Origin of the sequence: Colwellia sp. BRX8-5 (genome assembly GCF_014077325.1) — a bacterium.
Lineage (GTDB): Bacteria > Pseudomonadota > Gammaproteobacteria > Enterobacterales > Alteromonadaceae > Colwellia_A.
The window spans coordinates 1-50,816 of record NZ_JACGVR010000029.1 but is presented as its reverse complement, the minus strand read 5'-3'; the positions used below and the strand labels follow the sequence as shown (position 1 = coordinate 50,816).

Sequence of the window (50,816 nt, the reverse complement as noted above, 5' to 3'; positions counted from 1 at the left end):
AATAAATGAATAAATGAATAAATGAATAAATGAATAACTGAATGATAAATTTGGTACGTTTATGTAACATAGGAATTTAGACGAGTTTATCTCAATTGAATTTTCAACCATTTGTTTTTTATCGGTTTACACTGTTTGGAGTATGTGCATAACGTGCCATTTTTGGGATCGAATAACACATAGCCTGTTACTTTTATTCATAAAAGACACTCAAAACAGATAAGCTTGCTGGCCACTTACTAAATCTATTATATAAAATGTTGTGTGTGAATTAATCAGCTCGATATGTCGACAGTTTAAATCGAAATGCATACTAATAAGGTGTTAGGTTACTAAGGAATATTTATTAAATGCCCTCACCAGTATTTTTGGTCTATGGGGCTCATTACTTATAATCTTTACTAAGCAAGAATAAGGCGTTTAAGTAGGGCAAAAAAGTTGGCTAGAGCCTGTAACAAAATCTGTTACAGGTTCGTATAAATAGTTAAAATATAGTGCTTCGTTACTTAATACTAATATTGGTGTTAATTATTGACTTTAAAGCGACCGACTAAATTTGTTAAATCTTTAGATAAAACAAGTAAGTCATTCGATCCATCGGCCAATGTATCAGCAGTATTAACAATACCTTTTGCCGATTGATTAATGCCACTAATATCGTCATTGATCAAGTCCGATGAACTGCACTGTTGATCTGCGGCTTGAGTAATACGCGAGATATTTACCTTCATTTGTCCAACCAAAGTACTGATTTCGTTAAATGATTGGTTCGCTTGTTCAATTTTATTGATAGCCTGTTTCGATTGTTCGACATTCACGCCCATTTGTTGAGAAACAACACGTGTTTTATCCAGCAAGTTCATTAATACAGCATCAATTTCTTCGGTAGCGCCTCGCGAGCGTTGCGCTAATGTTCTCACTTCATCTGCGACCACAGCAAAGCCTCGCCCTTGCTCACCAGCTCTTGCCGCTTCAATAGCCGCATTAAGTGCTAAAAGATTGGTTTGTTCGGCAATGCTTCTGATAACATCTAATATTTTAGTAATATTCTCACTTTCCAGTTCAAGTGACTTCATCGATTGAGATGATTCACTTAACGATTGATTTAACGAACTCACTTCACTTACCGTGACAGAAATTAACGAAATACCCTTTTTGGAGTACTCTTCAGTTTTCATAATAGTCGTTGAACTTTCTTGGCAGTCGTTTGATGTTTGATGTGCGATATCTGTCATCGTTGCGATAAGGTTATTCACATTATTTATTGATTGTTCTTGTTTATGGCTGACTGATTTTACATCAGCGATTTGTATACCCGATTGATTAGCTACCACATTTAATGTTGATGCACAGGTTTTAATATCAACGACAAGCTGATGAATCGAGTCTAAGAATTGATTAAACCATTGAGCCAATTCACTGACTTCATCTTGACCAATAACCTCTAGTCGCTTAGTTAAATTTCCATCACCTTGTGCAATATCACGCAAACCTTCAGCCACACGGTTAATAGGTTGAACAATTCGATTGGCTAACCAAAATCCTATGGCAATAAATAATGTAACCATGATAAAGGCAATCACGGTAATGGTCTGACTCATATTATATGCAGGCGCTAAAATTTCATCGCTATGGATGACGCCAACAAAACGCCACTTTAGTTCTTTTGAATAATAACTGGCAACGTCAACATCTTCACCTAAATGCTCGGTAGAAAAATGATCTTGATTTGGACTTTTTTGTAATATGGAAAATAATGATGATGATGAAAGATCTTTAATATTTTTGAAGTTATTCTCGGGTGTTTTGGCATCAGCTAATACGGTTCCTGACTCATCAATAAGAATGAGATAGCCGCTTTCACCTAGTTTTGTATTACTTAATATATCCGTTAATGTTGAAAGGGTAACATCTAGACCTTGTACACCTATGATGTCGCCTTGCTTATTTTTGACCACTAATGCAGAAGTTACTACAGGTTTTCCTATGACATCTTGATATGCTTCAGTAATAATTGGAGCGTTTGGAGAGGCTAGCGCCTGTTTGTACCAAGGACGTTGTCTTGGATCATAACCTCCAAGCACTTCTAATGGATATTGAACAAAGCCACCTTCTTTGGTGCCTGTGTATACGTATAGTAAATCAGGGTGTGATGAACCAAAATCTTCATATAGCTTATATAAATTTAATTCTTCGACAGAATCATTTTTTGGCTCCATCATATGATCAGAGTCAATATAAGTATGAGTATTATCAGGAAGTTGGGTTGTCAATTTATTTTGAGCTAAAAATTTTACGTTAGCTTTGATTTGTTGGAAGAACAGCTGAAAGCCGTTGTCTACTTGCCTTAATTCATCCTGAGTGCGTTCCACAAAGCTTGTTGAAGATATAGAAATCGTCATTGATATACTGACAATTGCAATGGCAATAATTGGTAAAATAACCGTAGCAGCAAAGCTCAACGTTAGTTTAGAGCGAATATTCATAAAAATTCATTAAATAATCGTAAATGTAGCCATAATATAACTGAGAATCATACTGAGACCAAGCCCAAATGAGTCAGAGCGAAAGTACTGGCTAAACGACAAAACTGTGACCGATCTTACTTGCCCATTTCAGTATTTTAAAAATCCAAAAATTTTTAAAAAAGCCTCAACAAACTTCACGGAAAATTCTCTCGCCATCTATGACTATTCGTTGTGTTTTATTAGTAAAAGTTTATCAGTGAAGAATAGCCACTTTGCTTTGTCTATAGGTGTTTTAGATTATATTGCCCATTATTTTAAGGATTTATTTATTATATTTACCAATTATTTACATAAATAGCAGGAAATATTCTATATATTTATTACACTTAGGGTTAACTATAACAATAATACGAATTAATAATGTCAAACTTTCTCTTTAAAGAAGAATCTGCAGGCGAGTCCTTAACGTCAAAACCAAAGAAGCACAAGGTCTGGCGGATACTTGTCATTGATGATGATGAATCTGTGCATCAAGTCACTCGACTGGTTTTAGCGGATGCTACTATTGAACACAGAAGCTTGGAAATTGTTTCGGCTTATTCTTCTATTGAAGCTCGTGAGATATTATTAAAAGATGATACCTTTTGCATGGCCTTTGTTGATGTTGTTATGGAAACTGATCATGCAGGTTTGGAGCTTGTTGAATGGATCCGTAATACCTTAAAAAACCAAGCAATACGTCTTATTCTAAGAACGGGTCAGGCAGGATCAGCTCCTGAAGCTAAAGTGATTAAAGAATTTGATATTAATGACTATAAAGAAAAAACTGATTTTACTGCCGGTAAAATGACTACAACTGTCTACGCAAGTATTCGCGCTTATCGTGACATAATGACGATACAGCGTAGTTTAGATGCTTTTAAACAGTTAATAAAAGCCACTCATGATCTTTTGAAAATTAATCAATTCAAGCCTTTTGGCTCTGCTGCTTTAGAACACTTATTGACTTTAATGGATGTTGACAGCTCTGCGCTTTATATTGCCCGAAGCCAATTAGAATATGATGAAACTAGCTCAAATCTGATTATTGCCTGTACCGGTAAGTATGTGAGTGAGTCAGATAGTCTTGAAGCGTCAGATATTTCTAGTGATGTTAAACATTTAATCCAGAAAGCGTTCGAAAATAAAAAGCATTATTTCACCGATGAAATATTTGTTGGATATTATGAAACATCAGGCAATTCAGTCTCAGTACTTTATATTGAATTCGAAGATGACGCAGAGCATTTTAAAGCCAGTTTAGCCGAGTTGTTTGCCACTAATGTTGCCCTTATCCTTGATAGTTTATCCAAACAACATGAGCTAGAGAAAACTCAGAAAGAACTGCTCTATATCGTTGGAGAAGCCATTGAAACGCGTAGTAAAGATACTGGGGCTCACGTTCATCGAGTTGCACTTATTTGTGAACTGTTAGCGAAAAAATTACAACTAAGTGATGCCTTTGTTAATGCTATTCGCTTAGCTGCACCACTACACGATATTGGCAAGGTGGTTATTCCCGTTAATTTACTCCATAAACCGGGCAAGCTTGATAACAACGAATGGGAAATTATGAAAACTCATGCCGACGCAGGGTTTCAATTGTTGTCAAAATCTAAAACGAGTGTTTCAAAGCTAGGTGCAAGGTTAGCACATTACCATCATGAAAATTGGGATGGCAGTGGTTACCCCGATGGCTTAAGTGGTGAAGAAATTCCGCTTGAAGCACGTATTATGGCTATTGCAGACGTTTTTGATACCTTGGGCTCTGAGAGTTGTTATAAAGAGAAATGGTCTGATACCGAGATAAAAGCTTTCTTAATTGAACAAAGCGGCAAAAAGTTTGAAGAAAAAATGATTGATGTGTTTATAGAAAACTATGATGAGTTTTGCCAAATTAGAGTGTTAAATCCAGGTGAATTTCCATTATAAAACTGTATAAGCAACCGAGGTTATTCTTGTCAATTAGGTAAAGAGTAGAACATTTTTATTAATGTTCTACTTTCAGGTTAACATGAACTTAATTTTGGCTTATCTTATCGACCGTGGCTGAACAAGCTTCAAGGAATATATCCATAAAATATTCAACTTCAGGCATTTCTTTTTTTAACCCGTCTAGTTTTATTTCTAATCGCTCTTTAACGTGTAAAAACTCAGGGTTGTGGTGATTGAGCTCATCGAGTGCCTTGATATAAGCGACTAAAATGTCCGCCGCTTTTACTATCGCTTTATAATGGACTTCAACGTTATCTTGAACAATAATATCCGAAAAAAGTTCCTGAAACTCTTCAGGTAAAGACGCTAAACATTCTTTTTCTGCTAGGTACTCTATCTTCTTGAATTCTCTTGCAATTTCTTTATTAGCATATTTAGTTGGGCTAACAATATCGCCATAGCGAGTTTCACTTGCCTCATGATATAAAGCGATAGTGGCGACACGGTCAGCATTGATGTTACCGCCAAATTTCTTATTTTTAATGACCGCTAGCAAGTGAGCGACAATCGCAACTTGATGTGAGTGCTCGGCAACGTTTTCTGGCTTCACACAAAACATTAGCGCCCAACGTTTGATTAACGGCATTCTGAACATCCAAGCTAAAAAAGTACTCTGCATGGTTATTTCCTTAATATAAGTAGTTATTGGCTATAGGTACTGAAAAAATTCTTAAGTTTGGCCATTGCCGGCACTAATTCGTCAACATGGGGTAGAAAAACTAAACGAAAATAATTTTTCTCCTGAATGTTAAACGCACCGCCATGAACCAAAAGAATTTTTTCTTGTCTGAGTAAATCTAAAATCATTTTCTCATCATCAAGAATGTTAAATTTTTCTTGGTCAACTTTAACAAACAAATACAAGGCCCCCATCGCAGGGTTACAAGATAAACCATCAATTTCGTTGATCATTTTATGCGCTAGATTTCGCTGCTTGATTAAACGGCCATCATCCTTTATCAATTCATTAATACTTTGATAGCCACCTAATGCTGTTTGAATAGCATGTTGACAAGGCACGTTGGCACATAAGCGCATTGAAGCAAGAATATTCAAGCCTTCTAAGTAATCTTCCGCATGAAATTTAGGACCACTAATTACCATCCACCCAGCGCGAAAGCCAGCGATACGGTAATTTTTTGATAAACCGCCCATAGTAATAATTAAAACATCTTGTGCCAAACTCGCGGTAGGTATATGTGTAGCTTCGTCATACAAAATTTTGTCATAAATTTCGTCACTGAAAATAATTAAGTCGTGCTTACGTGCTAGTTCAATAATGCCCTTTAACAGCGCTTCACTGTAAACAGCGCCCGTTGGGTTATTGGGGTTAATTAGCACAATAGCTTTGGTTTTATCGGTGATCTTGTTCGCCATATCTACTAGGTCAGGAAACCATTGGTTTTCTTCGTCACAGCGATAATGAATAGCTTTGCCACCCGATAGCGCTACAGATGCTGTCCACAAGGGGTAATCGGGTGCGGGTATCAAGACTTCATCGTCATTATTTAATAACGCTTGCATCGCCATCACAATTAATTCACTGACACCATTACCGATAAAAATATCTTCAACGCTAACATCTAATATACCTTGTTGCTGAAAATACTGCATCACGGCAACACGTGCTGAATAAATACCTTTAGATTCGCAATACCCTTGAGCTGTCGGTAGGTTGCGAATAACATCTTTTAAAATATCATCGGGGGCAGCAAAACCAAACGGGGCAGGGTTACCGATATTAAGCTTTAATATTTTATGACCTTCATCTTCTAACTTTCGGGCTTCGGCGGCGATCTGTCCTCTAATTTCATAACAAACATTATTCAATTTTGATGATTTTTTGATGTTTTTCATTAGCGGCGTCTCATAGAATATTTTTCATATTGTGGTTGATTATGTATCCCTCATTGTTACTAATAATCAACCGCTTTGAAACAGTTACTTGCAAGTTTCTTATAGCATTAATGAAATAAAAGCGTCATCTTGTTATTAATTGAGTGAAATTTAAGCACGGAGGTCAATAATGCCATTACCTTTATTATGGTTAGGGGCTGCTGCAATATCTGCATTCGCGGTAAAAGAGTTAGCCGATGACCGCAAGAAACAGCAAAGAAAACGCTTTTATTATCGTGATGTACAATGTCTCGGTCGGTTTAATGAACATGAATCTCCGGTTGTCCAGTATCCAACCGATTTGTTTACTACCACGGAAAAAGTGAAACCAGAAATTGGCGCAATTGTTTGTTGTGGCGTTGGCGGTATACTTGATCACACCGGTATTTGGGTTGGTGACAATACAATTGTTGAACTCGATGGTAATGGTTTAATTAAAGCTATTTCGGTGCAACGCTTTACTAAAGAGCGCTCAGGAAAACATATTTTTATTGCTTGTGATTCAACAGCAAAACCTTTTGCTAGTGAACTTGCCGCGCAACGTGCTCAGCAACAAATTTTTCAATACCGAGATTATCATATGATAGAAAATAACTGTCACCAATTTATTTGGCAATGTTTTAAACCCCATGATAAGAATTTAACAACGTTTAAGGCGCTTAATATTCGCTTAGCGAAATTATACGATCGGAAAATTTATTGGGATATTTGTGATTGCTGATCAGTTAACTAGATAAATTAGTAGTATTTATCACTATACTTTTATCGGTAAGGCAATCAGAATATAGCTCAATAATATTGTGTACAATGAAGGTTTACTTTTGAAACTTTGGTTAAAAAGAATTTTACTCTTGTTCGTTTCACTGTTTTGCTTTGCTATCATTGTCATTTTTATGGCTTTACAGTCAACGCCGCAGTTGCAAAGAATACATCAAATTGATGCTAATTCGGCGACAGAAAATAAACGTATTGCTCAGCGTTTAATTCAGTCTTTAAAGAGTGATCAGCAACCGATTAAATTGCAAGCTACTCAGGCTGAACTTCATGGACTCAGTGCTTTTGGTCACCGTGCCATTCCACAACTAAGCTCTGATGTGGTTTTATTTAAAGACAGTGCTTTAATTAACTTTTCTATAGCCTTGCCTTTACCCAAGTTTATAAAATACCTTAATGTGGAGATGATGCTTGTTTCTTCAAAGGAAGGTCTTGATTTGGGCACTGTTTATATTGGTAATGTTGCGCTCCCGGGTAATGGATTGCTTAAATTGGCTGAATGGTTTACTAACCTATATGTAAAAGAAGAATTTGGTAGCACGCTATTAAGCATGATCAAAAGCGTTGATATTAGTGCAGAGAAAATTTCTGTAGATATTGTGCTTTCAGATGATTTAAAAAATGAGCCATTAAGCAATAAAAATAGTCTTTTTGCTTTACGTGACCAACTTGCGTTATATGGTGATGTTGAGGTGATACGGTTTTATTATCAAAGCCTTGTTGACACGATTGAGCAGTCAAAAACGCTTAAGCTTTCGTTTGCTCAATATGTTGGTTTTACTTTTGGTTTAGTAAAACAACGTAATTTAGCCGCAATAACTGATTCACCGGCAAAAGAGAATCGAGCGGCTTTAATGGCCTTAGTGCTTTATTTTGGTACCGATAAGTTTGAGCTCTTAGTCGGGGATATTTCTAAGCTGTCAGCGGAGCAAATACAACAGCGAACAATACGCCGAGCAAGGGTTACGTTACGCGAAAGAGTGGATATTCAAAAGCATTTTATTTACTCCGTTGCTTTGCAGCTATTTGGCACCAGTACCGCAAGTAATGCCATTGGCGAGCTAAAAGAATTTTTAGACTCAAACAGTGGTGGTAGTGGTTTTAGTTTTGCCGACTTGATGGCCGATCGGGCTGGAACTCGCCTGGCAATGCTGGCGACAACCTCGGATGAAAGCGCCTTAAAAGTGCAAGAACACTTGGCTGATATCATTAATGAAAGCTTGATTTTACCTGAATTGACGGGTTTACCCGAAGGTATATCCCAACAAAAATTCGAACAATATTATCGTGATATTGATTCGTTAGTTTATCGTAGCATGCTGCAAAGCATTGATGAGCGTTTACGTAAAATTCCTGTTTATCAAGACTAACTAAAGCGCTAGCCAGCAATAAAAAACGCGACCTTAAGGTCGCGTTTTTATGTTCAATATGAGGGGTTATATTCACAACTGCCTGGATGCCAGAGCCGAAGATGGTTTTTCTCAAATACCATCAACTATCAAGTCATTATTACTGAATCCTTGCATCTCACCGTTAATCAATGTGATGTTTAGCTAAATAAAGACATGACATCACTGATTGCCATTAACGATTTTTCACCACTAATACGGTTTTTCACTTCAACGTTCTGTTCATCAAGATTACGTTCACCAACAATTAATAATATTGGCGTACCAATTAATTCATGGTCGGCAAACATCACACCCGGACGTTCTTTACGGTCATCGAAGATAACTTCAATGCCAGCTTGCTGTAATTGTGTGTATAAAGCTTCTGCGGTTTCTTTAACACGAGCAGACTTTGCCATATTCATTGGAACAATCGCTACTTGAAATGGTGCAATAGCTGCTGGCCATTTTATGCCATTTTCATCATGATTTTGTTCAATAGCCGCAGCAACAATACGTGAAACGCCTATGCCATAACAGCCCATAGTTAACGTTTGATTTTTACCATTTTCTGTTAATACGCCACAATTCATTGCTTGTGCGTATTTTTCGCCTAACTGGAAAATATGGCCCACTTCAATACCGCGCTTAATGACAATATTACCAAGACCACAAGGGCTAGGATCGCCTTCGACGATGTTACGGATATCTTGAATGTTGATTTCATCACAATCACGTTTCCAGTTAACCCCAGTATAAGATTGACCGTTTACGTTGGCACCACAGACAAAGTCGCTTAGATGAGCAGCACTGCGGTCTACAATAACGTCAACAGGTAAGCCTCTAGGGCCTAATGAGGTGATATGGCAGTTAGCAATTGCAGATATTTGTTCATCAGTTGCAAATGTTAAAGGTGAAGCGATAACAGATAAATTTTCAACTTTAACTTCATTTAGTTGATGATCGCCACGAAGCACTAGAGCAATGAATTTTTCTGGCTCACCTTTAGCACTAGAGCCAAGCACTAATAGTGTTTTAACCGTAGTTTTTAAATCTATGTTTGAGGTTTTGATTAAACGTTCAAGCTTTAATTCTACCTTAGTCAATTCCTGAGTTGGCTCTGCTCGTTCGCCTAGCGGCGCAATAGCTTCAGCTTTCTCAACGTTTGCTGCAAAATCGCTACCGTCACTAAAGGCAATATCGTCTTCGCCAGAATCAGCTAAAACATGAAATTCATGTGAAGCTTCACCACCAATAGAACCTGTGTCAGCAATGACTGGGCGGTAATCCAAACCTAAACGGTCGAAAATACGGCAATAGGCGTCAAACATAATTTGGTAAGTTTTCTTTAAACATTCTTCGCCTAAATGGAAAGAGTAGGCGTCTTTCATTAAAAATTCACGACCACGCATCACACCAAATCGAGGGCGTATTTCATCGCGAAATTTTGTTTGAATTTGAAATATATTCAGCGGTAATTGTTTATAACTATTTATTTCATTAGCGACTAATTTTGTAATGACTTCTTCGTGCGTTGGACCTAAAACGAAGGCGCGGTCATGACGGTCATTTATGCGCAGTAGCTCAGGGCCATAATCATTTAAACGTCCAGACTCTTCCCATAAATCAGCAGGTTGAACCATAGGCATTAATACTTCAATAGCGCCTGCTCGTTCCATTTCTTCACGAACAATATTTTCAACTTTTCTTAATACTTTGAGACCTGTGGGTAACCAAGTATATAAACCAGAAGCAACATTTCGAACAAGTCCGGCACGTAACATTAATTGGTGACTGATCACTTCGGCGCTGGCTGGCGTTTCTTTCAAGGTAGAAAGTAGGTATTGAGTAGTACGCATTGACTAAAGGTTCCGTAAAATATCAAGTATATAATTGTCGGTTATTCTAGCAGGGCGGGGCGATGGGCAAAAGGAAAATATAAACTCAGATGAATAAAGTTTAACGCATTAAAGAGTCAATTTTAGCTATCTGCACGGGTTATTTAATTAAATAAAATAAAGTCTAACCATTAAGTGCCAGTGTACATTTTAATTACTTGAGCTCATCTTCGTATCAAGGCTAGGTAAAATGATCGCCCTTTGGTATTAATTGCGGGTGTTTATCTTAAGTAATTGTTGATATTATTTTGGCAGTTCTGTTACTTTATCTGCAGGTATATTTAATGACAACAACTCTTTTAAATGGCGTGGTGATCACTTTATGCAAGTTTTAGTTACGGCAATTTTAGCTCAGGTCGGCTCGGTTGTTTTAGGTAAGCCTAACGAAATACGTCTAGCTCTGGCGTGTCTATTAGCAAAAGGTCATCTTTTGATAGAAGATTTACCAGGCATGGGTAAAACCACGTTAGCGCAGGTGTTAGCACAAACGCTTGGACTTAGTTATCAACGAACGCAGTTTACCAGTGACTTGTTACCGGCGGATGTTATTGGTATCTCAATATTTAATCCTGACACTAAAAAGTTTGAGCTCCATCGAGGACCAATTTTTAATCAGGTGGTGTTAAGTGACGAAATCAACAGAGCAAGTCCTAAAACACAAAGCGCTTTACTTGAAGCAATGGAAGAGCATCAGGTTAGTATTGATGGGACAACCTACCCACTGCCACAACCCTTTTTTGTTATCGCCACACAAAATCCTTTAATACATGCGGGCACATACCCTTTACCTGAGTCACAACTCGATCGATTTATGATGCGTATATCTCTGGGATTTCCTGATATAGCGGCAGAAAAACAAATTTTACAGAGTGAAAGTAGCCACGCGAGCTATAAAAAGCTATTACCTTGTGTTGATACCGACAAACTTATCGCCATGCAAGCTGCTGTATCACAAGTGACGGTATCAGATAATATTATTGACTATGTAATCGCCTTAAATCATGTCAGTCGTCAACAAGGGTTTGCTGGTAGACCTTTATCACCAAGAGCTGGACAAGCACTGGTGGCTGCAGCGAAAGCATGGGCCTTTATCGATGAGAGGACCTATGTCATCCCCGAAGATATTCAAACCGTCTTTAGTTCGGTATGTCAACATAGACTTGAGTTGACCACGCTTGGCTTTGGTGAGCAACAAGATAAAATTTCAGCGCAGGTTATAGCACAAGTTAATGTTTTAAACCCACTGAATCCATAATGTATATCAATGACGTTAACTATAAATAGCGTTAGCTCAATAATAGAGACAACAGTGAAAAAACAGGCAATACCGATAAAAAATTATCTTAGTCGCTTTGCTAATAAGCAATTTAATCGTTGGCTAAAGCGTCGGATACCGCCTGCAAGAAAGCATAAATTATCAAATCATAATATTTTTATTATGCCAAGCCGGTTTGGTGTTGTTTATCTCTTTTTTGTGGTGTTGTTATTCCTTTTAGCAACCAACTATCAAAATAATGTCATCATGTTATTAAGTTACTTAATGGCGAGTGTGTTCATTACCACTATGATGCACAGTTTTTTTAACTTATCGGGTTTGGCAATATCTGCAGATAAAACTGCCCTAGGGTATGCAAATCAAAATATACACTTTCCTATTAAGATATCTTCAGCTAATAAACGTCTTACGATTAACTTTTGCTTTGATGACCAAGCTGTTCTTCATCTCCCTCAAAGTGAACCAGGCGAACAAACTGTTTATGTTTGCTGCTCCTACCCAAACCGAGGAGTATATACTCCGGGTCGGTTGAAAGTGTCGAGTGAATATTCGTTAGGTTTATTTATCACCTGGACAAGAATCGATTTTGACCAGCAATGTATTGTTTATCCTCAGGCCATGTCTTTAAGTTATCGACAAAGTGATTTTGGCGATGCAGAGCAAGAAAATGTATTTTCACAAAGCAGTAAACCGGGTGTCGATGATTTTTTTGAACTTAAAGCCTATCTTCCGGGAGAGCCACTTTCTCGTCTTGCATGGAAACAATTCGCGCGCGGTCAAGGTCGGTTAACTAAGCATTATCACCAACAACAAGGAACAAGGTGTTGGCTAAAGCTTAACGATATGCCCAATCACGGACTGGAGAAGCAACTCGCATACCTGTGTTTTCTAGTCAGTGAATACCACCGTAGCGAGCAAGTATTTGGTTTGGATTTAGTAGCAGAAAAAATACAGCCTAGCCAAGGTGAATTTCATTTTAAAGAATGTTTAATGGCGCTAGCCATTTATCCTAAGTCGCTACGATGATAAATAATACAGTAACAGGTGAAAAATTTAGCTTATTACCTCAACATGCCTGGGTGTTGCTTGTTTGTCAGTGCCTTAATTTAGCTTTACTTGTTAGTGAATTAACCCTCTGGATGTTGTTCATTATTGCTGTTTGTCTATGCTGGCGTGGCTTAACGCTTATTAAGCCAGCAATAAAACCACAGCGACTCATTATCTTATTGCTGGCTTGCTCTGGTTCTATTGCTATAGCACTAAGTGGTCGAGAATTAGGGGTCTTATTAAGCATGTTACATTTGCTTTGCTTTGCTTATGCTTTAAAAAGTTTAGAGTTAACTAGCCGCAAAGATTTTTATCAAATTGTTCTACTGGGTATTTTTATACTGGCATCGGTGCTTATTTTTTCTCAATCCTTATTTTTGTCGCTTTTCGTCTTTTGCTTACTAGTGTTAAATTTAAGCCTGCTGTTAGCCTATTTTTCAGCGTCACTGAACATTAAAAATAATCTTTATCAAAGTGCAATAACAGTGTTGAAGAGTATTCCGCTTGCTGTGGTTTTATTTATCGTTTTTCCTCGAGTTGCGCCTTTTTGGCAAGTACCATCAGCAAAGTCTGCCCAAACAGGTTTAGCAGAAAGTGTTACACCGGGAGATATAGCCAATTTAGCCAGATCTTCAGCATTGGCCTTTCGAGTGAAGTTTTTTACCGATATCCCGCAATACAACCAATTGTATTGGCGAGCAATGGTTATGGATGTTTTTGATGGGCGGACATGGCAACAGAGCAAAAATAGTTGGGCAAATATTGAGGAGCAGGCAAGTTCACTTAGCCTTAGCCGTGCGACATTAAGCGGAGCACAAACCCGTTATCAAGTCATGGTTGAGCCGAGTTATCAACGTTGGCTTTTTTCTTTAGCCGTGGTTGACCCTAAAAGTTTGACTAATAATCAAGTGACCATCAGGCCATTACCCAATTACACCATTATAAATAGTAAGCCTGTTAGTCAAACAACCAGTTATCAAATCAGTAGTTATACTCAATCGTTGCTTGATGCGCCGTTAAGTGACTACCAATGGCTAACAAGTTTACAACTACCCACCGACAGTAACCCCAAGCTGAAAGCGCAAGGCCAACAACTTAAGTTAAACTACCCAGATGAAATTGAACGTGCACAAGCTATTTTGGATATGATTAGAGAACAAGACTTTTATTACACGTTAACGCCGCCTTTATTAAATGGCGCTAAATTAGGGCATGAATTAGACCAGTTTTTCTATCAAACTAAAAAAGGCTTTTGTGTTCATTATGCCAGTGTCTTTACTTTTATGATGAGAGCGTCTGGTATTCCTGCTCGCTTGGTCACTGGCTATTTAGGTGGCGAGTATAATAAACAAAGTGGTCATCTTAGCATCTACCAATATGATGCCCATGCATGGGCTGAAATTTGGGTTAATGGCCAAGGTTGGGTAAGGGTAGATCCCACGGCGGCGGTTAACCCAGAACGAGTAGAAAGTGGGCTTTCACAAATGTTACAGCAAGATGCCCTGTTCAATAACGACTTGCTAAATTTACATCGATACAAACACCTCGCTTGGATCAATAGTCTGCGCTTACAGCTAGATGCGCTAGATTATCAATGGACAAGATTGGTTTTAGGTTATTCATCAAAAAAACAATATGATTTACTTAAACAGTGGTTTGGTGATCTTCGGGCTTGGAAAATAGCGGCAGTTATTGGTGGATCATTAATGTTAATGATGGCTGTGTTGTGGTTAGTTAATTTAAAGAGGGGTAAAGATAAACCGCCGGTAAAATGGTTAGCTCAGTATCAGCAAATAATAACGCGATTAAAAGCTAAAGGCTTAATAAAGCCTGACACTATGCCCGCGAGTCAATTTTCAAGGTTAGTTATTGAACGATTTCCTATGTTATCGAAAAACTTCATTGGCTATACCCAATGCTTTGAGGCACTCATGTATCAAGCATTATCCCCCCAGGAAAAAGAGCAGTGCTTAATCGAAATGAATCGCTACCAAAGACAATTAAAAAAACAATTAAAGCAGCTTAAAAAAACGTCAACGGGCAGCCATTAATTTACTTGATAAGTTGAACTTGCCATTTTACATTGTTTTAGTAGTTGGCTGAACTCATTAATGCCGCGGTCAAAACTGTCAGCAGGTAAGAATAAATGGTAACCAAAAGCAGAAGATAATCGTTCACTTTGATGGAGAAATGCCGCAATGGGTCCTTTTACAGGCTCTCCGTTTGATAGAATAAAGGGCTCAAAATTAATTTGAGCTTGTTCCATTGTCATTAGCTGATGCAATACCCCATAAATAATTAATCCTTGTTGTTGATGGATTAACCTATTCGCTAATCTAACGGAAATGTTTTTAGCAATATTATCGATATGAACCAATCGTATACCGATATAAGGTAATGTTTCACGTTCTATACCAACAACTTCAGCAACAATATTAATATTTTGTATATCTTGCCATGCTAATTGCCAGTGACCATAACGGTGATTAAAGGTTATTTTATCAGGCGTCAAATAGAGGCTAATGGCAGGTTCAAAAAGTTTAACTGCACCTACCAAAGTAATAACCAGACAGAGAAGGATCATAAAAATGTAGGCGAATCTATATGATTGCCAATAATGTTGAGCGAATAAAAGCGTAGTAAGTAAAAGTAACACGCCAAAAATAACAAGAGAGATCCCGTTATGTTTAGCGATGGGTTTAATTATTATGCTTGGATGTTGCACAGCTTTACCAGTCATTTAACCATCATTATTTTTTATTGATAATGCAAATATGCCTAATTATTTGTGCGTTTAACAGCGTATTTTTAAATCTACTGTCTTCAATGTTCATTAATATATGTTTATGTCTGCTTGAGTGCATCATATTATCACCACAAATAACTATATTTATCTGTGGTGTCCTATTCATACTTAAAGGAGATTAGTTTTTTTGTGAGCGCTTATGGTTAAACCATACCGCAGCTTTATAGACAACTAGGACAAATATAGTCCAAAAAATAGCATGATAAAATGCATGAAAAGAGCCTTCACCCAAACCGTGATCATCATGGGCGAATGCTTGCGCCGAAAAGAGGTAAATAAAACTGACAAGTAGCGTTATAAATTTCATGGTTAATCCTTTTTTTAATGTTTAATGTTTAATGTTTACTAGCTATAGATAATGAAGTCGTTATCGCAAAAATTACATCTGCAACATGCCTTCTTTTTCGATAAAGGCTATGATCTCGGCCAAACCTTGTTGTGTTTTCATATTTGAGAAAACAAAGGGTTTATCACCGCGCATTTTTTTAGTATCTCTATCCATCACCTCAAGTGATGCTCCGACTAAATCAGCAACATCTATTTTATTAATAATTAATAAATCAGACTTAGTGATACCCGGACCTCCTTTACGTGGGATTTTATCTCCGGCTGAAACATCAATAACATAAAGGGTTAAATCGGAAAGTTCAGGGCTAAACGTTGCGCTTAAGTTGTCACCGCCACTTTCAATTAATACAAAGTCTAGAGTAGGGTGAAGTTCTTGTAGTTCGTCAATGGCTGCTAGGTTCATTGAGGCATCTTCACGAATCGCCGTATGAGGACAGCCACCTGTTTCAACGCCGATAATTCTGTCTGCTGCGAGAGCGTCATTTTTAGTTAAAAATTCAGCATCTTCACGAGTATAAATGTCGTTGGTGACCACTGCCATATCATATTTATTACGTAGTGCTAAACATAGCTGTCGTAATAATGCGGTTTTTCCTGAGCCTACCGGGCCGCCAACACCAATGCGTAAAACTTGTTTTATCATTTTTTATTTCTCTTTTTATTTTTATAAAGCATGTTATTAATCAACTTAATATATTAAGAACGAAAAAGTCGTGAATATTGTGTTTCATGCCAAGCACTTGCCATGGCTAAGTGCGGCAGACTGGCACCAATATCGTTATCTGAAATACCGTTTGATTTTTCAATAATTAATGGCGTCTGTTCAGATAATTCAAATAGGAGGTTTTGTGCCTGAGTTTGCCCAAGAGGCACTAGTTTTGTCGCTGCTGCGACTTGGTTGTCGATGTATGTCCAGCAGTAACCACTTTGTGCTGAAATTAAATCTAACTTAAAGACATAAGCGCAAAGCGCAAAAGCACTAACAAAGCTGATTTCTTTAAGCGTTATTATTGCTTGATAAGCGGCTAAATTAAGGTTGTTTAGCTGTTTTATTAATCTTATTAAGGCTTTGCCCATTGCTAAATCAGCCAATAATAATTCATGACTTTCTCGACAAGCAATTAAATGGTTATTCCAGTCGTTAAAATCGTCAAAATCATTTATTGATAAGGCGTTAAATAATCGTTTTAAAATGGCCAAATCGGTTTGTGCTATAGACTCCTCTAAATTAATCTTTATCCAACTTGCGGTCGTTTCTGATGATGTTAACCAACCCATTTCAACGCCATATTCTAATGCTTGTGAAAACGCAAAACCGCCCACGGGTAGGTTTGCGCTGCATAACTGTAATAACCGATTAAGCTTAATCGGCTCGGCGAGTGTTATTTCTGCTGGTACTAGTGACACAGGTTTCACCGCAGGTTTAGTGTGCATGGGCGTGGCCGTGGCTACTAACGCCATAAACGCCATTTTCAGGTTCAAATATTGTTGGGGTATTATCAATCGTTAAACCATATTTTTGTGCAAGTTCTTCTAATACGTGGTCGGGTTTAAAACGTACCCATAACTCGCCTATTTGCAGTGAGGTGTGGCGATTACCTAAGTGATAACAAACTTTACAAAAGGTTAACCAGTCAGTTGCAATGGCGGTTGATACAGGCTCCGCTTGACCTTTTATTTCAATGAATAATCCACAGTCAGTTTTTAGTACTTCACCGACTAATAATGGTTGTCCACGCGCCATAAAAATACCTATGTCTAAACCACCATCCGTTTTACCTTTAATACGTGCTTTTTTACGGGTGTCTTGATCTAAAGTTATTGAGTCAGCTATATTATGGTGAGTATGGTCAAAACGCTGATGTGCTTGTAGCATGTAATTTCCTAATCTTTTAGTTTTATTGAATCACTTATTTCTTATTTAAAATAGGCAGTAAAGTTGTGCAAGTGGCAAGGTTACCGCAGGCTCACAGGTTAATAATTCGCCATTGGCACGTACTTCATACGTTTGAGCATCAACGTCTATTTTGGGCTGCCAACTATTATGAATCATGTCGTTTTTACCAATGTTTCGAGTGTTTTTACAGACACCAATCATCCGTGTCATACCTATTTTTTCAGGTACATTAGCGTCAATAGATGCTTGTGACATAAAGGTCATTGAGGTTTTGGCTGAGGCACTGCCATAGGCTGCAAACATTGGGCGGAAGTAGACTGGTTGTGGTGTTGGAATAGACGCGTTTGCATCGCCCATTGGCGCTGCTGCTATCATGCCGGATTTTAAAATTAGCGCAGGTTTTATACCAAAAAATGCCGGTTTCCATAGCACTAAATCAGCTAGTTTCCCGACCTCAATAGAGCCAACCTCATGGCTAATGCCGTGGCTAATTGCAGGGTTTATAGTATATTTAGCGATATAGCGTTTTATACGAAAGTTATCATTTCGTTCAGTATCGGGAGCTAATGGTCCTCGTTGTTGTTTCATTTTATGTGCGGTTTGCCAAGTACGAGTGATCATTTCACCGACTCGCCCCATGGCTTGTGAATCAGAAGCGATCATACTAATAGCGCCTAAATCATGCATAATATCTTCGGCGGCAATACTTTCCTTGCGAATACGTGAATCAGCAAAAGCAATATCTTCAGGGATAGACGGGTCTAAGTGATGGCAAACCATTAACATATCCAAATGTTCATCAATAGTATTAATGGTATAAGGGCGTGTTGGGTTAGTGGAAGATGGTAAAACATTAGCCTCACCACATGCTTTAATAATATCAGGTGAATGCCCACCACCAGCCCCTTCAGTGTGATAGGTATGAATAGTACGACCTTTAAATGCCCCTAAGGTGTCCTCAACAAAACCAGACTCATTTAAAGTATCGGTATGAATCGCTATTTGAACATCGTAACGCTCGGCAACCGATAAACAATTATCAATTGCCGCGGGTGTTGTTCCCCAATCTTCATGAAGCTTTAAACCACAAACACCTGCTTCAATTTGCTCTTCTAGGGCAAGTGGTAAACTTGCATTACCTTTGCCTAAGAAACCAAAATTCATTGGGAAATCGTTTGTTGCTTGCAGCATTTTATGAATATACCAAGGACCTGGTGTGCAAGTTGTCGCCTTAGTACCCGTTGCTGGGCCTGTACCTCCACCAATCATAGTCGTAACACCGGACATGAGTGCTTCATCTATTTGTTGCGGACAAATAAAATGTATATGGGCGTCGATACCGCCTGCGGTCAGTATTTGTCCTTCACCGGCTATAACCTCCGTACCGGGACCCACTTCAATATCGATATTGTCTTGAATATCAGGGTTGCCTGCTTTGCCTATAATAGCGATACGACCCTCTTTAATACCAACATCAGCTTTAATAATCCCCCAGTGATCAAGAATAACGGCGTTGGTAATCACTAAGTCAACGGTGTCAAAGCATGACGCTTGGCTTTGTCCCATGCCATCTCTAATAACCTTTCCCCCGCCAAATTTTACTTCTTCACCATATTGTGTGAAGTCTTTTTCAACCTCTAACCATAAATCTGTGTCGGCTAAACGAACTCGGTCACCGACTGTTGGTCCAAACATATGTGCGTAGGCGTTTTTATCAATACTGGCCATAATTATAAGTTTCCTTGTATTTCACCGCGAAAACCAAAGATCCTGCGTTTGCCTTGAAAGGCAACCAGGGTTACTTGGCGTTCTTGCCCAGGTTCAAAACGAACGGCGGTACCTGAGGTGATATCTAAACGATAACCTTTGGCGTGTTCTCGATTAAAATGCAAGGCAGGGTTTACTTCAAAAAAATGATAATGAGAGCCAACTTGAATGGGTCTATCGCCAGAATTAGCCACCGTAATTTTCAATCGTTCACGGCCGACGTTGAGTTCGCGTTCGCCTTGGTCTGTTTTTATTTCACCTGGGATCATCTTTGCTTCTCTTGTGTTTAATGTCTAACTAGATCTTATGTAACCTTCTATAGAGGTTTAGTTAAATAATAGGATTATGAACGGTGACAAGTTTGGTACCATCAGGAAATGTAGCTTCTACTTGTACATCAGGAATTAATTCTGCAACTCCTTCCATGACTTGATCTCGGGTTAATAACGTGCGGCCATAATCCATCATTTGAGCGACAGTGTTACCATCTCTGGCCCCTTCAATAATCTCCATTGAAATATAAGCCATAGCTTCAGGATAATTTAATTTCACACCACGCTTTAAGCGTCGTTCTGCTAACAATGCGGCAGTAAAGAGCAATAATTTATCTTTCTCTCTTGGTAATAAGTCCATGCTGTTGCACCTTTATTTATTTGTTTGTTTATTTAATAGTAAGGGAGTCATTAAGTGTCTGATCAGGTATGCCAAATACGCGGAATGTTCGCTGGTTTTTCTAGGTATACCGGTCTGATTTTTTGCCATAATTTAATAAAAAGTGCTTTGCATTCTTCACTATGCTCACCTAAATAACGTATCACTAATAACTGGCGTATTTGGCTGATACTCACTTTTTCTTCGGCGTTTTCTTCAACCATACAGTCGCGTAATTGCGCTACGAGTGCTTTATTGTCAGCATCGCTAAGTAGACCTGCTGGGGCATAAGCTAAAAAAGTGGCAAAAACACTGTGGCTATTTAAACCTGCGATGTGTTGATGTACTCCACTGCTAGGTTTTATCGAAATTCTATCGTGATAAATTAAAGTGTTTTCACAATAAACACGGTTTAATTGGCTATAACTGCCATATTTAAAGGGTTGATTTGAAAGGGGTAAGCCCAAACAGGTAATATCCCAACCTAAATAAGCGCTATCACTTTTAAAGTGAACATCAACAGTATTAAATCCATCAGCCCCCTCATAAACGATCGTTTCTAAGGGGAAATTTTCACACTTCGCCTGATGGTTAATAATAATGTCAAGGTGTTGAACTTGTTTGGGATCACCAATTGTTAGGTTTGTTCTAGCGCGATAAAAGCGGTTAGCACCAGGCGTAGTTATTAAACTGTGGGCTTGTCTGTTGAGTTTAATGTTAATGTTTAATTCATCACCCGACACTATGCCCGCTGGTGGGTGTAACAGATAAATATGTGCACAGTCGCCTCCTTCTGGGTAGAAAGCTTTTTGCACGCTTAATGGTCCATTGCGTTGAGTACGGGTAAGTTGAGTGCCAGTCGATGTAAAACTAAACTCTAAAGATAAGCTGGCAAACCATGCATTTTTAGGCGCAGGGTTAATGGGGAAATTATTGATGGCTGGCTTAGCTGTCATGGTTATATGGGCTACTTTTTATTCTAACTTTCGCTGAAAGTAGAAGAGGGTGCATGGCTAAAGCTGTTTTGCACAAACTACGCCAAATAATAAAAGTTAATTATTTCAGTGTTATAACGAGATTGATTGGCTAAAAAAATAATGTCATCTAAGAAAGACTGTTTATTTGTTAAGTTATTGTTTTTACTTTTTTTATTACGCTGGTGTCAAAGACAATGTCAGTTTGACTTAAGGGTTTAATTGCGTTTAGAAGACAAAGGTTTAGCTGTGAATTAAATTAAACGCTTATCATGGCGGCTCGTTCACCAATAGAATCATTGAGGGTATTGCACCGCTATGGTGCTTGCGCTTTAAAATGGAGCGATTAATTGAGTATTAAAAATAAACAGTGTGTTAGTGATTGTTTAAGTTATTGTATTTAAATGTTAAATTTTAATTTTATATGGTCTGTAATGTGCATAGACGTTAATGAGTTAAATTTTACTATACATCAACAGATGAATTAAAAGGATAATATGGACGCTATACTTGTTATTATTGCAGTCTCGTTAGCACTTGCTAGCGTTATCAATATAGTATTAACCAAGTTCTCAATTTCGCACATTATTGGCTACATTATTACCGGCACCATAGTAAGCAATATTTTTGATTTCAATGGCAGTGACAATATTCATTCCCTTGAGCTTATTGGTGAATTTGGTATTGTTTTTCTTATGTTTACGATTGGCTTGGAAATGTCTTTTGCGAAGCTAGGTAAAATGAAGGAATTGATATTTTTTAATGGTTTTATCCAAGTTACCTTTAGCGCTATTGTTATTTTTATACTTGCATTTTATCTTTTTAATATTGAACCGATACCCTCATTAATTATTGCGCTTTCATTTAGTTTATCTTCAACGGCTATCGTATTACCTTACCTGAAAAAATCAAAAGATATAGTGACGCCCTATGGTAAAAAATCAGTTGCTATACTGGTCTTTCAAGACTTAGCCGTTATCCCTATTTTACTCTTAATGGGTTTTCTCTCAAATAATGAATTGTCTCTAACCGATGTGCTGCTAAAAACTTTTTTGTATGCCAGTGGTATTCTTATTTTTATGTTCACTATAGGAAAAAAAATAATTGCTTGGTTACTGCATTTTTCATCGAATGCGCTAATGGAAGAACTGTTTTTAATATCGGTATTTACTATCGTATTGGGGGCATCAATTATTGCTCATAACCTCGGTTTTACTTATTCTTTAGGTGCGTTCATTGCGGGGATGATTATTGCCGAAACTAAATTTCACATGAAAGTTGAATCGGATATATCTTCATATAAAGATCTTTTTTTAGGTGTTTTTTTCTTTTCTATTGGCACAAAAATAGACGTTGATTATTTTATAACTCATCTTCATTGGGTGATGAGTGTACTCGTCCTTGTTATGATAATAAAAGCGACGATTATTTATATTTTGATGAGAAAAAAATCGAATAAAAGTGAATCAGTTAAATCTGCTGTTGCCTTATGCCAAGTAGGGGAGTTTTCTTTTGTGATTTTTGCTATGGCAATAAGTCAAAACCTGATAGCAAAAGATTTAGCGAGTTTTCTGATATTGGTTACTGTTTTATCTATGATATTAACCCCTTTTATGGTCAGTAATATTTATAAATTAGCCGCACTTTTTGTCGTTGAATTTTTTGAAGCTGATAAAATAACCACCGTAAAGGTGACTAATCACACCATTGTTTGTGGTTTTGCTATTTTAGGTCGCATTGTAGCGAAAGAACTGACAAATAATGGCATCAACTTTTTAATTATTTCTGATAATTTACAACATGTATTATTGGCAAGAAAGCGTGGCTATAACGCTTATTTTGGTCACCTAGATAAAACGCCCGTACTTGAATCATTAAAAGTAGAGCAAACAACTAGTATCATTATTACGGTAAACACATTAAAGAATAAACAAATAATTTGCCAAGCCGTACTCGATTACTATCCTAATGCAAACTTAGTCGTTAAAGTGAATTCACTTGAGGAGAAAAAGGCACTGGCGGGCATTAATATTAACTTTTTTGTTCATGCACAACATGAAACAGCGGTGCTATTAGTTAAAAAAAGTATGGTTTGAATTGAAGTTTATAACCTGAGTAATAATAATTTTTTAGCTTGATTAGGGCAGTAATAATCCTATAGGCAAAAGTTTTTCGTCACTAAAACCTATTAAAAACCGGTAGAAGACATAATAATATTATTTTAGTCCGCTTTATATCTATAATAATTTCACTTTCATATAGAAATTCATCAATAAAATTTAGCCAATAGACCTTGAATAAGTTATTGATTATTTGATCTAATATTTAGTTAATGTGAATATAGGGTCTATACTTGGGCAGAGATAATATCCGACAATTAATTAATGGGTTAAGCTAGCCTCGTTGTCTTAGAGATAGTCAGGTCATTGCTGAAATCGCCGCTGGGCCTGCTAAAGGATTGTAAACAAAATAATATGACTAATATTAAAACCCTACAACAGAAAATTAAACGTCGTAACTCATTAGCGATAGCTTTAATTGCTGCGTTAATTAGCCTGTCATTTTTAAGTTTGATGCTATTATTTAATCAACAAGCCAAAGATGCTGAAACGATTAATCTTGCTGGCGGCCAAAGAATGTTGTCACAAAAAATAGCTTACCTAGCCATTCAGCATTATCACAATATAACTACGGCTGAAATTGATGAGAAGGTGACAAAAAATCTCTTTGATACGGTCAAATTGTTTACGACTAACCAGCAACTTTTAACAATGATGGTGGTAAACGAATCTAATAGCATGCCTAGTGAATTATACTCATGGTATTTTAACGCGCCGACTGAGCTTAACAAACGGGTCAATCACTTCGCTGAAAGTGCTATTGCGCTTAGTCTGACTCAAAACAAAAAGAATGCTGAGGCAATAGTTAAAGAAAAATTCAATCCAGGGGCTATTAATAATTTACTGATTTCTTTAGATTTAGTCGTTTCCAAAATAGAGCAACATACTAATCAGCGTATAGTTAACATAGAAAGACTCGAAGCATTTTTATGGCTGGTCTCAATGGCTCTATTATTTGCGATAAGCTTCTTCATTTTTAGGCCGCTGCAACGACTCATTAGCAATTATCACCATGAACTTTCACTTTCTAAACAAAAAAGTGTCGAGTTAATGCTGGCGATAAATAAGCACGCGATTGTTTATCGAGTCAATGTCGATGAAAAGGGTACGTTAACGGAAGTTAATCAACGTTTTCTTGATTTCTATCGTTACCGTGAAGAAGAGATCCTTGGTCACAGTGTTGTTGAAATCTGCGCTTCAAGTTATACCCAAGATGATTATAAAGATATATTACAAAAAGCGGTCGCTAAAGAATATTGGCATGGCGAATCCATTAATAAAATTAAAGGTGGCCGAGAGCTATGGTTAAGTACCACCATAGTGCCACTGATTAACAATGAGAATAAGGCAGAATCTTTTATTGTTATTCAGAACGATATTAGTGGTATTAAGCAAACTGAACTGACTCTTAATAAACTCCATAAAATAACCTCGGATATAGACAAAAGCTTAATTGATAAAATTCAAAACATTTTAGAGCTTGGAAAAAAAATATTTAATTTGCCGCTTGCGTTGATCAGTGAAATTCATCATCAAGAATATCGAGTTGTCTATTGTCATACTCCGAACAATGAAATTAATCCTGGAGATATTTTTGATTTAGGCAATACCTATTGTTTTCATACTTTACATGCAAACCAGCCTATTTCTTTTTACCATGCTGGTCAAAGTGAAATAAAAGATCACCCGTGTTATCAAGCTTTTGGTTTAGAAAGCTATATTGGTGTGCCATTGACTGTTGATGGCAAACTGTTTGGCACATTAAATTTTTCTGGCCCTGAACCTTCGGCAAGGCCCTTCACCACCAGGGAATTAGATTTAATTCAATTGTTTTCTCATTGGATAAGTGCAGAGCTAACACGTGTTAAACATAAAAATAGATTGCTAGGGCAACAATCTTTAATGGAAGAAATGGCACAGCAAGCTCGCATTGGTGTCTGGGAAGTTGACCTAGTCAACAACAATGTTTACTGGTCAAAAATGACTAAAGTCATTCATGAAGTGCCCAATGAGTATCAACCAGAACTATCTCAGGCAATTAATTTTTATAAAGAAGGAGAAAGTAGAGAGAAAGTACAAGCGTTAATTGCCAAGTGTATGAATGACGGTAGTGCTTACGAGGAAGATATGCAGTTGGTCACTGCCAAAGGTAAAGAAATTTGGGTGTCTGCTCGTGGTCGTTCCGAGTTTACCGATGGAAAATGTGTGCGTTTGTATGGCTCATTTCAAGATATTACTGATAAAAAGATAAGCCAACAGCGTATTAGTCTGCACAACCAACGAATGAGATTAGCAACAGACTCTGCCGGTATCGGTGTGTGGGAACTTAATTTGCTTAGTAACGAATTAAAGTGGGACGACTGGATGTTTAAGCTTTATGGTGTCGACCGTCAATCAGCTTTAAGTGCGCAAGATGTTTGGGACAAAGGTGTACATCCTGAAGATATCGAGAAGGCCGGTCGTGAATTCATTAATGCAATTAAAGTATACGGTCAGTACGATACACAGTTTCGAATTATATGGCCAAATGGCGAAATAAAGTATATTAAAGCAGCGGCGATTATCAGTTACGACAATAATAAAAAACCAGTATCAATGATAGGTGTGAACTATGACGTTAGCGCAATCGTTGAGAATGAAATCGCGCTTATTAAAGCGAAAGAGCAAGCAGAAGTAGCGGTAACCGCTAAAAATGAATTTTTTGCCAGTATGAGCCACGAAATACGAACACCAATGAATGGTGTTATTGGTATGCTGGATTTAGTTAAAGACTCTGTGTTAAGCCAAGAACAAAATCACCGAATCGGTATCGCCCAGCAAAGTGCTCACTCGCTTTTAGCGTTAATTAACGACGTTTTAGATTTCTCCAAAATAGACGCTAATAAGTTAGAACTTGAAAATGTGAGTTTTAACATACGTGATATGGTTGGTGACTTAGCCGAATCTTTTGCGCAACAAGCTCAGCACAAAGGCTTAGAGTTAATCGTTGACCTTGTTGATATTGAAGAGTCGCTAGTGGTTGGCGATCCTAATCGACTTCGTCAAATATTGACCAATTTATTAGCTAATGCTATTAAGTTTACCAAACAAGGCGAGGTGGTTATTCGTCTTTGCCAGCAAAATCACTCGACAACGCATTGGCGAATTATTGCTGAAATATCTGATACTGGTATCGGTATACCAAAAGATAAGCAGCAAGGATTGTTTGAAGTGTTTAGTCAAGTTGATGCCTCAACAACACGAGAATATGGCGGCACAGGGCTTGGTCTTGCTATCGTTAAAAAGCTTTGCTTATGTATGCAAGGCAGTGTCGATGTTGATAGTAACCCAGGTGAAGGTAGTACTTTTAGCTGTGATTTATTGTTAGAAAAATCAGCGGATTCTTTATTGTCTCAACCTGTAAAAGCTTTGCAAGGCAAACGTGTGCTGGTTATAGAGCAAAATCAATCCTGCGCTAACGTTATTAAACGCCAATTAAACTGCTGGCATGTAGAAGCTGATATCATAACGACCTTACAACCTGCGCTCACAGCTCTTAATAAGCAAACAGAAAATGACCACTATGATTTGTTGATCATTAATCAACAACTTGCTGATTTAGATGCTTTAGCATTTGTTAAAACAGTGCGCTTGAATCCGGTGCACAAAAATCTAAAAATAATGTTTATGACGCTAATGAGCATTCAGCATAATTTAGCCGATAGCACGGCAAGTGGTATTGATGGTTTTTTTCCTAAACCGGTAATTACCACCGATTTACAACGAGCATTAAACACTTTATTAGCTGAACCTGAAAAACAGCTCATCAGTGAAGTGACCACGGCTAAATTAACACGTTTATCTAATGAGGATAGTAGCTGGACAAAAAAGGTTAAATTACTACTGGTAGAAGATAATCGAGTTAATCAAATGGTTGCTATGGCGGTATTGAAAAAAATAGGAATAACCCAATGTGTTATTGCCATTAACGGTAAAGATGCCATTGAAAAGCTTAAAGCAAGTGATGAGAGCCAGCCATTTACTTTTATTTTTATGGACTGTCAAATGCCTGAAATGGATGGTTACCAAGCGACAGCCTCGATTAGGCAAGGTAATGCCGGAGCTCGCTATTTAAGTATTCCTATCGTTGCTATGACGGCCAATGCGATGGTTGGAGATGAAGAAAAATGCTTGTCTGCAGGGATGGATGATTATTTGGTTAAGCCGATCAACAAAGAACAAGTGAAAGAGGCAATCAAAATATTTCAATTAAAATAGCTGCTAGGTGTAAAAAGTTAAACCAATATTGAGCGTAAAAAAATAGCAAAAATCGCGTAAGAAACAGCCGTATTAATAGGGCGGCTTGGTCATAATATTAATGTTTATTAGACTGCTCTGTGTTGTTATTACAGCAAAAGTGATTATTTTAAAAATATATTTTAGTGATTTTATTGTGAATATCATTGATAGTTTTTTATCTTGTTTTTGAATGATAGAAAACGTCTAATCCATAGGCTAGTAAGCATTCTTGCAGTGATGTATACAAACCAACGACAGCTTATTTTATCGTTGGCTTGAAAGCAGAAAACCGTAAATATTCTCTTCAAGTTAAGGTCATGCGGTATGTCAGTGCATTGACCGGTGTTGAGTGAACTCAGAGAATGTTGTGGTCGTGAAGACTAAATATCGGCTGTCACGACCCTAAGTTATCGAGATTAAACGTGGAGATCACCCTTTACCTTGGGTGCGATTTCGATTGGATTTAGCGCTAGCATTCTTTTCAATAAACTTTTTCTCAATAAACTTGAAGATCATGGTGGCAACATCCTTTTCAGTCGCGGCTTCAATACCGGCTAAACCCGGTGAAGAATTTACTTCCATGACCACTGGGCCACGTTCGGCGCGCAGTAAATCAACGCCACAAACGTTCAGCCCCATAATGTTTGCTGCTGATACGGCCGTTGCTCTTTCTTCTGGGGTCAGTTTAACGAGTACCGCTGAACCGCCGCGGTGTAAATTTGATCTAAATTCACCCTCGGCGCCTTGACGCTTCATTGCGGCAACAACACGGTCTCCAACAACAAAACATCGAATATCAGCACCACCGGCTTCTTTGATAAACTCTTGAATTAAAATATCAGCATTTAAACCCATAAATGCTTCAACAATCGCTTCTGCTGATTTAGTTGTTTCAGCAAGTACGACTCCAATACCTTGTGTACCCTCAAGTAACTTAATCACGCAAGGTGCGCCACCGACGTTCTTAATTAAATCTTTTACATTATCAGGACGATTAGCAAAGCCTGTTCTTGGTAAGCCGATGCCTTTTCTTGACAGGAGTTGCATAGAGCGTAACTTGTCTCTAGAGCGACTAATCGCTACAGATTCATTGACACTAAAAGCACCGGTCATTTCAAATTGACGGACTACCGCGGTGCCATAGAAAGAAATTGATGCGCCAATACGCGGTATAATAGCGTCGTACTGTGGCAGCTCTTTACCTTTGTAGCGCACAACAGATCTATCACTAGTGATATCCATATAACAATGCAGTGTATCGATAACGTCAACTTGGTGACCCAGCGCTTCACCCGCTTCTTTTAAGCGACGAGTCGAGTACAACTTCTTGTTTCTAGATAAGATTGCTATTTTCATGTTTGATTTCCTGTTTTTATAAAGAACAATAATCTATAGACTAGACTGTTTACTAAATAGTCACAAAAAATAAAAGATTTTTTGACAAAGGCGGTAAACAAGCTCAACTTTATTGTGCATGTCAATATGACCATTTGAAATTTCATCTGATAAGTACAGCATATATAGTAGACCGATGATAAAGCACCGTCTTCTTTTGGATTAGCCTTATAAAACTACAAATTCAATGGTTTGTGTTGAATTGGTCGCGAGCCTTTAATGATAGGTATAAAGCCGATATGACATCACAAGAAATTTTAAAATCAGCAACATTTAACTCGGCTGATTTAATGGCTATATCAAAGCGTTTATGAACACTTGAAATCAGAAAAGTTGCTGACATTATTACCATGCACGCTAGCCCTTTCGTTGATATTAATGAATTATTAGCTGTTGATTTTGTAATGAAGTCAGATTACGTGCTCAAGTCTAAGTAATGGCGTAACCCTTAATAAAAAGCCTGTTTAATCTTTGTTAAACAGGCTTTGTACTTATCATATTGAGTGATGCTGTTTATTGCAGGACTACCATAAAAAGCATGGCATTATTTTACGCTAAAGCGTCACTTCTTCTGCGCTGCTGACGGTTTCGGTGATTTGTTTACGTTGGTTCATTCTCAAGGCTAAATACAAATCAGAATGCACATAAATTCCTTCGTGACCTGATTTAATCTCTGCTTTTACAAACCACGCCAACAACTGTCTTTTTCTGCCAGCAAGCTCAAGGCGAACACCGCGCTTTCTAAAAATAACCTCTAAATCTGATAGCATCGCCATCACACTTAAGTCTAAATGAGTAAAACATGGCACCGCATCAATAATTACACACTCAATGTCATCTTTTTGTCTGGCATATTGTTCTAACAATCGGCGTTTAAAGAAACTAGAGTTAAAGTAAGTTAAAGGCGAATTAAAACGATAAATAAAAATACCGTCCACCGCTTTCGCCTTATCACTGGCATCTAAACTTCGCACTACACCGTTGATATCAACACCGAGTATATGGTCGGTGGGGCGCATTACTGTCCTAATAAATTGGAATAAACCTAGTAATACAGCAAGGGTAATACCGGGAATAACACCAATAAATAACACCGCCAATAAAGTGGTTAAGGTTAAGTAAAATGCTTGTCGGTCTTTTAGTCTGAGTTTCCAGACCATCTTCAGATCTAGTAGGTGTACAGAAGCAATAATCAAGACAACCCCCAAGGCGGCACTGGGAATAAATTCAAGGGGTGCAGTAAAGAAAATAGCAATAATTGCAATAATGGCTGCGGCTATAATAGAGACTAATTGGGTTTTTCCGCCATTGGCATCATTGACTGCGGTGCGAGAAGAGGCGCCACTGACGGCAAAACCCTGTGATACAGCCGACGCTAAATTAGCAATACCTAAAGCCATAAATTCTTTATCTGCATCAACGTCATAGCCATTCTTTGCGGCAAAGCTGCGAGCGGTGAGCATCATGCTAACAAAACTTATTATCGCTAAGTTAAGTGCTGGCATAACAAGCTCACGAATAACACCGACATTAAATTCAGGTGTTTGAAATAAGGGTAAGCCCCCCTCGACAACGCCAATGGTTTTTATACCAAACTGCTCTAATTTAAAAAGCCATACTAAGGCTGCACCCAACGCAATGGCAAACATTGAAGCAGGCCAAGTGGGCTTTAGGCGTTTCATACCAAAATAAATAGCCAGGGTAAATAAGGCGATAGTTAATGTTGGGAAATGTGTTTGTGCTAAGTAATCAGGGACACCGCCCAAACGTTCGAGCAGATACCTTTCATCAAAGGTAAAACCAAATATTTTAGAAAATTGACCAACAATAACTGTTATGGCAACACCATTTAACAGCCCCATTAAAATAGGTTTAGACAAGAAGTCAGCCAATACACCAAGCTTAAAACGACTGGCCAGAATGCACCAAAAACCGGTCATCGCTGTCATGGTAATAACTAACTGCCAATGCTTAGTACTGTCGCCGGCGGCTAAAGGGGTGATCAGTGCCGCAATAACTGCACAAGTTGCCGCATCAGGCCCAACGATTAATTGCTTAGAGGTCCCAAATAATGCATATACCATCATAGGTAATACACAGGAGTACAAGCCTACTACGGCATTAACTCCGGTGAGTTGTGCATAAGCTATAGCAACCGGTAATGCAACGGCTGCAACCGATAATGCCGCTTTAACATCATCAGCAAACCAACTTCTTTCATAGTTAAATAAGGTGTTTAAACCTGGCATAAAATCATACAAACGTGACAACACAATAGCTCCCTTATTTAGTGCTCAGCGATGCTATGCGTTTTGCTAATGGCGGATGACTCGAAAAGAGTGCGCTCATTTTACTTGAGCTAATGGCAAAAGCTGACATTTCGGTCGGTAGCTGGGGCAAGTTTTGTAGTTGCTCTAGTTTACTGAGTGCGGCAATCATATTTTGTCGGCCCGCAAGGCTTGCACCACCTTCATCTGCTCTAAATTCTCGATAGCGAGAAAACCACATCATTATCATAGTCGCTAATAAGCCCAATACGAGTTGAGAAACTAATGAGACAATCCAAAAGGCAGGTCCGTGACCACTTTTTACGTTAAATACATTGCGGTCAACCACATGACCGATAATGCGTGATAAGAACACCACGAAGGTATTTAAAACCCCTTGCAGAAGTGTCATTGTTACCATATCGCCATTGGCGACGTGGCTTATTTCATGAGCAAGAACCGCTTCTACCTCATTTTGACTCATGTGACTTAATAAGCCGGTGCTTACCGCGACTAAGGCATTATTTCTACTCCAACCCGTTGCAAAAGCGTTCGGTGAAGGATGATTAAAAATACCGACTTCAGGCATGCCAATATTGGCTTTAAGGGCTTGTTCTTGTACTGTTTTGAGTAGCCAGCGCTCGGTTTGATTATTCGGCGTCACGATAACCTCGACGCCCATACTTCTTTTCGCCATAAACTTAGAAATAAACAAGGAGATAAACGAACCACTAAAGCCAATAACCGTGGCATAAATGAGTAATGATTGAAAATTAAGGTCGACGCCATTTTCTGCCAACAAGCCTTCAATACCAAATAAGCTAAAGGTAATACTCAAAATCATCATAATGGCAATGTTAGTGGCCAAAAATAGTAAGATTCTCATTTTTTATCTCTTCATTTTGCAATAATAATGCCTTTATAGACAAGGCTGTTAGTCAAATAGTCACAAAGTAATTTAATCAAATAGTGGGCAAGTAATCAAAGTATATTTATTGATAATAGGCGAAGTGTTAAAAATTTATTCGGGTGTTTTATTTAGACTGAAAATAAGCGATGTGCTGACTGGTTTTAGGTTTTACTCTGTCTGCATTATCAATGATTTTTTTGTGTTTAGGGTTAATGTGACTTTATTTTACTTTCACGAGTCTAGATAGAGGTGGAAAATTATGATCACAATATTAAGAATACAAAACATTTAAAGGAAAGATATGAAAGCTCTAATTTTACTGATTGCTATTGTCATGGTTGCTCCTGTTCACGCAACGCAAAATATATTCAACGTGCTAGTGCAAGATACAAACTTAGTGAAAGATATTCGCGCTGAGGAAGAAAATATTTGGATTAAACTGGCAGCCGCTAATCTTGCTGATGAAATAATTATACGAATTTCAAGTAAAGATAAAGATTTATATCGTCCATGGTTTAATGGCAGTGTTGATCTTCAATCAAAAGGTTTTCGTGGTAACGATATCTGGTCTGATAGACTTCAGACCCAAGCTAACTTCGTAGAGTATTGGCACAAAGGTCGGTTAGTTCTTCATCTTCAGCGCAAGTAATGACATTTTTTGAATAGAGAGTCATCATTTTTTTAGTCTGTAATTTAGTGGCAGGCTAAATAGTCCTACCTTTTATATAGGGATTAAAAACGTTAGCTCATATATTATGGTCTATTCGGTTTTAATCCCTGCTACTTTTTTAATTTTTTTTAAATAAAGAATAAATCGTTTGTAACGTCTTTTTAAGGCGAAGTTGGCGGTGTTACTTTTACCGAGATGTTTTGTGCTTGCCCTATACCTTTTAACAAGCGACCTAGGATGTCAGCGCCGGTAATAATACGATGAGGTAAGTCTGTCCAAACGATAATAGCATCAGTATGTAAAACGTCGTCTGAGGTTGGTTCAGCATCATGCACTGATTTTAGTTTGTTCATCGCTTCGCCCAAGGTACATTTTGGATCGCGAATAATAACGGGGCGATGACAAAATTCGTAAGGGTCAATAGGGTTATTTTCTTGTGTTGTTGCGCGAACAAATCCATCTGCATCTAACAATAATAAAGGTACACCGGCTTCACTTTGTATCAATACCCATTTGTGTCCAGAGTTATTAACTACGCTGATAAAGTCTTTGAATTCGGCACTACCGTATGCTGGTAATATTGGGAAGTCTAATTTGCTTGGCATACTAATAATACTGGCAGGATCGAGTAGTTCGCCTTCCTCAAAAACGGTGATGTTCTCAACTTGTAGAAAATTGAGTGCGCCACGGCCTTGTACATGCTCCATGTCGGAATCATCTGAGTCGATATGCGCTTTTATAATTGCGGCAAGTTGTTTTTCTCGATAGTAGGTAATACCTTCTTTTCCTAACCATCCATCTAGAATTAAAGCGGTTAACTTGGCAACCGGAAAGAGTAGTATTTGATAAACCTTGATAACGGGTGTTAATTTTGAGGCAACTTGGAGAGCGTTACGCGAAAAGTAAGCTTGAGGAATAATCTCACCTAAAAAAGTAATCACTATGGTTGAAAATAAGAATGAGTATATACCGGCGAGTACCGAGCCAGAAAGCAGAGTCAGTAAAACATTAATAGAAACATTACCCCAAAGCACGGTTGAGAGTAAAAAGTTTGAATCTTCGCGCATAGATAAGATAATAATTGCATTTTTGTTGCCTTGTTTTGCTTCTACCTCTAATTGCAGTCGGCTTAGGCTGAAAAATGCTAAGTTTAATCCAGAAAAAATGGCAGATTGAGTAATACAAAACCCAATGCCTAACCAGATTATTATGTCGTATGTCATGTTGAACTCTCTAAAGTTAGTTAAGTGCAATAGCACGTTAATGCAGGTGAAATGGACTAGCACGGACAATAAAAGTTTACTTGGCGATGGTTATCACGCGCAGCTATCTATATAGACGAAAAACAAGCGATATAAGTCACATTTTTATTGAGTAGGACGATTAATTCTTACTGTGCTGCTATTTGATTATTACCTAAATTAAAAACTTTATGAAAAATAGTTATTTGGGTGTGACCAATTTTTCTCATCATACGTCTATATTATTATCGTTATGTTTACCCAAATATATCAATCGCGCTAACTCTAAAGGGAAACCGAGAATGACCACTCAAAACCACCATGATTGGCAAACCGCTTTATCATCAAGCTATGAGCAATTAAATAACACTTTAGTGTTGCATGTTCCGCAACTGATTGGGGCATTATTTCTTATTCTATTAGGCTGGATCATTGCTTGGCTATCGAGCAAATTAACATTAACAATCCTAAAGTTTATTAGCCGGGTATGGCAAAAAGTCGCTAGAGAGACGGCTATAACAGCAGTGACCGAGATTAAATCTTCTCATGCGGCGGTTATTAGTAAAACCATCTTTTGGGTGGTTATGCTATTTTTTATTGCGGCAGCAACATCGAGTTTAGGGCTCGACTTTTTCTCTTCATGGTTAAGTACTGTGCTTGGATACTTCCCGCAGTTTTTAGCCGCAGTATTTATTGTTATGGTCGGTTACCTTTTGGGGAATATTGTTGGTGTGATGATTGAAAGTGCTGCAGAAGCCTCTTCATTTAGTCAAGCTACGTCTTTAGGGAGTCTTGCCAAGTTTTCAATATTCTTTGTTGCATTAGTGGTTGGTATTGAACAACTCGGCATTAATATCCAATTTATCACTACGTTTATTATCGTCGTGGTTGGGGTTTTATTATTTGGACTGGCACTTGCGTTTGGCCTTGGCAGTAAGGTATTTGTTGCCAATATTATTGCTGCAAGACAAGCCAAACGTTATTTTAGGCTCAACGAATATCTTAAAATAGCCGATGTTGAAGGAATTTTGATTGATATAACACCTACTATGCTACTGCTAGAAACTGAAGACGGACGCGTGTTTATCCCTGCCCGTGTCTGTATGGAAAACAAAGCGGGTGTGGCTGTTGTTGTTGAATGTAAGTCAACGTCAGCAACAACTCAGTCATAAGTTAAGTGGTTATAGAAAGGCGAATTTTAATGGCTAATCACAATCTAAAAATCACTATTCATTTCTTTAATGAAGAACCACTTGCTGCAGCGCGAAAACTCGACCTTATTGGCGCAGAGAGTGCGGCAGAAATATTACAAGAAGTTCCTATTTCAGTGGTCTCAAAAGTCATTTGCGCGATGCTACCCAGTGCTGCGGCGAAAGTGCTTGTTTTAACCGCGGATGATTTTAATTATGCCCTTTTTGAAACGATTGAATTAGCAGATACTGCCGCTATTTTGCGTTATATAAGCGTTGAAGAGAGAAAGCGCTTAATTGAATTGATCCCTAAAAGCCGGCGAGCTCTGTGTAAATTACTGATCAGTTATCCTGAAAACACTGTCGGTGCATTAATCGAAACCAATATCTTAGTCATCGACAGTCAAATGACGGTAGCAGAAGCAATACTGCGTGTTAAAAAACAAAACCACTTTGATAGTCACGAAGTATTGATCGTTAACAGCAAGCGAAAAATAGTAGGTAAAGTGTCAGTTTTTGACCTGCTACATGCCGCGTCTGCAACGCGTATTTCAGCGCTAGTTAATAAGCATGTTGACACGGTTAATGGGTTATCAGACGTCAGTACCGTTTTAGCTCTCGATATTTGGCAAAAAACTGACGCCATTGCGGTGATTAATCGTAAGAAAGAGTTTATTGGTATTCTGCGTCATTACGATTTGCGGGCTTTCATCGCACGAAATGAAAAAGTGACGACTATACCACTGTCCTTATCGTGGGAAGTCGCCGATGCTTATGGTTATACGCTTCGCTCATTATCTGAATTATTTATTAACACTAAATAGCCAAATGACTCACCTTTGGCTTATTTATCTGGAGAATACCTATGTTATCAGCACAACAAAGTGTTAAAGAAACGACTCAGCTATTAAGTCAGGCGTTTTTGCTTAACTATCCACTTAAAAGCGCTCGATATCTAGAAACATTTGCTATAGAAGATGCCGCCGAGTTGTTGGAACAACAGACAGTGATAACAACCTTAGGGCTGTGGAAATATATTCCTCCAGGTGCTGCTGACAGCATTTTTTGTCAACTGAGTGAGCAATACTCAAATAACTTGTTAAGTCATATGGATAGCCACTTGGCAGCAGCACTGATTAGTAGGCAATCTGATGAGCAGCAAGAGAGAATTTTTAAGCAATTAAGTACCGCATTGGTAGACGACCTTAAAGAGCTACTTATTTATCCTGTTAATAGTGCTGCTCGATTGATGAATCGTCAGGTTAATGTGTTTTATCAGGATCTAAAGGCCAGCCAAGCATTGAATGCATTAAAACAAAGAGCGTTTAGTGGTCAAGATGTTATGTACATTCAAGATAACGATCAAATATTAGTGGGGGAGGTCGACATTGCTGATTTGCTCAAAGCGAATGCAAATACGACATTGCTTTCTTTAGCTAAACCGGTTAAAACGACCCTCAATGCACTGGACAGCAAAGAGCTAGTTATTGAAAAATTTGAGGGCTATCGCTGTCGAGCAATACCTGTTTTAGATGCTCATCAGCAAATATTAGGCTTTATCAGGTTCTTTGATGTCTACCAAACGACTAAAGAAGACTTGGCCAGTGATATGCAGACTATGGTGGGTGTTAGCAAAGATGAACGGGCGTTATCAACGAGTTGGTTCGCGGTGAAAAAACGCATGCCTTGGTTACAAATAAATTTACTCACCGCCTTTGCTGCAGCGGCCGTGGTGGGAGCATTCGAAGGTTTGATTTCTGAGGTTACCGCATTAGCTATTTTATTACCTGTTGCTGCCGGTCAGTCGGGTAATGCAGGAGCTCAGGCATTAGCGGTAACTATGCGCGGTTTAACACTCCGTGAGATAACGACTAAACAGTGGCGTCAGGTTTTAATGAAAGAAATGGCGACAGGGTTGCTTAACGGTTTGGCAACGGCGGTGACTTGTTCTATCGCTGTCTATTTGTGGAGTCAATCACTTGGGCTAGCAATAGTTATCGCTTTGGCAATGATATCTTCTTTGGTTATTGCCGGCAGTGCGGGTGCAGTAGTGCCTATTTTACTGAAAAAGTTAGGTATGGATCCCGCTCAGTCTTCATCCATTGTATTGACTACAATAACCGATATTGCTGGTTTTATGTCATTTTTGGGCATCGCCTTATTACTCTCAGATATGTTACCAAGGGGTTAGGACATTATTACTTAGCCCTATATAATTGATTCATCTAGGCTTAATTCACTTGAGCTTATAATTTTCAATCTTTATTACTTTATTAGGAATGTATGCTCAAAGAATTATTGATACACCCGGTTTTTATTTCATTGTTAGTGCTTGGTTCGGCATTTAGTTTAAAGGTGCTCGTTGACATTTTAGCGCACAAGCGCGCGGTAAAAAAATCTTTAGATGTTAGGAATACCTCACACAATATTAAGCACCTGATTAACTTTATTATGGTGTTAATGTTGTTATTGGTCTGGTCGACTGAAATTCAAAACTTTGCTTTATCGGTGGCGGCTTTTGCGGTGGCGATTGTGCTTGCCACAAGAGAGTTCATTCAATGTGTGATCGGTTTTGTCTACTTAGTGACAACCCGACCTTTTAGGATCGGTGATTGGGTACAAGTAGGAGATTACTGTGGGGAAGTAGTGGAAATGGACTGGATAAAAACCACACTGCATGAGATTGATATGCGGACTTATCAGTTTTCAAGGAAAACAATTTACCTCCCTAATAACAAGCTCATTACCAGTGCGATAAAAAACTTAAATTTTAACAAGCGTTATGCGACCCACCATTTTACCATTATCCGCAAAGAAAGTTTTAACCCTTATCCGATTTATGACGCGATCGCTAATAACGCTAAACAATATTGCCAAGAATTTCATGAAGTGGCTAGTCGTTACAACACCGTAATTGAAAGAAAGTTAGAAGCCAAAATTTCTGGCCCTGATCCTGAAATACATTTCAGCACTACAGACTTAGGTGAGTTTATAGCAAATTTCACTTTGTTTTGTCCTACTGAAAAAGCATTAACAATTGAGCACAAGTTAACTGAAGACTTTATGGGGCTTTGGTATAAAGAATTTAAAAAACAAAGTACTTAAGGCTCAATTACTTTTTATTCAGCCGTTTAATTTCTTTATGTGAGCCGTTTACATATTGTCTCATCGCTTTTAAAAGGTTATTGAATAGCGGTTAAGCCGCTAATAAATTTGATTCAAATTTGTTCAATGCTCGGTAGTAGCACATTTTTACGGTACTTTTATTGATATCTAAAAATTTTGCAATTTCACTCAGTGGTAGGCCTTTAACAAAGTGAAATTGCAAAATGTTTTTCTCTTGATGATTGAGTGTTTTGATTAACGTATTAAATTCCAAGGGTGACTCAACAGCTTCAACGAGTTGTTCAGCATATTGAAAACTATCGTCTGAAAAGGTCGCTCTATACTTGCTATTACTGCGATAAAAACTGGCACAAACATTGGCTGCTATTTTCATCACCCATGTTTTTAGGCTACTTTTTCCTTCAAAGCGGCTATAAGCTTGGTAAGCTTTAAACAAAGTGTCCTGACAAGCTTCTTCTGCATCAGGTAAATTGTGAAGGTAGCTTTGGCAAAAATTTAATACCTGCGTTCTTAAACCTTCTAGTGCGTGGCTTAATGCTGATTTTGACAATGTAGCTTTCGTCGCTGGGGTATTTTCGACAAGTGTATTGATAAGTATGTCCCTAAACTAAATAAGTCATTAGTGGCACAATTTAGGTAGGTAATATTAAGCTCAGCTTAAGCTTGTAGATATTATATTGTTAAATAAGAGAAAAACATTGAGTTAAATAGTAGCTAAACAGCTAAACAGCTGAACTAAGCGTGATTAACAGCAAGGATTTCAGCATGATAGCTAAAGATTAAGCCCTTTTACCTGGGCTTTGTTTGATTGCTATCTTGTTGAATAGCATCAATTTCTTTGAGTAAATCGTCAGCATCTACCGGTTTACTGAGCACTGTTTGTACAACTTTAAGTGCTTTTTGATGCACGGTTCTTTCTGTATAGCCGGTTAACATAATAGCGGGGATATACTTTTCAGCGTCAATACGGATTTGTTGCACAACTTCAATGCCACTTTCTCCCGCATCTAAACTATTATCTGTAACTATGATATCGGGTATTTTTTGCTGCTCATCAATGACCTGTTTTGCTTCAACCGATGAACTTGCGGTGATAACTTGATAGCCCTCCATGGTTAAAAGCGTTGAAATACTATCAGCGAGTTCATCATCATCTTCTAAGTAGAGCACCATGCAATTGTCTTGTTCTGGAAATTGCACGATATCATCATCCTGGTTATTTAATTCATCTACCGCGCTATTATTAACCGGTAGCTGAATTGAGAAAACAGAGCCTTTACCTATTTCTGAAACTAAGGTTATTGGGTGGTTCATGGTTTGGGCTAATGCTTTAACTAATGCTAGACCAATACCAAATCCTGAGCTGTTATTGTGTTGAGAGGGAAGCTGATAAAAGGCATCAAAAATAGACGCTTGTTTTTCTTGCTCAATACCCGGACCCGTATCGCTGATAGCTAATATTAAAAAGTCGTTCTCTTGGTTGGCTGATACCCTAACTTCACCTAGATGCGTGTATTTTATGGCATTACCAAGTAGATTTCTTAAGATTTGCAACAACAAGGCACGATCGCTAATTATGGTTACTGGCGATGTTTCAAAAACTAAATTGATATTTTTTTCAGCCGCTTGTAGTGCAAAATCACTTTTAAGGGTATCAAAAATATCTGTAATTTGAATTTTTTTGAAAATTGGCTCAATGCTCCCTGTTTCCAATCGGTCTAAATTCAACAAGCTATTGAGCAAAGTGTTCATATCACTAATAATACGTTGGATACGTTTTAATTGAGTTTGTGGCAATTGTTCTTTAGATTGTCTGACGAGCACATCAATAAGGCTACTTATTTGTTGTAGCGGCTGGCGAAGATCGTGGCTAGCCGCTGAAAGAAAACGACTTTTGAGTTGATTTGCGGCCTCAGCTTCTTGCCTAGCTTCAGACAGGTTGGACGTACGTTCTGCCATCTGTTTTGCTAATTGTGAGTGCACGACAACATTTTTTAAGACAATCAGAAAACATTGAGCAAGTATTAAAAGCGGGTCAACAACCGGTTCACTTCCCTTGGGACAATTATTCCAACTTACCCATATTGTGGCGATAAGTTTTTCATCTTTAATAGGGATCACTAGCACAGCTTGATTTGGACTGTTATTCGGTAAAAATTGCGTCAATTCAATTGCTTCGTTTGGGCTCAACCAGAAAAATTCATCGTCAGTATATTTCTTGGCTAAGTTTGACGTTGTCTCAAATGAATGCGCTGTCAATTCATCACCAGCGACTAAAACCGTGACAAAATCTGCATGACTTAACGCTGTAAAGGCTGCACACACCAGTGATTTAGCCGTTTGTATATCTCTTGCTCGAGAAAGACGTTTTATCCAAGTGGTGATCATTTGCATGCGGCTAGCGGACCCTTAATGTTGCATAAATATATGAATTGTAATGTCATGAGCTTTGTAACACTAGCTAGCTAGAATATTGACTATTACGTGTACTCTAACGGCTAAGCCTTTCAATTCGCTTGATTGTGAGAGAATTAATCGCCCTTCATGTAAAGACGTGATGCGATCGCATATCGCTAAACCTAATCCTGTTCCCTTTAATTTTCCGTCTTGAGATTTCTGAAAGGGTTTAACGATCCGAGCAAAATCACTTGCAGGGACACCTAACCCTGAATCTTCTATTACAAAGCTCAATTGCTCGCCGACTAAGGTCAAAGATAGAGACACGATACCTTGAATAGGCGTGTTATTTAGCGCATTAGTGTATAAATTATCAAATAAGATCGCTAAATGCTCTTCGTGAGACCCTATGCCTAGTGAGTCAATGGCCTCATCGATATTGAGCAAAAGCTTTATGTGGCGCTCATTTTGAGTTTCTTGATGGGATTCGATAAGTCTCGTTATTATCTCGCTCAATATCACTGTTGAGCACTCTGCATTTGTTCTACGCTTTGTCAGTCTTGAGTAAATAAGGAGTTGTTGAACTAACCTAGAGCTTCTGTCTATAGCTTTGATAATACTATTTAATGCTTTTTGTTGTTGCGCTGGATTTTTCGTTCTTTGTGCTATTTGCGCTTGAATACGAATACCCGCTAAAGGGGTGCGTAATTCATGAGACGCTTCTGAGCTAAACATTTGTTCATGGGTAATTCGGTCAGACTCTAATTTTAGATGCGCGTTAATCACTAGCGATAATGCAATTAACTCACTAGGACAATTATTAAGGGGAAGATCATCGGTTTTTCCGCTTTCAAAGCCTTTAAGCTGTTTTGTTAACTGAGCCAGAGAGTCAGTAATTTTAGTAGGTAGGGTATTACGGTGAATGTTAATAAGCACAAACACCAGTAAAATAGTGCTAATAAAAGCAAGATAAAATATTGTCGTTGCGCCGTTGAGGTATAATCCTAAACCCAAAGTCAAAAAGGTGATTATCAGTAAGATGCTCAGTGGCCAAAGTAATTTTTCTTGAAACATTTTATCTTCCCTTTGTCACTACTCTGCGACGTGATAGCCAACATGTCTGACAGTAATCACTGCGCTTTTACCTAATTTACGGCGTATACCATGGATATGCACTTCAATGGTGTTACTTTCAGTTTCCATATTCCAGCCATAGAGTTTATCTTGGATTTGGGCTTTAGAAAGTATCAGTCCTGGTTTTTCCATTAATGTTTGTAAAATAGCAAACTCTTTTGGTCCTAATCTAACGGTTTCGCCGGCTTGGGTAACTTTGTGAGTGGCGGGGTCAAGAATAATATTGGCTGATTTGAAGAGTGGGGTGCCACGGCCACTTGCTCTTCTTTGTAGCGCCCTGATCCGAGCACATAATTCATCTAAATCAAAGGGTTTAACCAAATAATCATCTGCACCAGCATCTAACCCTTCAACTTTATGTGGTGTTTCGTCGTAGGCGGTTAAGATGAGTACCGGTACATCATTTTTATCTCGTCGAAGCTTTTTAAGTACATCGAGACCAGAACCATCGGGCAGACCTATATCGAGTAAAAGTAAATCATAAGGTGTGGTGAGTAATGCTGTTTCAGCGGATTCTTTAGTTTCAACCCAATCAACGGCGTAGTTATCCATTAATAGACACTGAACTAAACCATCACCGATGATCTTGTCATCTTCGACGATTAATATGCGCATTTATTACTCCGCTGACTACAAAACTATCTATGATAAAATGCTAACCTTAAGGACATATTAAGGCCTTTGCTTTATTGATTATTGATTATTGATTATTGACTATTGTTAAGGTTATTCAACGTTAATCAACACTCGGTGATATTTTTTCTACTGAGGCGAGATAACTAAATTCTGGATCGACCAACATTTCACCTTTCATCGCTTCACGTCCCAATAGCATCAAGTGGTTCATGCTTGACCGGTCGGTTAATGACAGTCTTACTGTCCATGTTAATTCGCCCATTACCGCCAACGTATTGATGATATAGCGACGTTCTTTTTCTCCGTTAGATGATTTTATACGTTTTCTATCGACTATCTTTGCCGAACATTTAATCGTTTTAGTGACATCGTGAGAATCAGGATGAAATTCAAAGTCCAACATGCCAGTGACTTTATTTTCAGAAATATGATCAACATGGAGCGATGAAGTTTGCGCGCCAGTATCAATGCGGGTTGCAACCTCAAATAGCTCTAATTCGGGTAAATCAATAGTTTCTCTAGCACCGACAAGTATTTTTTCTTTCATATTATCCATTTCATTATGTTGTTGTAGCAGACAAAATTATATTTTACGGCACAAGTGCTAAAACAATAGCATATCATTGTTATTAAGAAATACTACGCCAAAAAGATGTTGCCGTTGTCAGCAATAATGACAGCTCTTATTGTTATAAGCGCCATAACTGTTCGATAAGCATAGCTTTTTTATTACTAAAGTAAAGTAGGGTGGCTTGATTGTCCACCCATTTAAGGAGTGTTTTTCTGGGGGTATATCATCAAATTTGTTTGAAATTAGAAGGAAATAGGTCTTCTCTTCGCCGGCAAAGATGATGGTTCAATTGCTTGCTCTGCAGAAACAAAGGTTTCTTTAGTGTTTGATTTACTCTTTTTAAGCGAGCTTTTAGTTCCAGCTCCACTGGGCTGTGCAGTCGTTGATGACTTTTGTTTTGGAGTATGGGCAACTTCAAAAATTTCGCCATCAAATTCAACGGTATCGCCATGACGAATTTTCTTTCGTTTTTGAAACTCAACTTCATTGTTAACTAGAACATAACCTTCGCTGATCACTATTTTGGCTTCGCCACCACCACCGACCATATTGGCAATTTTTAGTAATTTACAAAGCTCGATTGGTTCAACCGAAATATTAATAATAGGGTGTGCAGACATGTAACGTTAGCCTAGTGATATTAAATTTAATGGCAACAATTATAACATAAAGAAGTGTGACAAGGATAAGGTATAGATTATTTAGTCGTAAATTTTATTATCGCACTTCGTCAATTAAAACAGGTCTTTTTAAAGCTCACTTAATATATAGCCTTGATAATTTAAATGCTTGGGTTAACGGTTAAGCTGACTTTCGGCTGATAAAGTTTCTGTCTCTAGCTTTTTTAGCGGCAGTTAGTCGACCGCTTTGACAAACTGATCAAACTTTATGGCCATTATTAGCCACAGCAAGGTTTACTTGGCTGAGGAATAAGTTGATGCTTTTTAAATGTTTTATACAATGCTAAAGTTTATAATTATGCCATAATCAAATTTACGGCGAACAGGGTAAATAACTTTATTACTTGTTAAGAAAACATGAAAAGTTGCAGAACAACACCATGCATCCTTCTATTATTAGTGGTGTATCGCATTATTTTTTTCTTTACCCGGACACAGAGGCTAATTTGAATAAACTTGAACAAAGTCAATTAAGTGAATTAGTAAAACGCTTGTACAGGTGCATGTTTGTCAAAGATGCTCAAGATGATAGTGGTTATACCATGGCTCTTTCGTTATGAGTATTTCACTAGTTGTTGCTGATGACCATGTGCTTATGCGCCAAGCATTAGTAAACTATTTAAAGGCAGGTAACGAGTTTACTATCTTGGCTGAATGTAAAGATGGAATAGAATTAATCAGTCAAACCTTAAAAACCGATCCTGATGTTGTGGTGATGGATATTTCTATGCCAAATATGAGCGGACTGGTGGCAATTGACAAACTATTGTCGCAACGCCCAACGACAAAAATATTAGTTTTATCCATGCACGACGAACTTGAGTATATTTTAGCGATGCAAAAAGCGGGTGCTAAAGGTTATATCCTCAAAGAGTCGTCCTCAGATCTTCTTATTCATGCTATTAAAGATGTTTATAACGGTAAAACCTTCTTTCCAAACTTATCTGCCAATAATTGTCAGCCGGCGTCCAACCCATTAGAAGTATTAACTCGGCGAGAAAGAGAAGTGTTTTTCTCAGTAATTGCCGGTAATACTAGTAAGAAAATAGCAGAATTACTCAATATGAGTGTAAAAACGGTGGAAAATCATCGCACCAAAATATATAAAAAACTGCAGGTTGGCAGTGTGGCAGAACTACTAAGAATGGCTAATAAAGCAGGTCTTCTTGAATAGTGCTTATTTTATCTCATTTAAACTTTGCTAGAGACAAAAAAACGCCCTACAAGGAGGGCGTTTAATGAACGTAAATGTTATACGTACTCTGCTCTACATTTAGCTGTTATTACTCTGCGTTCGAACTTGTCCCTGAGACAAAGTAATTTTTATCTATTTGATTAGCGATAATCGCATAGTTAGCACGAGTTACACCGTCTTCTGGATTAAATGTAGCTACCATTGTCGGTTGTAAATCAAATTGACCTTGCTCAAGGCTATAGCGAACACCTAACAGACCTTCGTTCAAAGCAATTTGCACATAACCGCGCATGTTATCAGCAATATCACTTTGGTCAGCAATCACGATTGATTCACCATGGTAATTAACCGTGATTTGATGCGCTTCGCCCAAGTCTACTGCCTCTTGAGTTTTACCAATCACTTGTACTAGGCTATAAGCTAAGTCAGCACGAGTCACAGCTGATTTTCCGTGGAAGTCGCCATTATTATCAGCCATCATCACGGGACCAAATTGTTGTTTAGCATCTTTCAATGCGGCACCTGACATAGCAACTGATTCAGCAAAAATACGGTATCTAGCGTTAACACCACTTAGGCTTATATCGGCCTCGTTATCTAAACTGCGATGCTGACGTACCGATGCTCCCATGACCAAGGCCTTAGCCAATTCTTGACGATTTAACATCGCATCAGGTGCAAAAGATCTAGCTGAACGACCATCCATAAGACGTTCAAGTACCGCTGTTTCTATTGCTACTTGCTGACTATGGCCTGCTACGTCATTCATACCTTCTGTGCCTTTGAAAACATCTTGCCACACCCAATAACTGATATGGTTATCACTGGCTTCTTCAGTTTGTGCCTGTTCGTCGTAAGCTGCAGCAGCAGGCGGCACTGATAAACCAAAGGCGTCAGTTTCCATAGATAAGCGCCAAGTACCCGCTTGTGCCGGAGCCGTTACAAACGAGTTACTGTCCCAAACTGGGTCGGTAGAATCGCCTTCAAAACGTTGTCCATCAGGTGCTACAAGCACAGCTTTAACACTTGTTAAGGCCGTTAAGCCAACATGTACGGTCTTTGCCTTGGCATCGACAACAAATTCAATCACTTGTGACTCTAGTGTTTCAAACGCTAAAGCACCTTCAGTAATTGCCACTGCATCCATATTAATACTGGCCGTGAAATGAGCATCTGCGCTGTTGTTAACAGATTGCTTCTGATCGGCATCGTATCCTTTGGCTGCCGCGACTGCCGCACGTGCATTAACATAGCCTGCCCCAACTTCCCAAGACTCATAACCTGGCATATTGGTCGCAGACTCTTTCATTAATTGCTTTATTTCATCGATATGTAGCGATGGGTTAGCTTCCATCATCAGCGCTGCGACACCTGCAGTGTGTGGTGTTGCCATTGATGTACCCGAGATACGGGTATAAAAAGGAATATGTGCTGGGTCAAGCACCAAATCAGCATCTCCGCCATTGGCAGCCATATTGGTTGATGAACGCGTTGATACCATGTTGCGCCCTGGTGCGACAATTGTGACTTCGTTAGTGTAAGTCCACGCCTTACCATCTGGCATGGTGAAATCACCGCTTTCATATTCTAAACCACGAGATGAAAAGTCGACTAAATTACCATTGCTATCGCCTGCACCTACTGACATTCCCCAAGGGATCTGAGCATGAGGGTTATTGCTATTTTCGCCAGAGCCCGAGTTACCCGCAGCAAATACCGATAAAACACCAAATTTGTAAGCTTTATATGACGCCAAGGCAACAGGGCCATTAGCATCAAATTTACCGCTTGAACCCCAAGAGTTACTCATAATACGCAGAGGATGTTCATAGTCATAAACGTGGTTAATAGCATAGTCATAGCCGCCAACAGCATCTAAAATAAATAAACCTAACCCTGAGCCGTAACCGACTAAATCAGCATCGGGTGCAACGCCTTTATATTTTCCATCAGACATAGCGCCCGAACCCGCTATAGTGCCAGCACAGTGAGTACCGTGGCCGACATTCAAGTCGGTATTAGGTTGGTTTTTAATAACAAAACCGTCTGTAATACCGGTTTCAGCGAGATCGAGTGAGTGTGTTGCCGCTTGCACGTTATCAACCACTACGTCGCCAAAGAATAAATCTTGGTGTGTTGCATCAATACCCGAGTCATTAACCATAATGGTTACGCCTTTACCGGTATATTCTATGCCGCCATTGCGGTTTGCAAACTCGGTACCTTGAACTTTGTCAACACCGGTAATTTCACGAGAGTTAGCATTAAAATACTCAAGCTTACGGTTTAACCATACTGAACGGACATCATCTCGTCCGGCAATCGCTTTGATTTGTGCAACATTAGCAACAACACCCATAATAGGTACGGCAGAAAACTGCACACCCTTACTGATACCTAAGGCTTTTAACGCCCGTATTTGACTTACTGATATTGGCTTCATTTGTTCAAATGTTACCACGGCCATAACTGTTTCTTCGCCCGTCATCGTCGGAAGCACTTGTGCCAGTTGCTCGCCAATAGCAGCATCAGCTAAAGCGTGCGTAGGTAATGTCATTGCCAAAGAGGCTGCAGCCAAGGCACTTAAGGTAAATTTTTTCATTATATTTCAAACTCCAATATGTTTAATACTTGTAGGTTAAATATCTTAAATATTTTTAATTGTTTTTAATTATTTAAATATTTTTATCACCTTTAGTCTCCCAACAAACCATTAAGATGAAAATAGGGGCTTACCCCTATTATTGGATAAATAACTGCGTAATTAGCAAACCTATAAGGTGAATCATTTTAGAAACAAAGTATCAGCGAGTTGATCGCATTAGTGATTTTAATCTAGCTAATAGTTCTGTAGATAGGGGGAACCCCCTATTTACTCAGCCCCCCTTAACTCGATAGAGTGCTTGAGTGAATTATATACACCCCTTAACAATAACTAGAACGAGTGAAATAATGAAAAAATTTACCTTAAGTGCAATAGCAGCAGCAACCATGGCATTAACTATGCCGTCTCAAGTTTTCGCTAACGCTGCCATTGGCGAGCAGTTAGCTGAGTTTTTACCGACTATGGTTGGTACTCAAACGGTTATGGCCGTAGTAACTTATAACCAATTAGAGCCGGTATCAACAACTCAACTAGAGCATCTTTCTGGACTAGGTATTAGTCAGGCTGTTCAGTTTGCTTCGGTTCCTGTTATTGGCGTAGTCGCTAACTTAGATCAAATTAAAGCCATTGCTCAACGTAGCGATGTGCGCTCGGTATGGTTAAATCGTGAACTTGAATACTTTAATTCTGATGCTCGTCAGATCACGGGGGTTGATGCGGTACAAGGTGAAGCGTTTTTAGCACAAAATGACATTGAATATACCGGTAAAGGCGTAACTGTAATGGTTAACGACTCGGGTATTGATGCTACCCATCAGGATTTATTCTTTGGCGATAAAGTGATTGATAACGTGCAAGGTCTAACGCATGCAAGTTTATTAAGCATAACGGGTGTAACCGAAGGTCTAATACTTAAGAACCAACCTAACACAGATACTAATTCAGGCCACGGTACCCATTGTGCTGGCACTATTGCTGGATATGGTACTATGTCAGATGGCCTTTACCCAGGCGCAGCGCCAGATGCTAAGCTAGTAGGCTATGGCTCAGGTGGTGTTATTCTTATTCTTGATACTATAGGCGCTTATGACTATGCCATTACTAAAGGTGATAGTTACGAAAATCCATTGCGCGTAATGAGTAACTCATGGGGTTCAAGTGGTAAGTTCGACCCGACTGGCCCCGTTTCTCTAGCTTCATATAAAGCCCATAAAATGGGAATATTATCTGTATTTGCAGCAGGTAACTCCGGCTCAGGTGAAGATACGCACAACCCTTATGCACAAATTCCTTGGGGCATGTCTATTGGCGCAGGAGAAAAAGATGGCACACTAGCTGGTTTCTCTTCACGTGGTTATAAGTATGAATCTGGCGAGTTCGATATGCCAGATGGTACAAAATGGACCTACAATAATGAAATTACTATCGTAGCTCCTGGTGTAGACGTTATTTCTACTCGTGCAGTTACTAATGCCGGCGCAAATGGTGGTGAAGCTGATGTAGACGCGATGGACCCTACTCATTTACCTTTCTATACCATGATATCAGGTACGTCGATGGCAACGCCTCATGTTGCTGGTATTGTTGCACTAATGTTAGAAGCTAATCCTGACTTAGATAACATGGCCATCAAAAAATTGTTACAAGAATCTGCGACTAATATGCCAGGTTACGAGCGCTTTGAAGTCGGTGCTGGATTTGTAAACGCCCGTGCAGCAGTAGCCGCAGCCAAAAACTATGATATGAACCACAGTGTCACGGTTAATAACCTACGCGGTAAAGTTTTCAATGCTAATACGCTAGTTGAAATTAGCGAAAAAAGCCCTGAAGGTTCTATCTGGTCAACACCCAATGGCGTCACAGAGCCACTAGGACTGCAAAACTCATTTGAATTTCAGGTTCACAGTGAAGCATTGTGGGTTAAGGGCTCTGCGAGCTCATTGGCTAATACGGCTAAATTAGTTTTAATTGACCCCGATGGCACTGAATACTTTGGTAACTTAACTTTACCTGTGCTTGGAACTGATATGCGTGTTACGGCACCTGCAATGGCAGGTACGTGGACGGTTCGAGTTGACGGACTAACCTCTTTGTCTGGCGTAAATCCAGATCCACTTGATCTAACTAATGGGCCAATGGCTCCTGAAAATTTCGATGTTAAAATAAATTTTGAAGACTTAATTGGCTTTGAAGGGGTAAACGATATAGCCGCTCATCGTTATGAAAATGCGATAAAATATGCAGTAAGCAAAAGACTAATGGATGGTTTTAATAACGGTAATTTCAACCCTGATGCAAAGTTAAAACGTAAAGACTTAGCTAAGTACCTAGTCATGGGCGGCGCTGTTCGTCAATACCGTGAATTAGACAACGAGCCAAAGCCAGAGCTTAATTCAGTACCTAGTGGTTACCAAGCGTTTATTGAATCGGTATCGGTTAACGGTGGCGCATTGAAAGATAGCTTGCGTGAACAGCAGCCAGTTATGCTTAGTCAAAATGGTGAGTTTGCACATAACGGTCGTGTATCTAAAGTAGACCTAGCTTACAGCTTAGTTCAAATTCTAGGACTAGAATCAATGGCTAAAGCGTTTGATCCTGAGAAAGATGAAATTACGGTTGACTATAATGGTCAGACTATTGTGCTAGCAGATCAAGACAGCATTGCCGACGATATGAAAGGTTATGTGCAACTTGCCATACAGCTTTCATTATTGAATGTTCACTTTGATGTTACTCAAGGTACTTACGACTTAACGCCACAGTTGAACGCTAGCTTTGGTGGAAATTATAAAGTCACTCGTGCAGAATATGCTTTAACTGCCGGTCGTCTTTTTGGTCAATACTTTCAGTAAGCTCTTTGGTCAATACTTTGAGTAATTACTTTCGGTAACTAGTACCGCATATTAATCAGGAGGCCATTTGGCCTCCTTTTTTTTACCTGTTAGCTACCCTTGCCACTCACACTGTTAATCATAGTTTCTGCTTTTTTCAGTATAGTTTTGATAAGCTAATGCTATGTTAAGCGATATCATTGACAAATTTTCCAAGTGATCTCTTGTTTGTTCTCTGCAGAGGTTGGTGAGCTGGTTCTATTTTTCTCGTTAGGTATTGCCTTGCAGTGATAGTCGAATTAATAGTTGGCAATTTGCAAATTGCAAATTGCAAATTGCAAATTGC

General features: G+C 38.5%; 39 protein-coding genes. 15 read left to right on the top strand and 24 right to left on the bottom strand.

What is annotated here, in order from left to right:
- Nucleotides 1-524: 524 nt before the first annotated feature.
- On the bottom strand, nucleotides 525-2,486 hold the full coding sequence (locus H4J62_RS15875) for a methyl-accepting chemotaxis protein (protein ID WP_182217045.1): 1,962 nt from the start codon (nucleotides 2,484-2,486) through the stop codon (nucleotides 525-527).
- Nucleotides 2,487-2,888: 402 nt separating this feature from the next.
- Here H4J62_RS15875 and H4J62_RS15870 point away from each other — a divergent pair, with 402 nt between their 5' ends.
- Nucleotides 2,889-4,439, top strand: a complete 1,551-nt coding sequence (locus H4J62_RS15870) for an HD domain-containing phosphohydrolase (protein ID WP_182217043.1) — start codon at nucleotides 2,889-2,891, stop codon at nucleotides 4,437-4,439.
- 88 nt (nucleotides 4,440-4,527) lie between these two features.
- Here H4J62_RS15870 and yfbR read toward each other — a convergent pair whose 3' ends face one another.
- Together yfbR and H4J62_RS15860 are read right to left on the bottom strand one after the other, a co-directional pair.
- On the bottom strand, nucleotides 4,528-5,121 hold the full coding sequence (gene yfbR, locus H4J62_RS15865; RefSeq protein WP_070373986.1) for a 5'-deoxynucleotidase: 594 nt from the start codon (nucleotides 5,119-5,121) through the stop codon (nucleotides 4,528-4,530).
- A 23-nt stretch (nucleotides 5,122-5,144) separates the two neighbouring features.
- Nucleotides 5,145-6,359, bottom strand: coding sequence for a pyridoxal phosphate-dependent aminotransferase (locus H4J62_RS15860; RefSeq protein WP_070373985.1), 1,215 nt, complete (start codon nucleotides 6,357-6,359; stop codon nucleotides 5,145-5,147).
- A gap of 169 nt (nucleotides 6,360-6,528) precedes the next feature.
- Between H4J62_RS15860 and H4J62_RS15855 the strand changes: the two genes are divergently transcribed.
- Both H4J62_RS15855 and H4J62_RS15850 read left to right on the top strand, forming a co-directional pair.
- Nucleotides 6,529-7,119, top strand: coding sequence for a hypothetical protein (locus H4J62_RS15855; protein ID WP_182217041.1), 591 nt, complete (start codon nucleotides 6,529-6,531; stop codon nucleotides 7,117-7,119).
- Between the two features lie 100 nt (nucleotides 7,120-7,219).
- The gene (locus H4J62_RS15850) at nucleotides 7,220-8,542 is read left to right on the top strand and encodes a hypothetical protein (RefSeq protein ID WP_182217040.1); all 1,323 of its coding nucleotides are present in this window, start codon (nucleotides 7,220-7,222) and stop codon (nucleotides 8,540-8,542) included.
- A gap of 179 nt (nucleotides 8,543-8,721) precedes the next feature.
- Here H4J62_RS15850 and H4J62_RS15845 read toward each other — a convergent pair whose 3' ends face one another.
- A complete protein-coding gene (locus tag H4J62_RS15845; protein WP_182217038.1) occupies nucleotides 8,722-10,419 on the bottom strand; it encodes a proline--tRNA ligase in 1,698 nt (565 codons plus the stop codon).
- 361 nt (nucleotides 10,420-10,780) lie between these two features.
- Between H4J62_RS15845 and H4J62_RS15840 the strand changes: the two genes are divergently transcribed.
- Genes H4J62_RS15840 through H4J62_RS15830 form a run of 3 tightly spaced genes read left to right on the top strand, consistent with a single transcriptional unit; the run spans nucleotide 10,781 to nucleotide 14,832 of the window.
- Nucleotides 10,781-11,713 carry a MoxR family ATPase gene (locus H4J62_RS15840; RefSeq protein ID WP_182217036.1) on the top strand — a complete coding sequence of 311 codons (933 nt, stop codon included), beginning with the start codon at nucleotides 10,781-10,783 and terminating at the stop codon, nucleotides 11,711-11,713.
- Between the two features lie 9 nt (nucleotides 11,714-11,722).
- A complete protein-coding gene (locus tag H4J62_RS15835; protein WP_182217034.1) occupies nucleotides 11,723-12,760 on the top strand; it encodes a DUF58 domain-containing protein in 1,038 nt (345 codons plus the stop codon).
- On the top strand, nucleotides 12,757-14,832 hold the full coding sequence (locus H4J62_RS15830; RefSeq protein WP_182217032.1) for a DUF3488 and transglutaminase-like domain-containing protein: 2,076 nt from the start codon (nucleotides 12,757-12,759) through the stop codon (nucleotides 14,830-14,832). Before H4J62_RS15835 ends, H4J62_RS15830 begins: the two co-directional genes overlap by 4 nt.
- Here the strand turns inward: H4J62_RS15830 and H4J62_RS15825 are convergent.
- From H4J62_RS15825 to H4J62_RS15785, 9 genes are all read right to left on the bottom strand, one after another.
- On the bottom strand, nucleotides 14,829-15,521 hold the full coding sequence (locus H4J62_RS15825) for a DUF2982 domain-containing protein (RefSeq protein WP_182217030.1): 693 nt from the start codon (nucleotides 15,519-15,521) through the stop codon (nucleotides 14,829-14,831). The genes H4J62_RS15830 and H4J62_RS15825 overlap by 4 nt on opposite strands.
- A 184-nt stretch (nucleotides 15,522-15,705) precedes the next feature.
- The gene (locus H4J62_RS15820) at nucleotides 15,706-15,894 is read right to left on the bottom strand and encodes a hypothetical protein (RefSeq protein WP_182217028.1); all 189 of its coding nucleotides are present in this window, start codon (nucleotides 15,892-15,894) and stop codon (nucleotides 15,706-15,708) included.
- Nucleotides 15,895-15,966: 72 nt separating this feature from the next.
- On the bottom strand, nucleotides 15,967-16,578 hold the full coding sequence (ureG, locus tag H4J62_RS15815; protein WP_182172872.1) for an urease accessory protein UreG: 612 nt from the start codon (nucleotides 16,576-16,578) through the stop codon (nucleotides 15,967-15,969).
- Between the two features lie 53 nt (nucleotides 16,579-16,631).
- Nucleotides 16,632-17,369, bottom strand: a complete 738-nt coding sequence (locus H4J62_RS15810; protein WP_182217026.1) for an urease accessory protein UreF — start codon at nucleotides 17,367-17,369, stop codon at nucleotides 16,632-16,634.
- Entirely contained in the window at nucleotides 17,359-17,811 is a 453-nt protein-coding gene (locus tag H4J62_RS15805; protein ID WP_182217024.1) for an urease accessory protein UreE, read from the bottom strand. The genes H4J62_RS15810 and H4J62_RS15805 overlap by 11 nt, the downstream gene beginning before the upstream one ends.
- 45 nt (nucleotides 17,812-17,856) lie before the next feature.
- Nucleotides 17,857-19,560 carry an urease subunit alpha gene (ureC, locus tag H4J62_RS15800; RefSeq protein WP_182217022.1) on the bottom strand — a complete coding sequence of 568 codons (1,704 nt, stop codon included), beginning with the start codon at nucleotides 19,558-19,560 and terminating at the stop codon, nucleotides 17,857-17,859.
- 2 nt (nucleotides 19,561-19,562) lie between these two features.
- Complete coding sequence (locus H4J62_RS15795) at nucleotides 19,563-19,868, bottom strand: urease subunit beta (protein ID WP_182217020.1); 306 nt, start codon at nucleotides 19,866-19,868, stop codon at nucleotides 19,563-19,565.
- A gap of 61 nt (nucleotides 19,869-19,929) precedes the next feature.
- Nucleotides 19,930-20,232 carry an urease subunit gamma gene (locus H4J62_RS15790; protein ID WP_182217019.1) on the bottom strand — a complete coding sequence of 101 codons (303 nt, stop codon included), beginning with the start codon at nucleotides 20,230-20,232 and terminating at the stop codon, nucleotides 19,930-19,932.
- 62 nt (nucleotides 20,233-20,294) lie between these two features.
- Nucleotides 20,295-21,206 (bottom strand): urease accessory protein UreD, encoded by a 912-nt coding sequence (locus tag H4J62_RS15785; RefSeq protein ID WP_182217017.1) that lies wholly within the window; start codon nucleotides 21,204-21,206, stop codon nucleotides 20,295-20,297.
- 515 nt (nucleotides 21,207-21,721) lie between these two features.
- Between H4J62_RS15785 and H4J62_RS15780 the strand changes: the two genes are divergently transcribed.
- Together H4J62_RS15780 and H4J62_RS15775 are read left to right on the top strand one after the other, a co-directional pair.
- Nucleotides 21,722-23,320: a cation:proton antiporter gene (locus H4J62_RS15780; RefSeq protein ID WP_182217015.1), complete on the top strand. Its 1,599-nt coding sequence runs from the start codon at nucleotides 21,722-21,724 to the stop codon at nucleotides 23,318-23,320.
- 378 nt (nucleotides 23,321-23,698) lie between these two features.
- The gene (locus H4J62_RS15775; RefSeq protein WP_182217013.1) at nucleotides 23,699-27,601 is read left to right on the top strand and encodes a response regulator; all 3,903 of its coding nucleotides are present in this window, start codon (nucleotides 23,699-23,701) and stop codon (nucleotides 27,599-27,601) included.
- Nucleotides 27,602-28,051: 450 nt separating this feature from the next.
- On the opposite strand, the gene rimK is transcribed toward H4J62_RS15775, so the two are convergent.
- From rimK to htpX, 3 genes are all read right to left on the bottom strand, one after another.
- On the bottom strand, nucleotides 28,052-28,978 hold the full coding sequence (rimK, locus tag H4J62_RS15770; RefSeq protein WP_070373965.1) for a 30S ribosomal protein S6--L-glutamate ligase: 927 nt from the start codon (nucleotides 28,976-28,978) through the stop codon (nucleotides 28,052-28,054).
- A 593-nt stretch (nucleotides 28,979-29,571) separates the two neighbouring features.
- A complete protein-coding gene (locus tag H4J62_RS15765) occupies nucleotides 29,572-31,290 on the bottom strand; it encodes a SulP family inorganic anion transporter (RefSeq protein WP_182217012.1) in 1,719 nt (572 codons plus the stop codon).
- 10 nt (nucleotides 31,291-31,300) lie between these two features.
- Entirely contained in the window at nucleotides 31,301-32,170 is an 870-nt protein-coding gene (gene htpX / locus H4J62_RS15760; protein WP_182217010.1) for a protease HtpX, read from the bottom strand.
- Nucleotides 32,171-32,495: 325 nt separating this feature from the next.
- Here htpX and H4J62_RS15755 point away from each other — a divergent pair, with 325 nt between their 5' ends.
- Entirely contained in the window at nucleotides 32,496-32,843 is a 348-nt protein-coding gene (locus H4J62_RS15755; protein WP_182217008.1) for a hypothetical protein, read from the top strand.
- 182 nt (nucleotides 32,844-33,025) lie between these two features.
- Here the strand turns inward: H4J62_RS15755 and H4J62_RS15750 are convergent, their stop codons facing one another.
- Nucleotides 33,026-34,087: a DUF21 domain-containing protein gene (locus tag H4J62_RS15750; protein WP_182217007.1), complete on the bottom strand. Its 1,062-nt coding sequence runs from the start codon at nucleotides 34,085-34,087 to the stop codon at nucleotides 33,026-33,028.
- A gap of 320 nt (nucleotides 34,088-34,407) precedes the next feature.
- Between H4J62_RS15750 and H4J62_RS15745 the strand changes: the two genes are divergently transcribed.
- The 4 genes from H4J62_RS15745 (at nucleotide 34,408) to H4J62_RS15730 (ending at nucleotide 38,400) form a co-directional block, all read left to right on the top strand.
- Nucleotides 34,408-35,277, top strand: coding sequence for a mechanosensitive ion channel family protein (locus tag H4J62_RS15745; RefSeq protein ID WP_182217005.1), 870 nt, complete (start codon nucleotides 34,408-34,410; stop codon nucleotides 35,275-35,277).
- 29 nt (nucleotides 35,278-35,306) lie between these two features.
- Nucleotides 35,307-36,119 (top strand): CBS domain-containing protein, encoded by an 813-nt coding sequence (locus H4J62_RS15740; protein ID WP_182217004.1) that lies wholly within the window; start codon nucleotides 35,307-35,309, stop codon nucleotides 36,117-36,119.
- A 41-nt stretch (nucleotides 36,120-36,160) separates the two neighbouring features.
- Nucleotides 36,161-37,486, top strand: coding sequence for a magnesium transporter (locus H4J62_RS15735; RefSeq protein WP_182217002.1), 1,326 nt, complete (start codon nucleotides 36,161-36,163; stop codon nucleotides 37,484-37,486).
- 92 nt (nucleotides 37,487-37,578) lie between these two features.
- Complete coding sequence (locus H4J62_RS15730) at nucleotides 37,579-38,400, top strand: mechanosensitive ion channel family protein (protein WP_182217001.1); 822 nt, start codon at nucleotides 37,579-37,581, stop codon at nucleotides 38,398-38,400.
- 91 nt (nucleotides 38,401-38,491) lie between these two features.
- Here the strand turns inward: H4J62_RS15730 and H4J62_RS15725 are convergent, their stop codons facing one another.
- The 6 genes from H4J62_RS15725 to H4J62_RS15700 all read right to left on the bottom strand — a co-directional run bounded on the left by H4J62_RS15725 (nucleotide 38,492) and on the right by H4J62_RS15700 (nucleotide 43,779).
- Nucleotides 38,492-38,971 carry an RNA polymerase sigma factor gene (locus H4J62_RS15725; RefSeq protein ID WP_182217000.1) on the bottom strand — a complete coding sequence of 160 codons (480 nt, stop codon included), beginning with the start codon at nucleotides 38,969-38,971 and terminating at the stop codon, nucleotides 38,492-38,494.
- 239 nt (nucleotides 38,972-39,210) lie between these two features.
- A complete protein-coding gene (locus tag H4J62_RS15720) occupies nucleotides 39,211-40,815 on the bottom strand; it encodes a hybrid sensor histidine kinase/response regulator (RefSeq protein ID WP_182216999.1) in 1,605 nt (534 codons plus the stop codon).
- Between the two features lie 63 nt (nucleotides 40,816-40,878).
- Entirely contained in the window at nucleotides 40,879-41,892 is a 1,014-nt protein-coding gene (locus H4J62_RS15715; RefSeq protein WP_182216998.1) for a HAMP domain-containing sensor histidine kinase, read from the bottom strand.
- Between the two features lie 18 nt (nucleotides 41,893-41,910).
- On the bottom strand, nucleotides 41,911-42,567 hold the full coding sequence (locus H4J62_RS15710) for a response regulator (protein WP_182216997.1): 657 nt from the start codon (nucleotides 42,565-42,567) through the stop codon (nucleotides 41,911-41,913).
- 121 nt (nucleotides 42,568-42,688) lie between these two features.
- Nucleotides 42,689-43,135 carry a RimK/LysX family protein gene (locus H4J62_RS15705; protein ID WP_220465981.1) on the bottom strand — a complete coding sequence of 149 codons (447 nt, stop codon included), beginning with the start codon at nucleotides 43,133-43,135 and terminating at the stop codon, nucleotides 42,689-42,691.
- A 266-nt stretch (nucleotides 43,136-43,401) separates the two neighbouring features.
- Nucleotides 43,402-43,779 carry an RNA-binding S4 domain-containing protein gene (locus H4J62_RS15700; RefSeq protein WP_070373952.1) on the bottom strand — a complete coding sequence of 126 codons (378 nt, stop codon included), beginning with the start codon at nucleotides 43,777-43,779 and terminating at the stop codon, nucleotides 43,402-43,404.
- A gap of 616 nt (nucleotides 43,780-44,395) precedes the next feature.
- Between H4J62_RS15700 and H4J62_RS15695 the strand changes: the two genes are divergently transcribed.
- The gene (locus H4J62_RS15695; RefSeq protein ID WP_070373951.1) at nucleotides 44,396-45,013 is read left to right on the top strand and encodes a response regulator transcription factor; all 618 of its coding nucleotides are present in this window, start codon (nucleotides 44,396-44,398) and stop codon (nucleotides 45,011-45,013) included.
- Between the two features lie 109 nt (nucleotides 45,014-45,122).
- Here H4J62_RS15695 and H4J62_RS15690 read toward each other — a convergent pair whose 3' ends face one another.
- Nucleotides 45,123-47,636 carry a S8 family serine peptidase gene (locus H4J62_RS15690; protein ID WP_182216993.1) on the bottom strand — a complete coding sequence of 838 codons (2,514 nt, stop codon included), beginning with the start codon at nucleotides 47,634-47,636 and terminating at the stop codon, nucleotides 45,123-45,125.
- 350 nt (nucleotides 47,637-47,986) lie between these two features.
- Here H4J62_RS15690 and H4J62_RS15685 point away from each other — a divergent pair, with 350 nt between their 5' ends.
- Nucleotides 47,987-50,491, top strand: a complete 2,505-nt coding sequence (locus H4J62_RS15685) for a S8 family serine peptidase (protein ID WP_182216991.1) — start codon at nucleotides 47,987-47,989, stop codon at nucleotides 50,489-50,491.
- Nucleotides 50,492-50,816: the final 325 nt, after the last annotated feature.

Bases quoted from the DNA above. Each gene is read 5' to 3' on its own strand.
- H4J62_RS15875 (WP_182217045.1), bottom strand. From the start codon at position 2,486: ATGAATATTCGCTCTAAACTAACGTTGAGCTTTGCTGCTACGGTTATT.
- H4J62_RS15870 (WP_182217043.1), top strand. From the start codon at position 2,889: ATGTCAAACTTTCTCTTTAAAGAAGAATCTGCAGGCGAGTCCTTAACG.
- yfbR (WP_070373986.1), bottom strand. From the start codon at position 5,121: ATGCAGAGTACTTTTTTAGCTTGGATGTTCAGAATGCCGTTAATCAAA.
- H4J62_RS15860 (WP_070373985.1), bottom strand. From the start codon at position 6,359: ATGAAAAACATCAAAAAATCATCAAAATTGAATAATGTTTGTTATGAA.
- H4J62_RS15855 (WP_182217041.1), top strand. From the start codon at position 6,529: ATGCCATTACCTTTATTATGGTTAGGGGCTGCTGCAATATCTGCATTC.
- H4J62_RS15845 (WP_182217038.1), bottom strand. From the start codon at position 10,419: ATGCGTACTACTCAATACCTACTTTCTACCTTGAAAGAAACGCCAGCC.
- H4J62_RS15840 (WP_182217036.1), top strand. From the start codon at position 10,781: ATGCAAGTTTTAGTTACGGCAATTTTAGCTCAGGTCGGCTCGGTTGTT.
- H4J62_RS15835 (WP_182217034.1), top strand. From the start codon at position 11,723: ATGACGTTAACTATAAATAGCGTTAGCTCAATAATAGAGACAACAGTG.
- H4J62_RS15830 (WP_182217032.1), top strand. From the start codon at position 12,757: ATGATAAATAATACAGTAACAGGTGAAAAATTTAGCTTATTACCTCAA.
- H4J62_RS15825 (WP_182217030.1), bottom strand. From the start codon at position 15,521: ATGACTGGTAAAGCTGTGCAACATCCAAGCATAATAATTAAACCCATC.
- H4J62_RS15820 (WP_182217028.1), bottom strand. From the start codon at position 15,894: ATGAAATTTATAACGCTACTTGTCAGTTTTATTTACCTCTTTTCGGCG.
- ureG (WP_182172872.1), bottom strand. From the start codon at position 16,578: ATGATAAAACAAGTTTTACGCATTGGTGTTGGCGGCCCGGTAGGCTCA.
- H4J62_RS15810 (WP_182217026.1), bottom strand. From the start codon at position 17,369: ATGCACACTAAACCTGCGGTGAAACCTGTGTCACTAGTACCAGCAGAA.
- H4J62_RS15805 (WP_182217024.1), bottom strand. From the start codon at position 17,811: ATGCTACAAGCACATCAGCGTTTTGACCATACTCACCATAATATAGCT.
- ureC (WP_182217022.1), bottom strand. From the start codon at position 19,560: ATGGCCAGTATTGATAAAAACGCCTACGCACATATGTTTGGACCAACA.
- H4J62_RS15795 (WP_182217020.1), bottom strand. From the start codon at position 19,868: ATGATCCCAGGTGAAATAAAAACAGACCAAGGCGAACGCGAACTCAAC.
- H4J62_RS15790 (WP_182217019.1), bottom strand. From the start codon at position 20,232: ATGGACTTATTACCAAGAGAGAAAGATAAATTATTGCTCTTTACTGCC.
- H4J62_RS15785 (WP_182217017.1), bottom strand. From the start codon at position 21,206: ATGACAGCTAAGCCAGCCATCAATAATTTCCCCATTAACCCTGCGCCT.
- H4J62_RS15780 (WP_182217015.1), top strand. From the start codon at position 21,722: ATGGACGCTATACTTGTTATTATTGCAGTCTCGTTAGCACTTGCTAGC.
- H4J62_RS15775 (WP_182217013.1), top strand. From the start codon at position 23,699: ATGACTAATATTAAAACCCTACAACAGAAAATTAAACGTCGTAACTCA.
- rimK (WP_070373965.1), bottom strand. From the start codon at position 28,978: ATGAAAATAGCAATCTTATCTAGAAACAAGAAGTTGTACTCGACTCGT.
- htpX (WP_182217010.1), bottom strand. From the start codon at position 32,170: ATGAGAATCTTACTATTTTTGGCCACTAACATTGCCATTATGATGATT.
- H4J62_RS15755 (WP_182217008.1), top strand. From the start codon at position 32,496: ATGAAAGCTCTAATTTTACTGATTGCTATTGTCATGGTTGCTCCTGTT.
- H4J62_RS15750 (WP_182217007.1), bottom strand. From the start codon at position 34,087: ATGACATACGACATAATAATCTGGTTAGGCATTGGGTTTTGTATTACT.
- H4J62_RS15745 (WP_182217005.1), top strand. From the start codon at position 34,408: ATGACCACTCAAAACCACCATGATTGGCAAACCGCTTTATCATCAAGC.
- H4J62_RS15740 (WP_182217004.1), top strand. From the start codon at position 35,307: ATGGCTAATCACAATCTAAAAATCACTATTCATTTCTTTAATGAAGAA.
- H4J62_RS15735 (WP_182217002.1), top strand. From the start codon at position 36,161: ATGTTATCAGCACAACAAAGTGTTAAAGAAACGACTCAGCTATTAAGT.
- H4J62_RS15730 (WP_182217001.1), top strand. From the start codon at position 37,579: ATGCTCAAAGAATTATTGATACACCCGGTTTTTATTTCATTGTTAGTG.
- H4J62_RS15720 (WP_182216999.1), bottom strand. From the start codon at position 40,815: ATGCAAATGATCACCACTTGGATAAAACGTCTTTCTCGAGCAAGAGAT.
- H4J62_RS15715 (WP_182216998.1), bottom strand. From the start codon at position 41,892: ATGTTTCAAGAAAAATTACTTTGGCCACTGAGCATCTTACTGATAATC.
- H4J62_RS15710 (WP_182216997.1), bottom strand. From the start codon at position 42,567: ATGCGCATATTAATCGTCGAAGATGACAAGATCATCGGTGATGGTTTA.
- H4J62_RS15705 (WP_220465981.1), bottom strand. From the start codon at position 43,135: ATGAAAGAAAAAATACTTGTCGGTGCTAGAGAAACTATTGATTTACCC.
- H4J62_RS15700 (WP_070373952.1), bottom strand. From the start codon at position 43,779: ATGTCTGCACACCCTATTATTAATATTTCGGTTGAACCAATCGAGCTT.
- H4J62_RS15695 (WP_070373951.1), top strand. From the start codon at position 44,396: ATGAGTATTTCACTAGTTGTTGCTGATGACCATGTGCTTATGCGCCAA.
- H4J62_RS15690 (WP_182216993.1), bottom strand. From the start codon at position 47,636: ATGAAAAAATTTACCTTAAGTGCCTTGGCTGCAGCCTCTTTGGCAATG.
- H4J62_RS15685 (WP_182216991.1), top strand. From the start codon at position 47,987: ATGAAAAAATTTACCTTAAGTGCAATAGCAGCAGCAACCATGGCATTA.